The following is a 56,601-nucleotide window of genomic DNA, read 5'->3' as shown; positions in this document are numbered from 1 at the left end:
GACGACCGCGCTCGAAATCGAGGGGGAAAGGTGGCGGAATCTATGTGGTGCGCGCGGTCCGCAGTGCGCAAAAATGCGGCACAATGGAGCAAGTGCGACAAGCCACCAGTTAAGTTGTTACCGCCAGTATTGCCCCGGTGTCGTACTGACGCACAAAATCTACCCGCGTGCCGTTCCAGTGATAGCAGTAGTGCCGCCCTTGGAGAGGAATGGTTATGGCGTTCGGCCAGAAGATGCCGATACAACGTTGACCAGGCATTCGAACGCTGTTCCACAAGAGGCCATCGCTTCCCGCTGCCCGAAGTCCATGTCCCTCAATTTGGGAAGCGGTGTAGTCGTGCGGATGCAGGACGTCAGGCACCGCGTTCACGTCGTCTAATGTCCGGTCAACGCTGCCCACCAAGACACGAAAGTCGGATGTCCACCCTGGAGGCTGGGGCGTTGAACTCATGAACATCTGATGGTGATATATTGTTTCGGCGACAGCGACTTCTTCACTGTCGCCTGCATAGTAGATACCATAGCTTCCGTCCGTGAAGCGTCCCGGCCGCCCTGTTGAGCAATGGACAAATGGGGCCATTACATAACTAGCGCCGGGTCCCGAAACGCGACGGCTCGCGGGCACCTTGCCGAGATCGCCTATCTCAAATCGAATGCGCGGATTGGTTTTTGCCTCGACGGCGACAAGGGCCTCCCAGTCGCGGGGGTCGGCGATGTCCTCGAACAAATCGATAGGCGGATAGATCGATCTAATAATGCGGTAGGTTTTAGGCCACTGTACATGGGAACGGACAGCAAGGCCACTTACCATGCGCTCCGCTCCGCATCGAGCCATTCACGCATCACGGCAAGATCAGAAAGCTCGCCCTGAAGCATCACATCAAGCGCCGACTTGCCGCCAAAGGCCGTATTTGGCGCCTTGATCCACTCATATCCCCTTGTTGCGTCCTTAAACAGATGTCGCACCCCCTTATGGATACCCATCAGGTGAGCCATCCGCATTTTCAGGTCTCGATCGATACGTCCCACGTTGCCTTCTTTCCACCGTGCCCAAGTGCGGGCTGACAAACCACCGAGCAAGGTGCAAGCCTGAGCGTCTGTGAGCTTCCAAGCGTTGAAGAGGTTCACCGTCGTGCGGGCGAGCGCCCCTGCTTCCACATCGGTGATTTCAGCCGACGCTCTGTTGAAGGGAGTCGAAGCAATAGGTTGAAGCTGCATGGCATCCTCTCTTTCTGGCGGAAAACTAGCATATTGTTGCCAATTGGCAAGGCCCATTTCCTTTCGAAAGACCGCATCGCATTGACAGCGGAGGGGCTTTCGAGAACGACGACTTCGTCGCGCTCCCATTGGATTAGCGGCGATGTTCGCCGACTTCTGGAGGAGCAGCTCGCGCTTCTCGCCGAGCCCAAGCTGCTCATTGTCGATGAGCTAGGCAATCTTCCGTTCGACCCCAACGCAGCCCATCTGTTCTTCCAGCTCGTGTCCCGGCGCTACGAGCGCGGTGCGATGCTGATCACCTCCAACCGCAGTGTCGGAGAATGGGGAACAATGTTCGGGGATCCCGTCGTGGCAACCGCCATACTTGATCGGTTGCTACACCACAGTCTCGTCATCACAATCCGTGGCGACAGCAACAGATTACGAGAAAAGCGGCGTAGTGAACTCCTGTGCGAGAACGTCAACCAAGCTTCCTTGCTTCAATCCCGGCAATCGCTTCGTCGGTAAGTCGGTCGAGTGCGGATGATTGAAGCGCCTACAACTATGGTTGCCTCAAGAACTCCATCTCCAACAGTCCCATCATCACATCGTCGTGCCAAGCATCATTGACGAAAGCAGCCTCGCGCTCCCGGCCTTCAACGACGAAGCCGCATTTTTGATATGCTTGAATCGCACGCGTGTTATAGGCGAGAACCCGTATCCCTATCCKATGGAGTTGCAAGCCTTCGAAGGCGTGCTTCAGGACTAAGTATATGGCTTCGCTTCCCAGTCCCTTGCCCAACAAACCAGGATCGTAGATGCCGACAGCCATCGACGCGCGGCGATCATGAGTATCAAAGTTATCCAGCCTTATTTCMCCCACCAACCGTCCGCCAACCTCTATGATCCAAGCGGTCGGACTTTCGATTATTTTTCGGATCCATCGAGTGGCCGCGTCCCTGGTGAGGGGTTTTATGTCGCTCCGACTAACTCCAAACATCTCGATGATTTCGGCATGGTTTCCGAGCAACAGTCGCGCGTCAACGTCTTCGGGAGATGCGGGTCGTAGCTTGACGTTGCTTCCCTGCAAGATGATCATACTGATGCTCCCCCTTCCGAACCACCTTCGCCATTGGCGGTCTAGGTAAATGCAGAAATATCGCAATGACCGCTCCTGAGTGATCCGGTCGAGTTCGCCTGTTAGCGCTAACGGCGCAACGCGGTCGTCCGTTCAAGCTATCGTTGGGCTAGAACAGGCGTCAAAGCGTCAAGGAGAGCATTCGGGGACACCGGAACACCGTCGGTCTCCCAAGCATTTTGAAACTCCGCGATCTCGATTCCTACGAAGTCATGCTCTGCCAATACCTCGCAACAGTCTCGTAGATCATCCAGCGATAGGCCGCCTTCGTGCCTGTAATCTGTCGGCACAATGCCGGGTTCCAAAACATCGCAGTCGAGATGCACGTAAACGGATCGACCATCTATTGCGTTCCGAAGCGCAGTTGCCAGACCGGCTCCCGCCTTGATAAGCGGAATGTTGTGCCTTGCGATGAGATCAAGCTCAAATGGATCGAGGTCGCGCTGCCCGACCAAAACGACCTGATCCAAATTCAAGCCTCGACCAAGACCTGAATTCCACAGGCCGACAGGCCCCGCCAATGCCAGTCCGCCGAGATATCCGGTCGCACTGGCCTGCGGTGGGTTTAGATCGCCATGGGAATCGAACCACACGATGCAGGCCGAGGGATGATGTTTCGCGACGGCCGGGAGTGTCGCCAGGGAGACGGCGCACCGACTGGTCGCGGCAATCGAGACCGCTCCCTTGGCAAATACATCGTTGAACCGAGATTGAATCTCCGTCAGCGATGGAAGAGCCGCATCAAGCTCTTCACGCCAGCCAGTATTCAATGCTGGCTGCGGGGTGCCGATCACCGTTGGCGATCTACCAGTCCGGTTTTGCAACTCCTCGCCAATGGCCTTCGCGCCGGGAATGGCCAGATCGTTATGATCGCCCGCCCGCCCTTGGAAAACTGTGTACTCCGCCCGCTTCTTCAAGACTGGAACCTCCAACCATATTCGCAATTCACGCAGATCGAGGAAGGCCGGTGTTGGCGCAAAGCCACCGAGGTGGGTCGTGACCGACAAAGCACGCTTTGTCTCATCCCATGCAATACACTGCCCAAGGTGATCTGGGAAGTTTTCACCCCACTGATAATTTCCAACAGAAAAGGCGGCGCACCTCGGTTGGCGACCCTCGAAAAGGCGCCGATCCAACCGAAAGAGAGGTTGCCCATCATAACGGCGAAACCTTGAGGCCAGTGCGGGCGAGCGTGCTGCGTTCCGTGCATCCCTCCTCAGGGCTATTTCACCGGCTGTGGTGCCGCCCGCCGCGGGCGGTCCTGCGCTGTCTTCGATACGCCATGCTCGTGGCTGGCGCGCAGAATGAGTTCCGCGCCCACGAGGATCTTGACCGGCGGCTGCGGCTCGGCGGCGGCGATCAGGTCGTCGAGCACGGTGACGGCGAGGTAGCCGATCTTACGCTTCGATACGTCGATGGTCGTCAGGCCCGGCTCCATGGTCGCGCTCTGCGGCAAATTGTCGAAGCCAATGATCGAGACGTCCTGCGGTATGGAGACGCCATGTTCCCGGAGTGCCCGGATGAATCCATAGGCGATGATATCGTTGGTGCAGAAATAGCATTCCGCAAGATCGAGCCCGGTCGAAAGCAGCGCGCGTGTGTCAAGATAGGCCCCATCGTAGGTCGATTCCACCGAAAGGACATCGGCCTCATTCACCGGCAGGCCGAGCCGGGCCATGTTTTTGAAGAAGGCCTCTCGGCGAAGCCGGAAGTTGGTCGTATCGACGTGGGAGGCGATGAAGCCAATGCGCTGGAACCCCTGTTTGTGGAAGCGAGACAGTACTTTGTAGACGGCGTCTTCATTATTCATGTCGACGAAGTTGGCTTCGAGCACATCGTAGAACGTGTCGATAAAGACCGTCGGCAACCCAAGGCTCTGGATTAGCTTTATGTCTGCTTCCGTCAGCTCCGTTCCGAGCGCGATGACGCCTGAAATCGGCGCGCCGGCAAGCGATTCCGCCACCGTGCTGATTGGCTGGCTCTCGAAGCTCACGACTTCCAGCGTGTAGTTGCGTCGCGTCGCCTCGGCGGACATGCCGTCGATATAGTCGGAGATGAAGACGCTATGGTCGCGGTTGACCGTGTGCCCGTGCTTGGCGATCTTCAGGAAGCGCAGCGTCTCGCTCGGTTCCGCGGTAGTGCGTGCCGCGCGAGGCACGTAGTTGAGGTTTGCCACAGCCTCCAGGACGCGTGCTCGCGTCACGCCGGAAATTTCTCCCTTGCCGTTCAGCACGAGTGAAACCGTCGCGGGCGATACACCCGCCGCCTCTGCAATATCCCTGATGGTCAGTTTTCCCGGTTTTTTCATGCGGAGACGGGCTGCCTTTGTGCTGCGGCTGCGAAGAAGTTTACTAAACGATTTAGTCCGTATTTGCGAGCCCTAAGACAATTGGACGCCTTTCGCAACCGATATGCGGCGCAAATAGGACTTGTCAGCGCAATTTTCCTTTGCTAGCGTTTTAGTGAAGATGGAGTTTGTTTAGTAAACAAATGGGAGGAATGTCATGCAAAAGACCGGCGGTCAGCTGGCGATGCTGGTTGTCATCAACGGAATATTGCTTGCTGCGGGTGCGCTGATTTCCGGCGGCTCGTTCCTTTCCGTGTTCAATCTCCAGTCCATGGCAAGCCAGGTGCCAGAAATCGGCCTTCTGGCCATCGGTGTCATGCTGGCCATGTGCGCCGGTAATGGCGGCATCGATCTGTCAGGCATCGCACTGGCCAATCTTTCGGGCGTACTGTCCGCCATCATCGTGTCGCTGTTCCTGTCGGCGACGGATAGCGGAACGGCTTTCAGTCTCGCCTTCATCTCGGTCGCTCTCCTCGTCGGTCTGGCTGGCGGCGTCATCAACGGCCTTCTCATCTCGCGGCTGAACATCACGCCCATTCTGTGCACGCTCGGCACGCAGATGGCCTTCATGGGGCTTGCGGTCGTGGCCTCTGGCGGCAAGGCCGTGATGGTCGGCAGCCCGGCGCTACTTTCCAGCATCGGCAACGATATGATTGCCGAGGCGCCGATCAGCTTCCTGGTCTTCGTGCTGGTCGCAGGCATGGTCGCCGCGCTGGTGAAGTTCACGCCCTACGGGCTTTGGCTGATGTTGATGGGCACAAACCCCAGGGCCGCGGTTTATGCCGGCTTTCCGAAGAACGGCGTGATCGTCGCCACCTATGCGATATCAGGCACGCTTTCGGGCCTCGCCGGCATCATCATCGCGGCGCGCAACGTCAATGTGAAGTTCGATTACGGCAGCACTTACCTGCTCATTGCCATCCTCATCGCCGTGATGGCCGGTGTGAAGCCTGAAGGCGGCTACGGGCGTGTTGTTTGCGTCGTGCTCAGCGCGATTGCCCTGCAGCTCATGTCGAGCCTGCTCAATTTCGGCGGCCTGTCCAACTTCGTGCGCGATTTCGCCTGGGGACTGTTGCTGCTCACGTTCCTGGCCGTCGGCCGCTACGACATCGTCGGCTTCCTGTCGCCAGGTCGCCGCTCGCAAAATTCTTCGGCGCCTGTCCCTCAAGCGTCGAAGTAAAGAGGGAGGGAAAATTCGTGGAGGAAAACATGAAGTCAATTTCGAAGAAGCTATTTGCCGGAACCACGGTTGCAGCCGTTGCGCTTGCAGGGTCGATCGGCACGCTGGTCGCCCAGGAAAAGCCGGTCATCGCTACCGTGGTCAAGATCAGCGGTATTCCGTGGTTCGACCGCATGAATACCGGCGTGGTCGCCTACCAGGAAGCCAATCCGGACGTCGTTGCGAGCCAGAGCGGCCCGGCAACCGCGGATTCGGCGCAGCAGTTGCAGATCGTCAACGACCTTGTCGCCAAGGGCGTCAACGCGCTCGCCGTCGTCCCGATGGATCCGGCCGTACTCGAAGGCACGTTCCAGCGCGCCATGGATCGCGGCATCGTGGTGGTCACCCATGAGGCAGACAACCAGATGAACACGAATGCCGACGTCGAGGCTTTCGACAATGCCGACTACGGTGCGGCACTGAATGAGCGCTTGGCCGAATGCATGGGCAATGCAGGCAAGTGGACCACCTTCGTCGGTTCGCTCGGCAGCCGCACGCACCTGCAGTGGGTCGGTGCGGGCGAGGAGAACGCCAAGAAATATGCCGGCATGGAACTCGTCGATCCGAATAATGAGTCCTTCGACGACGCCAACGGCACCTATGAAAAGGCCAAGGAAATCCTGCGCAAGCACCCGGATATCAAGGGTTTCCAGACGTCGGCCGGCAATGACGTCCTCGGCGTCGGCCGCGCCATCGACGAGGCGGGTCTGAGCGGCAAGGTATGCCTTGTCGGCACCGGTCTGCCGAACCCATCGGCTGACCTTCTGGAATCCGGCGCCATCACGGCGATCGGCTTCTGGGACCCGCAGAAGGCTGGCATGGCAATGAACGCGGTCGCCAAGCTGCTGCTGGAGAAGAAGGAAGTCAATGACGGCATCGACCTCGGCGTCGAAGGCTACAACAAGGTCTCGGTCAAGCAGGGCCCGGGCAAGGGTCTGCTGATCCTCGGCAACGGCATGGTCCTCGCCGACAAGGCGACCTACAAGGAACACCTGTTCTAATCCCGCGAACTGTCAGTCGGCCGGGAGTTCACTTCCGGCCGGAACCGCCCTGCGTGGCGACGCGCAAGGTCAGCATGAGGACAATTTCCGTGGCGGCACAAACACACATCGCGCAGCAATCGGCGGCGCTTCTCGAACTCAGGAACATCCAGAAATGGTTCGGCGGCGTCCATGCCCTGCGCGGCATCGACCTGACGCTCCAGCCGGGAGAAGCCTACCATCTTCTTGGTGAGAACGGCTGCGGCAAGAGCACCGTGATCAAGATCATGTCTGGCGCCCATGCACCGACCTCGGGCGAGATCGTGCTTGGTGGCGAAACCTTCTCATCGCTGACGCCGATCCAGTCGCTCGCTGCCGGCATCGAGACTGTCTATCAGGACTTGTCGCTGCTTCCCAATCTCACGGTCGCCGAAAACGTCGCACTTAACGAGCAACTGGTGAACGCCAATGGCCGCCTTGCGCGTCTTTTCGATCGCAAGCGGCTGAAGGAAACCGCGGAACGGGCGCTCGCCGCCGCGGGCCTGCCAACCGACCGGGCGTTCCTCAACAGCATCGTTTCCGATCTCCCGCTCGCCTCGCGCCAGCTCGTCGCCATTGCGCGAGCCATTGCGACCCGCGCAAAGCTCGTCATCATGGATGAGCCGACCACGTCGCTGACGCGCCGTGAGGTGGACAATCTCATACAAGTTGTGGAGCGTCTGCGCTCCGAAAACGTCGCCGTGCTCTTCGTCACGCACAAGCTGGACGAATGCTACCGCATCGGTGGCCATGCCGTCGTCTTCCGTGACGGTCAGTGCGTCGCACAGGGGCCTATCGAGAACTACAGCAAGAAGGAACTGGCCGAGTTGATGACCGGCCGCTCGATTGATGCCCAGCGCTACCGCACCGCCAAGCCGTCCGAGGCCCAGCTCCTCAAGGTCGAGCGCCTCGTTGCCGATGGCGTGCGGGAGATCAGCTTTTCCGTGAAGAACGGCGAAATCCTCGGCGTCACGGGCCTCGCCGATTCCGGCCGCAACGAACTCGCAATGGCTTTGACCGGTGTTGCTCGCGCGACCAGCGGCATCATTACGCTGGACGGCAAAGTCGTTTCCGTACGCTCGCCCGCCGAGGCAATCGAGCGGGGCATCGGCTATGTGCCGGAGGACCGGCTTGCCGAAGGTCTCTTCCTCGACAAGTCGATCTTCGAAAACGAGATCGCGCTCATCGTCTCGCGCCTCGCCAATGCCCTCGGCGTGGTTGATCGGGAGGAGGGGCGCAAAATTGCAGCCCGCCTTTCCGAAGAGATGCGGCTCAACACCAAGAATCTCGACCTCCCGGTCGGCGCGCTCTCGGGCGGTAACCAGCAGCGCGTGCTGATCGGCCGCTGGCTGAGCATCGCGCCGAAACTGCTGGTGCTGCATGGCCCCACCGTCGGTGTCGATGTCGGCTCCAAGGACACGATATACCGCGTCATCCAGGCGCTCGCTGAAGCGGGAATGGGCCTCGTCATCGTCAGCGACGACCTGCCCGAACTCCTTCAGAACGCCGACCGCATCCTGGTCATGAACAGCGGCCGGGTGGTCGCGGAAATGGACGCGGAGCAGGCAACCGAAGACCGTCTTTACAAGGCGATGCTGGCGACTACGACGGAGACTGTGCAATGAACGTTTCACGAACCGATGAACTTCATGGTGCCGCCGGCCCGTCGCGTTCCTTCAGCTTCGGTGAGTTCGTGCGCCGTCGCCCGGAGGCCATCACCTTCTTTCTTCTGGTGGCGATCTGCGTGAGCGTCGCCATCGCCAACCCGGCCTTCCTCCAGCCCTCGACGCTTGTCGACATCGGCCGTGCGAGCGTAGTCATGGGGCTCTTCGCGCTCGGCGTCTTCATCATCCTGGCGGCGGGCGGCATCGACGTGTCGTTCACGGCGATCGCGGCTCTCACCATGTATTCGATGACGCTGCTGGTGCAGAGCTATCTGCCGAGCCTACCCATCGTTGTCGTCATCCTGATGGCAACGCTCGGCGGTGCGGCCCTCGGCATCATTAACGGCCTGCTTGTTCATCACCTGAAAGTGCCGTCGCTGATCGTCACCATCGGCACGCAGTATCTCTTCCGCGGCTTCCTGCTCTCCTTCATCGGCACAGTCTGGATCATGTCGCTGCCGCCGCAGATGGGCGCTTTCGGCCGCATGCCGCTCGTCCAGTTCGAATCCGCCAACGGCGCGCTCATCACGCTGCCATTCTACTTCCTGGTGCTGCCCATCGCGGCGTTCGTGACCTGGTGGATACTCAACCGCACTTTGATGGGCCGCGCCATCTTCGCCGTCGGCGGCAACGCTGACATTGCAAGCCGCCTCGGCTACAGCCTGCGCACCGTGCATATCTTCTTGTTCGGCTATGCGGGCGCGCTCGCGGGCCTTGCCGGCATCATCCATGTCTGCGCCAGCAGGCAGGCAAATCCCTTCGATCTTGTAGGCACCGAGATCAACGTCATCGCTGCCGTCGTTCTCGGCGGCGCGCGCATCACTGGCGGCACGGGCACGGTCCTCGGGACCCTTCTCGGCGTGCTCCTGATCGTCGTGCTCAACAGCGTGCTCGTATTGGTCGGCATTCCCAGCACCTGGCAGCGGCTCGTCGTTGGCAGCTTCATCCTGCTGGCCGCCGCCTTCTTCGTCACGCGCCAGCGCAAGAAATAACCCCCATTCCCGGAGAAAACCCATGAAGAAGTTCCTGAACGACCCCGTCAATTTCGTCGACGAGATGCTCGAAGGCATCTACAAGGCGCATCCCGCCGTTACCTACGTGGCCGACGACCTGCGCTGCCTCGTCACGGCCAAGACCAAGCCCGGTAAGGTCGGCATCGCCACCGGCGGCGGCTCGGGACATCTCCCGACCTTCCTCGGCTTCGTCGGTGACGGTATGCTTGACGGTGCGGCCGTCGGCGGCGTCTTCCAGTCGCCCAGCGCCGAGCAAATATACCAGGTGTCCAAACACATCGATCAGGGCGCCGGCGTCCTCTACATCTACGGCAACTATACCGGCGACATCATCAACTTCGACATGGCGGCGGAACTTGCCGATCTCGACGGCATCGCCGTCAAGCAGGTCGTCGGCAACGATGATGTTGCCTCCTCCATCGTCGGTGAGGAACACAAGCGCCGTGGTGTTGCCGGCATCTTTTTCATCTACAAGGCCGCTGGCGCGGCTGCCGCGGAAGGCCTTTCGCTCGACGAGGTTGCGCGCCTGGCCGACAAGGCACGCCTGCGCACCCGCACCATGGGGGTCGCACTTTCGAGCTGCGTTGTTCCGGAGATCGGTCACGCCACCTTCTCCATCGGCGAAGAGGAGATGGAAATCGGCATGGGTATCCATGGTGAGCCCGGCATCAGCCGCAAGAAACTGGCGCCGGCTAATGCCGTCGTCGATGAGATGATGGAGCGTATCTTCGCTGAAACCGACTACAAGCAGGGCGATAGCGCGGCCGTGCTGGTGAACGGCCTTGGCGGCACGCCGCTGGAAGAACTCTACGTCCTCTACCGCCGTGTCTCGCAGCTTTTCGAAGCACGCGGCGTCACCGCGAAATATGTCTGGGTTGGCGAGTTTGCAACTTCGATGGAAATGGCCGGCGCCTCGATCTCGATCCTGCATCTCGACGAGGAGCTGGATCGCCTCGTCGCCGCCCCGGCAAACACGCCATTCTTCAAGCACATCGCAGGGTGATACCATGACGCTTCAAACATTGAACGCCGCCAATCTCATCGACCTGTTCCAGAGCTGGAAACAGCTCTTTTCTGAACAGCGCGAGTTCCTCATCGCACTCGATGGCAAGGTAGGCGACAGCGATCTTGGCATTACGATGAGCAAGTCTTTCGCCGCTGCTGCCGAAGCGCTCGAAGCGGAAGGTGAGGTGGCGGGCATCACCAGGCTCCTGCGCACAGCCGGGGCGACCATGGCGCGCACTGCACCCTCCACCATGGGCACGCTGACGGCAACCGGATTCCTGCGCGCCAGCAAGGCCGTGGAAGGCAAGCAAGCGCTGGATACCGCTGACATGGCGGCATTCTGGCGGGCCTACCGCGATGGCATCGCCGAGCGTGGCAAGGCCAAGGTCGGCGACAAGACTCTGCTGGACGTACTCGATCCGATCGCGACGACGCTGGAGGCGCAAGCCTCTGCCGGCGCGTCGCTTTCGGAGGCGCTGAACGTGACTGCGGATGCGGCCGAACAGGCGCTGGAAGCCACCAAGTCCATGCTCGCGCAGCATGGCAAGGCGGCTGCGTTCCAGGAAAAGACCGTTGGCCTTCAGGATGCCGGCGCGACCGTAGGCGCTTTTCTGATCCGCCGTATGGCGGACTTCGTCACGGGACGGTAGAACAAATCAGCATGCCCCCTTCATCGGGCGGTGTTGGAACAACGCAAACTGTTTTAAAACAGGCGTCACTTCGTCCCCTCACCGGCAAGGTGCCCGTATTTCGGTCGTGTCGCAAAGCCATCTGTGGCGCGTCCCTAGCCAAGGCACGCCCTGATTTTCATGCTCCGTTAACCTTTTGAAGTCCGAAGGCATGTCGCGCCGAACTTTGATGCGAGTTTCAACACCGACTTTGAGTGGCGCCTGAGTCCCCGAGCGCAACTTCATTGCCAAAGGTCGCCAGTCTCCCAGATCGAGCCGCTTCTTCCCAGCAAGCCACGAGGCGTGCCCCCGCGTCGACGATCGCCGCATGCTGAACGGCCAAGTGGCGCGACCTACCGGAGCGCTGGGCCTGCGCACCACCTGCTACAATCACTACGCGATGGTGAAGGGTGCGCGTGTGGGACCAGCTGATGGATGTCATCACCGCTGATACTGGCGACATCCAGATGATCGACAGCACCTCCGTTCGCGCTTAACAGCGTGCCGAACGGCAACGAAGGGCAGATCGCCAACTGAGACGAGGAGCGGCAGCCAGAGCCGAAAGGAGTTCCGGTTCGCTCTTCAGATCGGGGCTAGTTGACGTCCCGCAAGGGTGCGTTGATTCAGCCGATGCCGACCAACGGCGCACCTCTTTTTGACTAGAACTTTACGGCGAGCCCCGCCGTAACCGTGTGCTGGTCATCGCCGCCCTTGAAGGTACCGGTATAGCTCACCGCCACGCTGGAGGCTTGGGTAACCTGAAAAGCGCCGCCCAATTGGACGCGGCCGAATATGCCTGTGTCCGTGTCGATGGTGCTCACATAGTTCGTTGGCGAGGTGGTGTAGCGCGTGAGGATGCTGTCACCACCGAGCAGTTGCCCACCCAGTCCAGCCGTCACGAACGCGGTTGCCTTGACGCCCTCGCGGATGTCCCAACCCTTGGAAAGGCCAACGCCGCCAAAAAGCTCCAGCGTGTTCACGTCATACGAAGGCACCTCCAGATTGGCAGTGCCCGCGCCCGTTTCGGTATAGCCGTCAACTGACGTGTGAAGATAGGACAGATGCGTGAACGGCGTTACCGTTGCGAAGGATGTCTCGATCGGCTGCGATGCAGCAAGTCGAGCGCCCATCGATACACCGTCGATATCGGCATCAGCAGTCCCAGCACCTGCCGTTCGCTGATAGTCCCAATTCTCCTTGGCAACCGACAGCCGCGCATCGATCACGGTACCAGTCGGTGCCGTCCATCTCGCATAGGGGTTGAAGATGAACTGGTCGCTGCCGAGGTCAGGATAAATGTTGTCCATCGAACCGGAGCTGTGGGCATATCCACCGGCGACACCTACCACGGTGCTGGCCGAGGGAGAAAACTCGACACCAGCTCCAAGAGCATAGCCATTGAAGTCGATGGTACCTGTGGTGTCTTCGTTCGATCCATTCGTGTAACCGCCAAGGAAATAAAAGCGTGCTTCGTCATCCCCTTTAGAGATTTTGCCGCCCGCGTTGCTGATCATGTTGACCAACTGCGCGACGGCAGGTGAGGCGGCCCTGCCATCCGACGCGTATCCGAGTGCCGAGATACCGGTCGCAGGAGGAGTGATCCCGGCCTGGGCGAACATCGAGTTCCCATCAAGCAGATCGTTGAACATCCCCAGCATGCTGCCGGAAACACTGGCAACGGCGCCGGGTGACGGGAGCGAGCCGTCCACAACGATGTTGTCCCAGTTGATGATTGTTTCGATCTGCGCTGCTGTCAGTCCGGCAAAGATCGGGCTGTTGACATAGAACTTGGCCTTCAGAATGGCCTCTGCAACATCCGCTGCGTAGATGGAGCCATCTGAATCGTTGTCACGGTTCGCGCTGCCGAAAAGCACGTTGACGTTCATGATCGAGACGGTCTGGCCCGCTGCCACGGTGATGGGAAATACGAAATAGAGGTCATCGTCTCCGTTCGTGACTATCGTTTTCACCTGCGAGACGGCGTAGGCGTTGTTGCCATAGAGGTGAGCGATGACCGGATCGGTAGATTGGTTCCCCGGCGCACTTTGGCCGGTGACGTAATACCCGTCTCCCTGGCCGTGGATATGCGTATCGCTATCTGAGCCCAAGTTTCCGCCGAAGGCGATATTGGCGGTGATGGCCGTACCCGTGGTGTTGGTAAAGCTGTCGAACCAACGGACCGAGTTTGCAGCGAGCCCTGGTGCGGACTCGTACGACTCCGTCTGACGCGTGCCCGTCAGTCCATTGAAGTCGGTAGCATAGCCATGGTCGTTCCCCACGTCATTGCCCGTGCTTGGCATCGCCGACAGTCCATAGAGATAGCCGTAGCCATCATAAGCGTCGTTAACCGTGTTGCCGTTGTTTGCGTCTTGCGCTTCATTGACGGTCCCTCCATTCCCGGTGTGAAGCTTTGCATCCTCAGCCGCCCCCAGGAACGAATTATAATTGCAGTTATTGTTCACATCACAGATCTGGAAGGTGATCGGAAGTTGGCCGGCGAAGACCGGGCTCGAGAGCGATGTTGCAGCGAGCAGTGCAAGCGTTGCATGCATGCGTAGGAAGTTCGATCTCATATTGTCCCCATTTGCCGGCCAAACCGTATAGGCGGCATAGTTCAGGGAACGGCTATCATCCTAGTACCATTTTTGGTGTTGTTTCAGTAGGCTAGAATTGGTCGTGCGTATGTGACATCTACACACGATGTTATCAGTTCGACGCAACTTGGAGTCATGCGGCTGAATTTTTGCAAATAAATACAACTACTCGTCAGCTCACCTTTGGGCTGGGTGCACATTCTGCTTACTGGCGAATATCTTTGGCCCACAAGGGCTAACGCTTAGGGTGTCATTCCGCCCCCAGCCGGAGCCGACCCCAGTCAGGCGCACGCGGCGCCGCTCTGGGATCAATTGCTTTCGAAATCATCGAGCTGTTCGCCAATTTGGCGGATTTTCGTACCGGCGGACTTGAGCCGTCACTTGATACACTCAAGCGGATGCAGAAGCGGTCACGAGACGCGATCAGTCGCGCCCTGAAGACGCTGCGCGCGCATGGCTTCCTCGACTGGCTGCGCCGCTGCGTTCCGACCTCAGCGAGAGAGTATCAGTTGGAAAGCGCCAACCTCCCGGAGGTGGCTGAGGTGAGATGCTCCGCGATGGCCCGCCGAATCTCCGTCACCGTATCGAACAGACGATTGTCGAGATCGATCACATGAAAGCGGACGGCTATAAACTTTAGACGGTTGTCGACGGGAACCGCGATACCGACTTCCTGACCATTAAATATGACAGCTTGCTTGTGCATAACAAACCTCCGCCCACGCAGTACCGCGCGCATCATTAGCAACATTGAATGAAAGATTTGCGACGCCCTCAGGGGCTCGTAAGTCGATATCGGATCCATCCGACGCGATACGCTCGCCTCGACACCTTAGAGAAACGCAGTCCAATAATTCTAGCCATCGCCCCCCCTTGGTCGCGACATGCAAATGCCGGCTGTACATATGCGGGGCGTGAGATGCCCCGTCTCCTCAGACAAAACGTAGTCCAGAAAATCAACGCAAGCAACTGATTTTGCCTTGATTTTAGAACTTTAAATTATATGACAATTGCCGCACTTGCGAAGAGAAACCTGACGTACGTTCATCTGCTGTTGACGCGGAAGGGATCTTGCGCGGTTAGCAATGTGTTCGCTGTGCGAGGCGAACTGTAGTGAATTGCCACAGAGATGAAGAGTTCCCTCCCTTGTTGCTGGTCATTGGTGGGCGAGAAAAATACAGGCACATAGGGTCCCTGCGTGATGTCGCAGAAATGCCAATCATCCCGTGGCCCTCGGACGACGGCGAAGAATATATGGCTGCTATAACAGCCTGCCTCGAAGTAATCCGCGGGAGAATTGCAGCCAAAGACGCTCGTATCGCGCTCATCCGAGCTGCGGAGGCGGGTATTCCCGTCATCACCGTCGTTTACGAGACTCTATTCGAAGAGAACAGGCTGCGGCCCAGCCGGTTAACTTTAAGACCGTATATCCGTCTTCGTAGCTGAGGTGTTGTTCAAACGCAGCAAAAACCGGGCTAAGTCGGCAGGCAGTTTGAAGTGGTGCTGGGATAGCGGCTCGGGGGGCCGTAAAGTCCCTGATCTTGTAGATCAGGTTATGCGTAATGCCTCGGGAGGTTGCCTGAAGCAATCCCCAGTTGCATGGCCAACCACGAAGATGTGATTATCGGCATTATACCCTCAATATCAACACTCGAGAATGTTCTCTTTATGTTCTGATCCTGCTATCGTGTGGGCCAGGCAAACGGGGGCACGAGTATGAATTTGGCGCTACGTCGAGATCAAAAGCGTTTAGCAATGAGCAAATTGGAGGCGTTGGCTGACGATCATCCGCTGCGGGAGAATTACCATCAGTGGATCCGAGAACTCGATGTGCGCATTTATGCTGGGGACGAAGGTTCTTCCAGAGAGACGTTGGGGAAACCCATTTCCAACAATAATGCATTTCCGCCGAGCCAGATGGTTCTGACTTCGGCAAAAGGCGTTCTTGCTGATGGCGATGTACGTGCAGTTGTCGATAAATCTGTTCAAGGGGTAGGGGGGTCCAAGCAGAAATCTCGCGTGATCGGCAATACCGTGTCCGCGCTGACCGTTCAACGTCCGGCCGCTCCGACCAAAGGTCGACTACGCCATGCATCGCGCACTAATCCATTCAAATCAGACGGCCGACGGCTCGAAGAGACATACAGGGAAGGGCTGCTATCCGAAAACCAGTTGCTTCGCAGTATGCTTGAGCGATTTAAGTCCTGAGGGTTCTCCGCAGGTATTTGGTACGGGATCGTCAACTCGCCAATGAATGCCGAGATTCGAGACCTGGATCGACCGCAACTCGTCCCAATTCTATCAAAAGGCGACATCGTCATTACCGACAATGTCCGTTTCCCCAAAAGCGACAAGGCTGAATATCTCGTCAGACAAAAAGGCGCCTGGCTGCTTTTCCTACCTGCGCACTCTCAGAGCGCAGCGCTCTTTCAAGGTGCAGAAGACCGGAATGCGTTGAATTCTTCAACTTCGCTGCCCGGAAGTTTTAGCGAGACAGCAGGCGGCCTCACACGAAGGTTCTGCTTAGGTTCTATAGGAGCGCGCGCAAATACAGTGGCGGGGAAGGCTAGCAAAATTGCCAGAACCGCGGCGCCGATTTTCATGCGTCCCTCCTAAATCGTCTTCAACTATGGATTTCAGGTTGCAATGCGGACTGGGTAGATAACCTTCATCTGCTACTTTAACCTGTATTGCAAGCGTGGCAAGATGGGCTCTTGGCGAGGACAAGGGTGTGGGGATCATGCGCAAATTTACAGCAATTCTAGCTTTGGCGATCTCAACTGTGGCTCCGACTGCGTCCTATGCGTGGTGGGACGCCGGTCATATGCGCGCAGCTGCTATCGCCTATGAGAGGTTGACGCCTCAGGCCAAGGCTGAGGCGTCAAGGCTGTTGAAACTCAACCCAAAATACAATGAGTGGGCAACTGCCGTACCCGCAAAGCCCGATGGAACGCCGGGAGACATCGCTCAATATGTCTTCATCCGCGCATCGGTGTGGGCGGACGACATAAAGACCTACAAGGACTACACGCGCGATCAGGACACCGCGACGGGACCGAACGCGGCCCGAAATATCGGCTACTCCGATAAGCTCGTCCACGATTATTGGCATTACAAAGATATTCCGTTCTCTACGGATGGTTCGAGCTGGCCACCACAAGATCCGGTCAATGCGGAGACCCAGATTAAGCTTTTCACCAGTTCACTCCCGACGGCAGCCGGAAAGAGTGACGACATTCGGTCATATGACCTCAGTTGGCTGATCCATCTCGTCGGTAACGTTCATCAACCCCTGCACAGTACGGCTTATTTCAACAAGGCACTTCACAAGATGTGGGTGGACCAGAACAAGACCGATGTCGGCGACCGCGGTGGAAACGAAATCAATGTTGTTCCGGCCGACGGCAAGGCCACCAAACTGCACTTCTTCTGGGACGGGATATTTGGCGGCTACTCGACGCCGTTGGGAGCGGTCGCGGACAACAGAACCGACAAGATTCCTGCCCCCGCCGACGCCTTCGGACAAGAGACGGACCCCGCCCAATGGCTCGAAGAGAGCCATGACCTCGCTTTGCAATTTGCCTATTCGGCATCGGTCGCACTCGACCCTGCGCAGCCAGTTGCGCTCGATCGCCAGTACGAAACCAATGCTCGCAAAGTCGCCGAGGCGCAAATCTCTCTTGCCGGTTATCGGCTCGCAAACTTACTCAACGAGGCATTCAAATGAGGGGATACCTCTTGCTAGTACCCGGTCCCGGTGAAGACGGAGCCAACGAATGCGCTCACGGATAAAGGTTAGTCAGGACGACATCCACGAAGCCATCGCCCGAGTGCAACCGGGCACGGAACTTCACCTCAAGAAGGGGCGCTACGGGAAACCGATAAACATCAACGGAAAGCGGGGCTCTCAGTTTGATCCAATCATCATACGCGGCCCAAAAGCTAAGATCGGTTCAAATATCGATTTCGACGGTTACCGCACAAAGGCAAATGAGCTTGCGGCCGCTCACCAAGCCGCCGGGTCGTTCCCAGGCGTCTACTTTCTCGCGGACGAGGCGGCGCTCATCCTTAAAGATTGCCAATGGGTGTACACTGCCGCGCGCGTAATGCAGGCAAACCACCGTGGCCCCATCAGTGGCTCGGAACAATCTTGCCGCAGCATAATTTTAGCGTAAACAATGCTGTAGGTTTGCATAAACTACCTGTCGCAAGTTCGAATTGGCTCAAGGCGACTTCAAATCTTTGTTGTAAACCGCTTCACACTATTGCGCCCATATCCTCCGATATAGCGGCTGAAGCCGATGTCTGTGGACGTCGCCCGGCGGTGAATTTCAGCCATCGTTGGCTCAAATATCGCGTTAGCGCGCTCTAACTTCGCATGAGCAGCCTGATATGCCGGCATTCTTTCCCGAATTTCGGCGAGTATTTCCCCCTCGTCGATCAACGTCATCCGATCATTTTCAACCACGATTMGTCCGTCGACCATGACTAATTCAATGGAGCGACCGTTTTCGCTATAGACCAGATGTTTGCCGATATCGCTCAGCGGCGTGAAGGCAGTATTGTTCAGATCAAGCATCAGTAGGTCGGCCACCTTCCCGGTTTCGAGCGAACCGGTGACCCCGTCGAGCATGCTGGTTCGTGCGCCCCCGATCGTTGCCATAGTGAGGACTTCGTTGGCTTTCAGCCAATCACCAAAATCAGGCCCCGTTGCACTCTGCACCAAGGCGGCAACCCGCATAACGTCGAAAATTCGCGCGGTATCGTTGGATGAAAGGCCATCAGTTCCAAGACCTAAATGTACGCCGGCATCGAGCAGGCGTCGGATGGGCGCAATACCTGCGCCGAGCTTGAGGTTTGAGATCGCATTGTGGGCGACGGAACATCCGGCTTCGCCCATCAAGTCTATGTCCGCATCACTGACCCAGACGGAATGGGCGATCGTCGTGGCCGGCCCAAGCACGCCTAGATCGTGAAGGTAAGCAACGAGGCTTTTCCCGTAGAATTCCGGGCCGGTCACCGCCTGGGTTTTAGTCTCCAGCACATGCGTGTGCATGGGAACGCCATGACCAAGGGCAAGCGTATAACAGGCCTGCAGCATCTCGGCGGTGCAACGCTGAGGCGCTGAGGGCGCCACCATGAAACGAAGCCGCCCGTTTGCCCGCCCATGATGGGTGGAAAGCACGGCGTCGCAATAATCCATATAAGCATGGGTCGTCATCGGCGGTCCGAAATCGAGTTTTGCCTTCAGCGCTTCCGGCATGATTTCACGCGCATAGGGCAGGGCGTCCAGCGTGTGGATATTCATCACGGCGCTGGAGACATTGGCGCGAATGCCGGCATCTTCATAAGCGGAAAACGCGCAACCAAGCCGTTCGATATTGTGGCCGGGCGGATCGAAAAAATCGTCGCAGAGGGTCGTTACGCCGCTTTTCAGCGATTCCATCGCCAGCAGTGCGCTCCGTAGATAGACGAGCCGCTTGTCGACCTGCGGGCCCATCAGGAGCGGGTAGGCGTAAAGCAGCCATATTTCCAGCGGCATCCGTTCGTACCGGCCGCGCAAGAAAGTTTCGCTGGAATGCGTATGCGCGTTGATAAGGCCGGGCATCAGCAGTTTGTCGGTCGCATCGATTATCCGAGCGCCATCGGCCGCAAGATTGGGACCGATCGCCTCTATACGGCCGTTCGAAACCAGAAGATCTCCAGCAAAGGCCGAACTACCATGTGTCTTGTCCATCGCCAGGAGGGTTGCGTTGCGAAACAGCGTTTTCATGGGCGTTCTCCGCTAAGGTTTTGGGGGTCGCCCGTTCAGTTGTCCCGTAACTCGGTGATGCCGCCAGTTGTACCACCTCTAAGGCGGCTGCTGAGCCAGAGACCGAAGACCGTCGCGAGATAGGGGAGCGCCTGAATGAGATCATGCGGCACGCTATCGCCGAACACGAGCTGCGCGCGGATGCCGATCGCACTCAGCACGGAAAAGAACATCGCCGCCAATGTGGCACCTACTGGATGCGCAGCCCCAAAGATGACTGCGGCAAACGCCATGAAGCCACGTCCCGCCGTCATGTTCTGCCCGAAGAATTGGAGGCTGCCCGCCGCCAGCTCTGCGCCGCCCATTGCTGCCAGAACACCGCCGATCGAAAGAGCGATCAGGCGCATCGTCGATGGGTTAACACCGACGCTGCGGGCCGCGAACGGATGTTCGCCACAGGCCGACAGTTGCAGACCGAAGCGTGTGCGGCACAGAAGAAACCACATAGCGAACACTACAACTGGCATCAGCACCACGAGGATCGAGAGAACACCGTAGGCGCCGAAGGCAGGCCCGAGGCGAGGGAGGCCAAAAGGCGCGTTGACCGCGGACTGGCTGACGAAGAAAGATTGGATGGCAAGCGCCGTGCCGCCAAGCCCCAGGCCCGACAACCCTAGGCCGGCGATGATCGGATTGGCTTTGAGCTTCTCCACCACGAACCAAAGGAGGATCGAAGCCAGAACCGCAAAGAATATGGCGATCAACAGTGCAAGCGTGATCGAACCGGTGACGACGATGCCGAGGATCGTGGCGCAGGCGCCGATGATCATCAGCCCCTCAAGGCCGAGGTTCCAGATGCCCGCCCGCTGGGCTATGACACCCGCTAGTGTTACGTAGACGAGCGGGGTGCCGGAACGCAAGATGGCGATGATGATATCATTCATGAAGAACGTCCCCCGATGTGCAGGATCTTGTCGAGCAGTTTCGACCGGGCTGTGATGAAGAGCGCGATAGCTGCGTTGATGACGTCGATTGCGGCCGACGGCAACCCCGCCATAACCGGCAGGTAGAGCGCTGCTGAAGCGAGCCCGCCGAAGAACAGCGCCGTGATTGCCGTTCCCGCCACGGAGAAGTTGGCCACAAGGGCAATGAGGATGGCGGTGAACCCGTGTGCTGGCAGGAAGCCGCTGGCGATGCGCCCATTTGGTCCGAGAAGCTCGATCGTTCCGGCGAGGCCCGCCAATGCACCGCTGAGCAGAAAGCTTGTGATTCCAAGCTTCCATAACAGCGCACCCTGCCAGCGTACCATCACCGGGTTGCGGCCGGCGAGGCTGGCCAGCATGCCGAAAGTCGTGCGGTTGACGAGCAGCCACATGCCAAGCCCGACGACCACAGCAATGGCGATGATCGTGACTGAGAGGCCCGACGACGTCGAGATGCGATAGGCTGCCTCAAGTGGGCGGCTGGAGGCCTGTTGCCCGGAGCCCGATGGGTCCTTGAGCGGCCCGGACGTAACATAGACCAACAGCAGGCCCGCCATGAAATTCMCCATCAGCGTCGTGATGACCTCGTCTGTCCCAGTGCGGATACGAAGGTAGCCGGGCCAGAAAGCCCAGAATGCGCCGCCAGCCATTCCGGCGAGCATGCAGGCAGGAATGACGATGTACGCCGGAGCGCCCGAAAGCCATTCCGCGACGAAGGCCGCGGATATGGAGCCGACATAGAACTGTCCCTGCGCGCCAATGTTGAAGAACCCGGCACGGAATGAAATCCCAACCCCGACGGCGGTGATGAATAGCGGCAACGCCCATCGGAGGCTCTGCGCCAGAGCGCCGGGTCGCAGAAATGCTCCATCTGCGACATTGGTCAGCACCATGGACGCAGAATAACCGGCAATCTGAAAGACCGCGGAACACAGGACCAATGCGAAGATGACAAAGATCAAGCTGCGAAGAATGTCGGATACGCGCGCTATCATCGGGAAACCCCAATCATTGCGGCACCGACCGCACCCATGTCGTAAGGAGCCGTGAACGTTCCGACGACCCGGCCCGTTAGCATCACGACGACGCGATCGCTGATATCGAAAAGTTCATCCAAATCGGACGAGATCAGGATGATGCCGCAGCCACGATCGCGCGCCTGGCGGAGCGCGTCCCAGACAAAGGCTGTGGCGCCGATGTCGAGGCCGCGTGAGGGTTGGGCTGCGATGATCAGCTTCGCATCCAGATCGATCTCGCGCGACAGGATCACCTTTTGCGCGTTGCCGCCGGAGAGCGCTCCCGCCTTTTGCGCGACATTGTCATAACGTACGCCCCATGCTTTCAACGCGGCGTCGCACTCGCTGCGCAACCGTGCTGGATTGACCAGACGCAGAAGCGGCTTTTCAAGAAGCGCGCGGGCAGTCCAGTTTTCCCACAGGCTGGAGGAGAGGCTAAGCCCTTCCGTATTGCGCTCGAAGGGGATAATGCGCAGGCCCTTCGAACGGCGCTGAGCAAGCGACTGGGTGGTAATGTCGTGCCCTGCCAGGTGGACCTCGCCTCGGCTCGCCTTGGCGAAATCCGCGATGAGGCGCACCAACGTGCGCTGCCCGTTGCCGTCGACGCCAGCGATGCCGACGATCTCGCCGGGACAAACGTGAAAATCCACATCCTGCAGCGCCGGGCCTTCCTGATCGACAAACGTGGTAATGTCTAAAAGCTTGAGAACTGGTGCCGCCGTTACCACTTTTGCGACAGTCGAAGCATGTTCCACCGTGCCAGCTCCGGTTAGCGCTTGCGCATCGGCCGCTGCGAGCCCGCGGCTTGCTTCGCCGATGATGAGCTTGGAGAGCCGCTCGCCATCCACATCCGTCGTCATCAGCGGACCTTCGACAAGCCGACCGGCGCGCAGCACCGTTACCGTGTCGGCGATGGCGAGAACCTCGCGAATTTTATGAAGTATGAGAAGAACGGTCACGCCCTGCGCTTTAAGTCGACGCACGCGCTCGAACAGTTTCTCGATGCCGGACGGCGACAACACTGCGGTTGGCTCGTCGAGGATGAGAACCTTGGACTGCGTGACCAGCGCCCGGGCGATTTCAATCCCCTGCTGGCTTTCCACCGGCAGGTCTCTGATCCGTGCGCCGAGATCGACTGATATATCGAGGCTTTCGAGATGCGGACGCCAACGCTCGAACAGCCTCCTGCGGGTGAAGAACCGCCCGGCTCCCGTTGCACCGAACTCCATGGCCTCTGCCACAGTGAACGATGGCGGCAGCGCGAAGCTCTGGTGAACCAGTTCGACACCGGCAGCGCGTGCCTCACCGACATTGCCACCGCGCATGACCCGGCCACCGATCGCCACATGGCCGGCCGCCGGCCGCACGAGACCGGATGCAACACGGGCGAAGGTGGTTTTTCCAGCACCATTCTGGCCGACCACGGCGTGAATAAGGCCGGCACCGAATGCGGTGGACACCGCATCGAGAGCGGTGACCGGCCCATAGGTCACCGAGACGTTCTGGCACAAAAGCGCCGAGGCATGAGGATCGGTCATGGGAGGCCCGTTCACGTGGCTGATATGACGGATGGCGTGAACGCCACCCGCATGCTCATCAGATGGTCGTATTGAAGGGAACAGTAATCGAGCCGTCGAGAATGCCCTTTTTGGCAGCCTCGATTTCCGGCATAATTTCCTTGATCTTGGCGACGACGTCCGCCGGACCCTGCTCCAGGAAGAGCGGCGATACAATGAAGTCGATAACGCCGGTGTCCAGTCCGGTCTTCTCATGCGTTCCGCCCTTCCAGTCCGGGCCGAGCGCCTTGGTCACTTCGTTGTAAAGAGAGACGCCGAAGTCAAGCTGAACGATGCTGCTGATCGATTTCGGCCCCTGCGGGAACTGCGCCTTGTCGAGAACGCTAACGATGCGTCCTTCCTTCTCATTTGCCGCAGCGATGATGCCGGCGTCGGTCGCAGCTGAATCGGTCTGGATGAAGTCGATACCGTCATTGAACATCTGCGCGGCGATTTCCTGGCCCTTCGCCGGGTCCTGGAACGAGCCCGCAAAAGCAACGGTCACCGTTGCCTGCGGGTTGACGGAGAGAGCGCCCGCCTTGACGGCGTTGAAATCCGCGTTGATCGGCGGAATAGAAATGCCTCCAATGAAACCGACCTTGCCGGACTTGCTCATCCGGCCGGCGAAGATGCCCGAGAGATAGCAGCCGAGATAATAGTCGTAAGATACGGTGACGACATTTGGGATCGCGGGCTCCATTGGATCGCCAAAGAGTTGGATCCATTTAACGTTGGGATAGGACGGCGCCAGGGCCTTGAAGGGTTCGGCCACTTCATTGAAGGTCGAGACAATAACGGTCGCGCCGGCATCGCACAGCGTGCGGAAGATCGACTCGTAGGTGGCTGGATCCTGCGCATAGACGGCACGATACTCGAAGCCCTTCTCTTCCGAGAGTTTCTTCAGATTGGCAATCATCGTATCGACGGGGCCGCTATCGCCTGCCGATTGCGTATGCACGAGAGCGACAAGTCCGCCTTCGGCATGGACGACCGCAGGCAGCAATCCACCCGCCAGCGCCAGCACAGCTGTGCCGGCGGAGATTTTTAGAAAGTCGCGCCGATCAAACGAGGGCTGGTTCAAAATACTATCTTTCATCTTGCTGTTCCCTTTTTTTGGTTGGATTGGGTGGGCACCACCGCTGCCCGGGTTCCTCAGACTTTCGGAGAGTAGGAAGCCGGGTTCATGATCATCACATCCTGGCGCTCGATGGCGTTCAGCGCCCAGATTTCGGTGATGAATTTCTGCCAGTCGGGATCGGCGTACATCGCCGTCCGGCGGGCCTCGCGGTCCGCAAGGCTTTCATAGGCCCACATCAGCACGGTCGTGTGCAGGGTGCCGATCTCCGACACATAGAGGCCGACGAACCGGTTGAGGTGGCGCTTCTGCACTGGCAGGCCCTCTGCCTCGTATTTCCTCATCCAGCCATCGACCGTGCCGGGGCGAAAAGTATAGGTGCGGTGTTCCAGGATCATTGCCGGTCTCGCTTCAGCTGTTGAGAATGAAATCTGCGCAACGCTCGCCGATCATGATCGCCGGTGCGTTGGTGTTGCCGCTGGAAATGATCGGCATGATGGAGGCATCGGCGACCCGCAGTCCTTCGACGCCACGCACCTTCAGGCGCGCATCTACCACCGCCATCGGATCGTTGCCCATCTTGCAGGTTCCAACGGGATGGAACGTCGTCATCGCGGTTGCCCGCAGCCATTTCGACAGATCGGCATCGTTGAGCGCTGCCGGCCCCGGCGCCAGCTCCTTGCCGCGATATCCGTCGAACGCCGGCTGACTGATGATGTCGCGGGTCAGCCTGATGCCGTCGATCATGGTGCGCATGTCGAAATCGGTCTGCAGATAATTGGCAAGGATCTTCGGGGCGGCCATCGGATCGGATGAGCGCAGGGTGATTTCGCCACGGCTTTCCGGATTGACCGGACCGACGCGCAGGGTGAAGCCGTGGTTAGCCTCGACCGTCTCGCGCTTGAAGGGATTCGGAAAGTGCAGGTTGGCGGTCTTTTCCAGAGCCGGCATGAAATGAAGCTGGATATCCGGTGCGATTAGGTCCGGCCGCGAGCGAACGAAGGCACCAGCCTCATAGGGAAAGGTCGTGGTGATGCCTTCGCCGAACAGGATGCCCTGGATGACGGACAGCGTCAGCTTGTCGGCACGCAGATCCGAATAGAGCGTCACCGGCTTGCGGCACTCCCACGACATCACGCAGTCGACGTGGTCCTGAAGGTTCTTGCCCACGCCGGGGAGGTCCTGCACAATATCGATGCCATGCATGCGCAGTTCGTCAGCCGGGCCGATGCCTGACAGTAGCAGGGTCTGCGGCGAATTAGCGGCTCCGGCGGAAAGCACAATCTCGCGGTCGGCATAGGCCTTCTGCGTCTTGCCGCGATGAAGATATTCTACGCCGACAGCGCGGCCCTGCTCGACAACGACGCGATGGGTGTGCGCCTGCGTCATCACCGTCAAGTTGGTACGCGACAGGGCGGGGCGCAAAAACGCGAAGGATGTCGACCAGCGCTTGCCCTTGCGGATCGTGAAATCGTAGCGCCCGAAACCTTCCTGTTCGACGCCGTTAAAATCATCGTTGAGCGGATAGCCGGCCTCGTGGCCAGCTTCGTTGAAAACATCCAGCAGGCTGTTCCAGCCGCGCGCGCGGCAGACGGTCAGCTCGCCATTCTTCTCATGAAACGCGTCGTCGCGCTCGATATGCCCTTCGGAGCGGCGGAAGGCGGGCAGCACCTCGTCATAGGACCAACCTGGAAGACCCATCTGCGACCAGCGATCATAATCGTGACGATTGCCGCGCACGTATATCATGCCGTTGATGGTTGAGGTTCCACCCAAGACCTTGCCGCGAGGCCAATAGAGAGAGCGGCCGTTAAGATAGGGCTCGGGTTCGGTGTGGTAGTGCCAGTTGTAAATGCCGGAGTGAAAGAGCTTGCCCATCAGCATCGGTAGGCGGAACAGCGGATTGCGGTCCTTGCCGCCCGCTTCCAGCAGCAGCACCCGGTTGGCCGGGTCGGCCGAAAGCCGGTTTGCCAGTACGCAACCCGCTGACCCCGCACCGATAATGATGAAATCGAAATGGTCGCTCCGCGCCATGGTCACCACGCAATGGGATTGGATCCCATTTCCCCTAGAAAGTCGTTGCAGAGAATGAAAGGGTTGGGGCGCTCGAGCACCGCATCGGCGCGGGCTGGATGATCCCGCAGGATGGCGGCGATGCTGCCGTTGCGCCCCTCACGAATACCGGCTGCCGCGAATGCTTCGGCGGCCACATCGCCAAAGGCGATGAAGACGATCGGTCTGCCACTGCCGGCCAGCATCGCCAGTGTCTTCTGAATAAAAGGACGCCAGAGGGGAACGTGGCCGCGGGACTGATGCGGGTCGATGCAAACCTGAAAGCGCGTTAGGGTCAAGGAGGCATTCAACAGAAGCACGCCTTCGCGGACCCATTGGTCGACGACCGCTGACGGCGCTTCCATTTGGACTGTACCCTGCTCGATATCTCGAAGCGTTCTTGGCCACTCGGAAAAGCCGCTGGAGTAGGAGGTGTCGCCGGTGCGTGCCGCCACGATCAGTTGCGTGAAGGCACGGATGCTGCGCGAAAACATCTTGTCGAGTTCACGCCATTCGGCAATGTTGCCGGTCTCAAAGGCTCGGCCGGTAGCAAAGCCTGGCTCGGGGTAAGGGTCTTGGCCGAGAATGATGCAGGACACCTGTTCCGGCGCAATGTCGTCATAGGCGCGAAACAGATGCGCACCCTTGGGCATGCCAGGAAAATGGCGATTGCGGCGAACAGGAAAGATCGGCTCCCAGATCTCAAGATCGAGGTCGTCGTCGATAGCTGCAAAGTCGGGTGCCGCACTTGCGCAGAGATCCCGCCAGGCTTGCGGCACATCTGCCTGCCACCCATCCAGAAACTCCCGCATCGCCATTCTCAGTGACGAAGACATTTCGACACTCCTCCTTTGTCATTGACTGCGATGGTAGTCAAAACCTGACCAAAGTGTCAACTTATTAAAAGATAAAACCTGACCACACCGTCAGATTATATCGACGTGTGCGATGAAGTGTGAAAAGGTATGGTGCGCGGTCGGCAATCACTGGCCGTCCCCACAAGAATCAGGAATAAACGAGCGACGTGAGATGCCAAAACAGTCCGCTACAAGAGCCTCGAAGAATGGGGTCGATATTGACGAAAAGATTCGTGCCCGCAACATCCGCGAGATCCTGAAGGCCGCAACGGAAATCTTTTCAAGAAAGGGCTTCGACGGCACGCGCATCGCCGAGATTGCCGAGGCATCCGGCCTTCCGAAGGCCAATGTCTACTACTATTTCTCCTCGAAGGAGGAGATTTACCGCGCCGTCATCGAATACTTGATCGAAGGCTGGGATGACGCCTTCGCCCATATCTCGGCAGACCGTGAGCCGCAGGACGCCATCCGGTCTTATGTCGTGGCCAAGCTCTCTTACACCCGTCGGAATGTGATTGAATCGCGCCTGTTCGCCAACGAGATCATTCGCGGCGCGCAATTCCTGTCGCACAAAGATCGTCAGCATATGCGCACCGTCACCGATGAAAAGGCAAAGGTCATCGAGGATTGGATCGCTGCCGGAAAACTCCGGCCCGTAGATCCAAGGCACCTGTTCATCATGCTGTGGTCGGCAACTCAGTTCTACGCGGATTTCGAGCCGCTAGCCTGTGATGCTCTGCAAACGAGCAAACTCAAGGGCACAGACTACTCACGTGCCGCCGAAACGATCAGCGAGACTGTGTTGCGCGGTCTTCTCCCCACTGGACGGACGTAAAGGTTTCCGATTGCGTGATCTGCCACCGCGAGATCTCCGTTACCGGAGCAGTCGCCTGAGATCGGGCATCGGCTCAGACTTTGCAATCGTGGATCTAGGCTGACATCGCTACCATTCCAGGTCCGACACTTGCCGAGCAGTTCAACATTTTGGCTGCCTAAAGTCGGCTCGCCAACGTTGCCACGCGACTTGCGTAGAGTTTGCGACGGAGCCGTCGATCGAAGTCGGTGACGAAGCGCTGGAAGGATGAGTTGCGGGATCTGAGGACCGACATCTGTCGCCGGCACGATGCCGATCCACCGATCAAGCGCCCGAACCGCTCCATCGCTTCAGAGCCTACAATCATTTCATGCGAAAATCATAGAACCCATGCTGTTGAATTTAGAAACGTCCGCAAGAGCTTCGGCAGCGTGGACGTGATTCCCGAGCTTATCTACGCCATAGCCCTCTAATGCCGCTCTTCTATATGCACTCTCCGAATCGCCCGTTAACGTAGTTGCTCATCATCGTCGGGCGCGGCCCGACGTCCCGCTCGATAGCTACGCAAACTCCGCCGACTGCAGTACATTTATCTGAAGCCGGGCACTATGGACGCCAAGCAAAGCGTCTCATCGGCAAATCGGGGTTCATCGCCCGGCTTGCCGCGCGCGACCCAGTCCCGCTTCGTCCTCAGGTAATTGATCAGTTCGGCCAATTCGGTTGCCTTCTGCTCCAGCCTGACGAGTTGGACTCCCATGATCTCGACTTCACGCGCCTGCGATAGCCCCTCACGTCGCAGTTCCGTGGCAATCTCCGCGATCTCCTTGAGTGGCATACCGAGTGATTGCGCGAAACGGATCATCCGGGCCGTCGAGGCGTCTCGTTCGGTGAATATCTGATAGGGATTGCGGCCACCCTTGGCGCCAAGCTGCGGCGTGAGCAAACCTTTGCGAACGTAGAAACGGACGGTGTCCTGACTCAGCCCTGTCCGCTGAGCGAATTCTCCGATCAGCATATCGTCTTCTCTCAAGCTCTTGACCATGGACCTTGGTCCAGTCTTATAGAGCATGTTCCGTCAATTGTGGAACAATTATTATGTCGAACGATCAAAATCGTAATTCGCTCCCGTCTGTTGCCTTCGTAACGGGCGCAACCGGACTCCTTGGCAACAATCTAGTACGGGAACTGATCGCCGAAGGTTGGCATGTGCGGGCGCTGGTCCGCTCACCGGAAAAAGCGGCACGGCAGTTTGTCGGGCTCGACCTGGAAATCGTCACCGGCGATATGCTCGACGTGCCCGGTTTCGCGGATGCGCTTCGAAACGTCGATGTGGTCTTCCACACAGCGGCCTATTTCCGGGATTCCTACAAGGGTGGACGCCACTGGAATGCGCTATACGCGGCCAATGTCAAGGGCACCCGCGCTTTGCTCGATCACGCATGGAGCGCTGGTGTGCGCCGCTTCGTCCATACGAGTTCGGTTGCAGTGCTGCACGGCGCACCCAGTCAGATCATCGATGAGACCATGATGCGGGATGAGCGGGACGCCGACGATTATTATCGCAGCAAAATCCTGGCGGACCGTGTGGTGCTCGGCTTTCTCGACAAAAATCCCGATTTCTGGGCGGCCATGGTGCTTCCAGGCTGGATGCACGGTCCGGGCGATATCGGGCCGACATCGGCAGGTCAGACCGTCCTGGATGTAGCGCTCGAACGCCTACCCGGCGTTCCGCCGGGGTCCTTCTCGGTGGTCGATGCACGGGACGTAGCACGGGCGATGATCCACGCGAACCTCCAGGGAAGACGCGGTGAACGCTACCTTGCCGCCGGGCGGCATATGACAATGACCGAGCTCGTGCCGTTGATCGCGCGGGAAACCGGGGCCAAGGCGCCGACGCGACGCATACCGCTGAGTCTTCTTCACCTGATCGGCGCCTGCAATGAACTCTACGCCCGGATTACCGGCAAGCCGGTGCTATTGAGTTGGGCCATGGCGCGTACCATCGCGAACGAGAATGATCGCTCTCGTTACAATCCGGCGAAGAGTAAACAAGAGCTGGGTCTGGAGTTCCGCCCGGTCAGCGAAACGCTGCGCGATGAAGTGGACTGGTTCCGCGAACACGGCCTTTTGCCAAGCTGAAAGGATCAAATGCACATGCGACGTGTCGACGTGGCTTTCCCGAAGCGCCGAGATAAGTTGTTCTCCGAACAGATCGTTCGACAGGCCGGTCAACACTGCCGGTTCGTATGCCCAGTCGTCCCAAAGCAATTGCAGTGTTGAAGACGATCGCCGCCGGCATGAGGAACGAAGGCCTGTCTCCGTCGACTGTCGACGCCGGAATCGTGTCAATCATCGCTTCGCCGCAGCAGAGAATCGCTTCGAATATCTTTCAAGCACCTGCGATAATGCAGTGGTTGAGATTTCCAGGCGATCGGGGTCGATATTCACGTAGCCGCGGCGCGTTCCACAGACCGCTCCGCCGTCGGCGAAGATCTCGACGATTCCGAAGTCATGAAACAGACGAAGGTCTTTCGCCTCGCCGAGCTCCGCCACATAGTGGATTGAGCCGTCGTCCTGGGCGAGGCGAATCGAAAGGATGCCGTCGGTGACGCTCACCTCGAAAGCAAGCTCGCCACCTTTCGTCGCGACAAGCTTGCTGCCTTCGAGCGGCCCGGCAAGCCGTATTTCAATGGGAGCTTTCGGCAGCGAGTATTGGCCGCTTTGGTTCTCAATTACAGGGTCGGCGGCATAGCGCTCGTCGACTTCAATCGCTGGCAGCATGAGCAGCTTCTTCTTGTCTTCGCTCAGGCTTAAAACGCGCGGCAGGGACATCTCGCCGGAATAGGATGAACCCTCGGGCTTGCGGTATTCCCAGTTGAAAAGCCAGGCAAACGCGATCTGACGTCCGTCTGCCTCGAAACTCTGCATCGCGTAATAGTCAGTCCCGAAATCCAGCAATTGCAGTTCCGGCGTATCGGGCACGAAATGGTCCTCGTTCAACTCACCGATCAGCGCGTAAAGAAGATTGTGCCGCCGTGTTCGTGGCTCGACATGGCCCACAAAGCCCATCACCAGAACCCACTTATCCCCCAGCCGAAGAAAATCCGGGCATTCGACCGCACGTGCGCCTTCTTGGCGGAAGTTAACCGGCGCACGGTAGAGCGGCCTGAGGTATTGCCAATCGAGGCCGTCGTCGGAGCCGAACAACAAGACCGCGGGATCGCCCTCGATCGATGCGCCGAGTATCATGCGATAGGCGTTGGCTGCGTCGTCCCACCAAACTTTTGGATCGCGGAAGTCGTGCTCGACCCCGTCGGGACGCTGCTCCAACACCGTCACAATGCCTTCCGCCTTGATCATCCGCCGATCTGGGCGCGCTATTTTCTGAATTTCCCGATAACCCTTGAAAAGGTCATAGGCGGGCAGGCGCTCGGTGTAAAAGAACATCAAGCTTCCATCTCGATCCCGAAAGGCATTGCCGGAGAATGCGCCTCCTGTGGCGCCGAGACGCCACAGGTTCTGTTCTGGATGCAGAAATACCGGCATGTGAAGCCAATTGACCAGATCGCGGCTGGTCGTATGTCCCCAGTGCATCGGTCCCCAATCACTGCCGCTGGGATGGAATTGGTAAAAAAGGTGCCATAGCTCGCCGATCTTGCAGAGACCTATGGGGTCGTTCATCCAATGCCGGATTGGCGAGAAATGGTGCGCAGGACGATCCGGATCTGACCGAAGCCAATCTTCAATTTCCGCACCGGTGCGTTGAAGGATCCCTTTTTCCGAAAATTCAAACACTGTTATACCGGTCTCGTTCACGGTTTGAGGCTGATACCCATAGGCCCAAAGAACAGCGTCCGGCGCATTAGTGACAATGGTGACCTCGCAAGCTTCCCTGTGGTGATACTTGAAAAACTCCGGATGGATGGCCAATGCCGGAACCTGCCAAACCGCTTTACCTTCAATGCTGATACGAAAAAAGCCGTCGCCCGCGGCCCAAAATTCCAAGTGGTACCCCGAGGGTAGGAATAGGTTTTGCTTCATTAACGGGCCATCTTCCCGTTTTCCATTTGTTTCGTCATGAACACAACTCCGAATAGTCACTGAATTTTCGACAGACGGTCTAGCTACTCTCGGTCTACATTGAATCTCTGCCGACTATTGGCCAGAACTGGAGTGCCCCTAAATGCATTCATTGTTCTGTCCATCTCAACCTGTTCGTCATTGCCTGAATCTAAGACTGTATTCCGTACCGACCCCTTTTTCACAAGTACTGCCGTTACTTCGAGCGCGTTTAAATTGTTAGTTGAAAGCAATGCGCCCACTTGTGTTGAAAAACAGGCGCTGTTTGGTGCATCATTGATTTGAGATATTTCGGTTGTGGCCACAATGTGATTATTGGCTATGTAATTGCCGCTACCGGAAACCACATTAATTATTACAGGCTTTACGGCGAGAGGCTTGATATATTGAGTATCTATTGTTTCCGAAATGTGGTTCGCGATTACCGAATTGTTGCTGCCATCAATTTGCAAAAGTCCGAACAGATCATCCAAGCCGTTATCGTACTTCTGCATGGGCGCCCATGGCTCGCGATCTCGCAAAAAGTGATTTGAGGAAACCAAGTTCTCGCAACAGTTGGCAGCAAAAACCAACATTCCGGGATAAAAGGAATGGAATCTATTTCCTGTGATCGAGGAACGCACCACGCCGGAAAAATAGACACTGCTAGCTCCTCGAGGGAATACGTTGTTTGAGGATACTAGAATGCCCCCATAATTTTCAGCGTAAATGGAGTGTCCCCTATATCCAGCTCCGACAAAATTATTTGCTATTCTTGAGGCCTGCCCCATACCTTTCAATTCGATACAGTTGCCGCACTCTGCAATGAAATTGTTATCTATCGCCAGCGCATCTGCATCATGAACAGTAACTCCATGCTCCAGATAGATAAGACCCATCCCCGTTATTCGGAATGAGTCATTGGCGCTGCCCACATAGATTCCCGTTTTGCCATTCTTGTATGTATTTTCTGCATCATTTTGCCCCGAACCATCGTCAAAGAAGTGCAGGCCATCGATGCAAAAGTCAGCAAACTCCACAGAGCTTATACGAGGATTTCCGGTGCGCTTAACATAAAACGCGGCTCCAGCAGCCTCACCGTCAGCGGCCTCTGGAGAAATGTCTACAAGTATGCGACTTCCACCCGGCCACACTTCGTGCCAGTGTGCCAGCTCGTTTGTGGGTGTGTTGAAACGGATGCTCGAAGACGTAAAACCATGTCCAGAGCCCACAATTTTCAGATAGCTCACGTCTATGACGACTTGAGTGACAAGACGATAATCGCCTGGCGGTATATAGATAACTGCTCCAGGTTTTCCGCCATCATTTAGATCGGAAACCGGTTGCCTGCTTTTAATATCCGCAATGATGCTATTAATGACCGTTCCGATATCCTCATAGGGGTTCCCTACGGGATACTTTGTTACGTCGTAACAGTTTTCGCTGACCATTGTTAATGTCTCCTCGGACATTTTTTACTCCACGGCGAGAGTAGACTTATGTTCCTGATTGGCTTGTCGCTCGCAAGCCGCCTGGGGAAATGCTTTCAACCAGCTCTCTGTTGTTTTTCTCTTGGCTATACCATCACCAGATGCTGGTGCGAGTGTCCGGTTCAAAGAAGTGAAGTTCTTCGGCATCGATAGCGATGCGCGCGATGTCACCTGCGCGTACTGTGCTCTTCGGAGAAAAACGGGCTACAGCAGCTTTTTCGTCGCCGATGTCGGCGACGGCATCCGGGTCGCCAGCATCCACCCACGGTGCGTCGATATTCAGATGCACCATGGATTCAGAACCTAGCGCCTCAACAAGAGTGACCGGTGCCGAGATCTCGGCCGAAGAAGGCCGGATTGCGGCGTCGTTCATGTGCTCGGGCCGGATACCGACAATGACCTGACGGTTAGACGCACCGTTGAGCGAGGGGCGGTATTCGAAAACCCGGTCAGGGATTTCGAAACTGTTGGTGCCCAGGGTCAGCGTCCTTCCATTCAGAACGGCCTCGTACAAGTTCATCGAGGGCGATCCGATAAATGCGGCGACAAAGACATTGTCAGGGCGATTGTACAGGTTTTGCGGTGTGTCGACTTGCTGCAGCGCGCCGCCTTTCATGACAGCTACGCGGTCACCCATCGTCATCGCCTCGACCTGATCGTGGGTCACGTAAATCGTAGTGACATTCAGTTTTCTTTGGAGGCTGGCGATCTCTGCGCGCATCTGCACGCGCAGCTTGGCATCGAGGTTCGACAACGGTTCATCCATCAGGAAGGCCGCTGGTTTGCGGACGATCGCTCGTCCCATGGCGACACGCTGACGCTGGCCTCCTGAAAGGAGTGCCGGCCTGCGGTCGAGCAAGGTCGTCAGTTCGAGGGTGCGTGCGGCTTCGTCTACGCGGCTGGCAATCTCGGTCTTCGGCAGGCCTGCCATCAGCAAGGGAAAGGCAATGTTCTCCCGCACTGTCTTGTGCGGGTAGAGCGCATAGGACTGGAAGACCATGGCGATGTCGCGATCCTTGGGATCGACATCGTTGACTAACCTGTCACCGATCCTGAGTTCACCGCTGGTAATGCTCTCCAGGCCAGCGATCATCCTGAGCGCCGTCGACTTTCCACATCCTGACGGACCGACGAAAACCATGAACTCGCCATCCCTGATGTCGAAGCTCATATCGTGCAGAGCGTGAAAGCTGTTTGCGTAGACCTTGTTGATATTGCGCAGTTCTATGCCGGCCATGCCTCTGCCTCCCTCATCCCTTTACAGCGCCGAAAGTCAGGCCGCCGACGATTTGTTTTTGAAGTGCGAGCGTTACGATGATGACCGGCAGCGAGTAGAGTACGGCCGCAGCTGTCATCGCGCCCCAGGCAAGCCCATAGACCGAATTGTATTCGGCGATGACGATCGGAGCCGTTTTGGTCGCCTCCGACGTCAACAGCAGCGCGTAGAGGAACTCGTTCCAGCTTGTGATGAAGGTAAAGAGCGCGGTGACCGCTATCCCCCCTGTCATGACCGGAAGGACAATCTTTCGAAACGCCTGGAATCGTGTGCAGCCATCCATGCGCGCCGCTTCTTCGAGCTCCTTCGGTACCCCCTCGAAGAAGGCGGACATAAGTAGCAGTGCCAGCGGTACCGCAGCCGACGTGTGAGCGAGAACCAAGCCTGGAATTGTATCGAGCAAACCTAGCGACTTCAAAAGCTGGAACAGCGGCACTCCGAGCGCCACCGACGGCACCATGCGCGTCACCAGTGCGAATAGTAGGAAAATGGTGGTGATCCGGCGCCGGTATTGCGTGGCAACGTAAGCAGCAGGCACGGCCACTGACAGCGACAGAGCAGTTGTCAGCACCGCGACGGTGAGCGAATTGACGAAGGCTCTCGGCAGGGTTGAGGATCGCAGCACTTCGCGAAAGTTCTCGAACGATACGACAGCGGGAAAGAAGCTTGGCGGGATCTGCTGGACATCAGCCGCCGGCTTCATGGAGGTCATCAGAAGATAAATGTAAGGCAGCGCGTAGGATAGCACCAGCACGAGGGCTGCCGCGTTGATCAGGACTCCGCTGACATTGAGGCGGGGAGCTCTATGCATGTACCGGCCTCCATATTTTCCAATAGGCGACTGCCGCCAAAATCATCATGACTATGAGAAACAACGTTCCAGACGCGGAAGCCTGGCCCAGATCGCCGAACCGAACCATGCGCTGGTAGATGTTCATCGAGAACACCTCAGACGCATGACTGGGACCACCCTGTGTCTGTATCCAGATCAAGTCGAATGTCTTTGCAGCATCCACGCCCCGCACGATCACGACGACGGCGATCACCGGCCGCATCAGAGGAAGAGTGACATGCCAGAAGCGCTTGAGCGCATTCGCCCCGTCGATCCGTGCTGCCTCCAGCAGATCCTTTGGGATGTTCGTCAGCCCGGCATAGGACACCAGGGCGACAAAGGAGGTCGTCAGCCAGATGTCGGCAAAGGAAACAGAATAGATGACGATATCTTCGCTGGACAACCATGCGATCGCTTCTGGATCGCTTATGAGACCCAAACGGACGAGCCCGTAGTTCAGAATGCCGATATTGCCGACGAGCAGAAATCGCCACAGTAGACCCGCGACGATAGGCGGAACCATCAACGGCAGAGCGAAGATCGTGCGATGCCACCGCGATTGGCCGGCAAGCGCCGAAAAAAGCAGCGCCGCACAGAAGCCAAACGTAAACTCGAAGAACAGCGCGAAGACCGAATACTGAACGGTCCGCAGAGCGCTTTCCGCGACACGTTTCGAAGTGAAGGCATCGAAATAGTTCTGCAGGCCGACCCATTCGCGTATATGGGGCGTGATCGTATCGACCTTGAAAAAGGAATCGAATACCAGGAGCCCTACCGGATAAGCGACCAGTACGCCGAGGACGGCGACCGCAGGCGCGAGCATGCAAAGCACGAATCGGTCTTCACCCGACATGTCCGTCTCCGAAAGCAGAGGACGCGGGTGGCATATTCTCCCCCCGCGATGTTGAGGAATGTACGAGGCTAGTTGAGGATGTCCTCGATCGTTTCCTTGGCTTCCGTGAGGACGTCACCGACATCTGCCTTACAGGTAAGTGCCTGCTGGACGGCGGGCAGCACAGCTTCATCGACTATTTCCTGATATTTCTCGGTTGTCGGCCGACCTTGCGTCGTAGGAGCACTCAGTGTTTCAAGAAGCGGGCTGAAATGCTCATAACCGGGCTTGCCGGCATAGCTGCGATAAGCGGAATTCGTCGCGGCGAGACCGAGTGGGGCCTCGATGCCCAAAGCGTTATTGGCGATAGCAAACGCGATGAACTTTTTCGCGGCGTCCTTATTCTGGGAGGTCGACGGAACGACGTTGTACCAGGGACCGGGAATGGCTGCGATTCCAGCATCGCCAGCCAGCATCGGCGCGACGCCAACTTTGCCGCTGACCTTGGAGTCCGGGGGCGTCATCTTGTAGGCGTGCCCCCAGAATTTCATCATCGCTGTCTTGCCTTGATAGAACAGGTTCTGCGCCTCGCCCCATCCGATTTCGTTGACGTTTTCCGGGACGGAGTGATCGGTGCAGTGCGGCGCGATGTAGAACTCGAGCGCCTTCTTATGTGCCTCATTATCGATGATGACCTGCCCATCCTTGTCGAGGATCACGCCGGGCGAACCCGCCTGCAGCACATGCGCCATCCATTCCTCTGAAAACGTACCAATGGTGTCGGTGCCCCAGAAGTCAGTCTTTCCGTCGCCGTCAGTGTCACGCGTGAAGAATTTCGCAATGTCGCGCCACTGCTGCCAGGTTTTGGGCGGCGCGAGAGGATAGCCATACTTTGACTGAAAGGCCTGCTTTTCCTCCGCCTTATCAAACAGATCCTTACGATAGAACACGATCTCGGCATTGGCCCAGGCAGGCATACCGATCAGTTTGTCACCGACCTTCGCGTCGGCAAGCAAGACAGGCGGTAGATCCGAGCGAACCGCATCGGTGAAAAGCGCCGAGAGATCCTCGACGTGGCTTGCGAACTTCGCATTCCATACGACGTCGATCGTCACGACATCGAACGCGGAAGAACCTGAGGCGATTTCGGCCGAGAACTTGTCAAAGACACCCTGATAGGGAACGACGGTGAAGTTCACCTTGATGCCTGTTTCGGCGGTAAACTTCTCGGCGACTGCCTTCTGCAACATTTCGCCGCCGCCTTCGACCAAAATATTGATGGTTTCGGCATTGGCAGTGGCGGCCATGAAAACAAGCGCGAGTGCGCTAGCACCAAGAAATTTCTTCATCGATTCCTCCCATTTGGCTCGTTGCACTTGCGTTGAGCCCTCCTTCTTGGCGCAAAGGTAATCCTCGTATGACGACGTTGTCAATATCGAATGTCGACGTTGTCAGAAAAATATGTCGACGTTGTCATGCGTCTGGTTTAAAACGAATCGCGGCAAGGAGATTTGCGGACATGGTGAGCATAGTCAGCGTCGCGAAAGTGGCGGGGGTTTCGAACAAAACTGTCTCTCGGGTCATAAACGGCGAACCTTATGTGGCCGAGGAGACAAGGGAGAGGGTAGAAAAGGCCATTCGAGACCTCGGATACGTGCCGAACATGGCCGCGCGCCTCATCCGCTCAAGTCGCTCCAACACATTTGGCATCATCACCGATTATGTGTCGACCACGCCCTACTCGGTGGATATCGTTCGCGGAGTCCAGGATTGGGCAAATGCGAACGGAAAGACCATCCTGATGGCAAACACCGGCGGCGCGTCCGAGCGGGAGGCGGAAATTTGGAAGATGTTCCAATCCCATCGCATCGACGGTGTTCTCTATGTAACGATGTTTCATCGCATCGTCGACCCCGTAACCGGCGATGTCAGCATCCCCACGGTGATGATTAACTGCAGGCCTCAGACGAACGAACTGTTACCGTCGATCGAGCCTGATGACTACCAGGGCGCGCAAGATCTTACCCGCTATCTGCTTGACAGGGGGCATCGAAAGATCGGCTACATCCGGCTCAATCCCATCTTGTTGGGTGCGCAACTGCGCCTCGATGCCTTCCGTAAAACCGCTGGAGACTTTGGCCTTGCAGAGAGCGACTTGAGTATCCGTCTGGGCATGGAAGGACCGGTTGGAGCGGAGAAGAACTACGTTTTTGCCGTTGCCACAGAGATGCTACAACAAAAGGATCGACCGACTGCAATCATGAGCGGCAATGACGAAATGACGATCCAAATCTACATCGCGGCAATGGCATTGGGTCTCCGCATCCCCGAGGATGTCAGTATTGTCGGCTTTGACGATTTTCGGACGGTTTCCCTGGCGCTGAAGCCGGAACTGACCACTGCGGCCTTGCCTTATTACGATTTAGGTCTGGAAGGGGCGGAAATGTTGAATAGCGTGGTGGCGGGAAGCAAGGCCCGTCCGAGCAGTCGCGTTGTGCCCTGTAAACTGGTCGAACGAACATCAGTGTGCTCCTTATAATCCGATTTCCAGAACCGAGAACGTCTGGTCGAGCTTGTTGAAGAGCGGAGCCGCGCGCCGGGGTGTCGGTCCCGGTTCCCGGTTTTTTGCCGGCGCTATGCTGAACCTCCTGCGGCAACCCTTTTAACCGGCCTTGCGGGAGACGAACGGCTTTCGCAGTTCCTGCTACAGCTGATATGCCCTTCCTAGTTTGGACGCTTCTGCCCAGCGACCTAAGAGCTCTCACCGCGCAGGTCCCGCGTCACCAGCCCGAGCAGATGGCGATGCTCATCCAGCCATTGCGATATCGCCTTCAGTTCACGACCGATCTCGTGTTCGGCGAAAGATCGAATACACTGGCTTGGACCGTGCGTTCTTGGCGCATTGTCGGCTCCGGCGGTTACGGGTTTGTCTTTAGAATCAGTATCTTGATCTAAAGTATACCGGAAACCGTCGGGCTTTGCCCGCCGAGGTATCGCGATTCATACAATAATTTCAGAAGTTTACCGTTTCTGGACGGGCACTAGCTAGACTATTTCTTTCTGGATCCGGCCTGCAAGCGCTCGAGCATCTTGGATAGAGTGTGTTGCCGGTGCCTTTCATCACACGCCAGATCCGAGCACGAACGCGCGACCGCTCGGGATGACAGCCGGTGGAGGCGACCGAACGCCAAGGAGATGGGCTCCATAGCGCACGTCGCATGCGCTCAACGCTTTTACTCGCGTGCGGCAGCTCAAAATCAGGGTTTCGTTTGCTCTGAAATTCCCCAGATAGAACAGATTGAGGGTTGTGTTTACGGATAGAGTCCTTGACGTCTCCAAATCTTTGAGAAATGCTAAGATGTCAGACCAATTTAAAAGTCTGACTGCCTATAAGAATTTGGGGAACCATGAAGGCACCAATCAGCGATAGGCCGGTCATTCGGCCGCTTCCGGCAATGGATCGGGCTCGCCAAGTCACGGACGCGCTTGCTGACTACGTCGAGCGTGCCCGCCTGAAAGCCGGCGACCGCTTGCCGGCCGAACGCGAGTTGATGGCTGCCTTGGCTGTCGGGCGTTCCACGATCCGCGAGGCGATCCGGCATTTCCAGGCGCTGGGTGTCACCGAGACGCGCAAGGGCAGCGGTACCTACCTGCTGAAGCCCGTTTCGAAGGGCACCATCCACATGCCGCTGTCGCTCGAAACCGCGCATCTGCGCGATGCTCTGCTTCAGACGCTAGAGGTTCGCCGAGGCATCGAATGCGAGGCCTGCATGGTCGCGGCATCAAAGAGAACCGAAAAGGACTTGGTTCTCATTGAGCAAAACCTGAACGAGATGGAGCGCGTCCATATCGAGAAGGGCACGTCGGGTCCCGAAGATCTTGCCTTCCACCTCGCCATCTATGACGCGACGAATAATCCGCTCTTCCGCCAGCTTCTCGAGCAGATGCGCGAGACGTTCTGGCAGTTCTGGGAGCACCCGTTCGAGCGGCAGGATTTCGCCCGGCGGTCTTTTCCGTTCCACCGCACCCTCTTCAACGCGATTGCTGCCCGGAACCCCGAGGCCGCGCGGGAAGAGACACTGAAAATCCTCGCAGTCGTCGAGGAAGACATCAAGGAAATGTCCAAATGAGCAACGGTGCAGATCCGTTCGAACTTGCCTCCCTCATCACGGCGCACGACGAAGGACACTTCGCCGAAGCAGTGGTGCCGCCGATTTTTCAGACCTCGCTTTTCACTTTTTCCGATTACGACGACATGATCGCCTCCTATCGCGGCGAGAAGGTTCGGCCGATCTACACGCGTGGCCTCAACCCGACGGTGCGTATGTTCGAAGAAATGCTGGCGAAGCTCGAAGGTGCCGAAGACGCGCTCGGCTTTGCAAGCGGCATGGCGGCAATCTCGTCTGCGGTGTTGAGTTTCGTTGAACCCGGCGACCGGATCGTGGCGGTCAAGCACGTCTACCCCGACGCCTTCCGGCTGTTTGGCACGATCTTGAAGCGGATGAAGGTGGAGGTCACCTATGTCGACGGCCGTGACGAAGAGGCCGTGGCCCGGGCACTGCCTGGTGCGAAGGTCTTCTACATGGAGAGCCCGACGAGCTGGGTGATGGAGGCACACGACGTCGGTGCGCTGGCCGCACTTGCCAGGCAGCATGGCGTCGTCACCATGATCGACAACAGCTGGGCCAGTCCGTTCTTCCAGCGGCCGCTGACATTGGGTGTCGATCTCGTCATCCACTCGGCCTCCAAGTATCTCGGCGGGCATAGCGATGTCGTCGCCGGCGTCGTTGCCGGCTCCAAGGAGATGATCGCCCGCATCAAGGCCGAGGCCTACCCCTACCTCGGCGGCAAGCTTTCGCCGTTCGACGCGTGGCTTCTGATCCGCGGCCTCCGCACCCTGCCGATCCGCATGAAGGCGCACGAGGCGGCTGCGCTCACGATCGCTAGGCGCCTGCAGGAGCTGGGCGTCGTGGAAACCGTCTGCCACCCGGGTCTCGCCAACCGACTGCCCGCCGGCCTCAACGGCACGTCCGGCCTGTTCTCATTCATATTTCGCGAAGGCGTCGATATCCGTGCCTTCGCGGATCACCTCAAGCTCTTCAAACTGGGTGTGAGCTGGGGTGGGCATGAAAGCCTGATCGTACCAGGCGAGGTCGTGCTCCAGCAAAAGGCACAACCGAATTCCGCGCATACCTTCGGAATCCATGCGCGGTCCGTACGCCTCCATGTCGGTCTCGAAGGAACCGAGGCGCTGTGGAGAGACATCGAAGAGGCGCTCGCCGTCGCTTCGTGACGCTTAAAACTTGAGGAAAAAACCTGGAAGGGGGAACTGACTATGAAAACACTGATAACTGCAACCCTGCTTGCCACGATGATGGCTGGAACGGCACTTGCCGATACCACGCTGAAGCTTGTCGAGGTCATCACCAGCCCTGAGCGTACCGAGACGCTGAAGTCGATCGTCGGCAAGTTCGAGGCCGCAAACCCCGGCACCAAGGTCGACATCATCTCGCTGCCCTGGAACGAGGCGTTCCAGAAGTTTGCGACGATGGTATCGGCCGGCGACACGCCTGACGTCATGGAAATGCCGGACACCTGGCTTTCGCTCTATGCCAACAACGGCATGTTGGAAAGCCTCGAGCCCTACCTTGCCAAGTGGGAACACACCAAGGGCCTGACGCCGCGCGCGCTGGAGCTCGGTCGCGACATCAAGAACACCGCCTACATGCTGCCTTATGGCTTCTATCTGCGCGCGCTGTTCTACAACAAGAATCTCTTCAAGGAAGCCGGCGTCTCCGCGCCGCCGAAGACGATGGACGAGTTCGTCGCCGCCTCCGAGAAGGTCTCCAAGCTTCCGGGCAAATCCGGTTACTGCCTGCGCGGCGGTCCGGGCGGCCTGAACGGCTGGGTGATGTTCGGCGCGACCATGGCGGGCTCCAACAAGTTCTTCAATGAAGACGGCACCTCCACCATGAACAGCGAAGGCTGGGCCAAGGGTCTGGAATGGGTCGTCGATCTCTACAAGAAGGGCCTGGCACCCAAGGACAGCGTCAACTGGGGCTTCAACGAGACCGTTGCCGGCTTCTACTCCGGCACCTGCGCGATGCTCGACCAGGATCCGGACGCGCTGATCGCCGTTGCCCAGCGCATGAAGCCGGAGGATTTCGGCGTCACCAAGATGCCGGTCGGCCCGAGCGGCAAGGGCTTTACGACGATCGGTTTTGCCGGCTGGTCGATGTTCACCACCAGTCAGAACAAGGACCTCTCCTGGAAGCTGATCGAGACGCTTGAATCGCCGGAAGGCAATATCGAGTGGAACAAGCGCACAGGTGCTCTTCCGGTCCACACCTCGGCAGCAACGGATCCCTTCTATGCGAGCGATCAGTTCAAGGGTTGGTTCGACGAACTGGCCGATCCAAATATCGTCCCGACGGTGATGCCGACCTACCTCGAAGAATTCGCGTTCTTCAAGGATTCGCTGGCGATCAAGACGACGCAGCAGGCGCTGCTCGGCGATATCACGCCGAAAGAGCTGGCCGACCAGTGGGCAGACTATCTCACCAAGGCTCAGCAGAAGTACCTCGCCAAGAAGTAATCAGCAATCAAAAGGCGGCGGAGCGATCCGCCGCCTCCTTCTCCCTGATGACGACGGCGCGTCGTTGCGCTGCGAAAACGGAATTTTGCCTGATGACCATGACCGCCGATACGCTCGACAGTCGCCGTGACCGAAGGTCGTGGCTGAAGCGCGTCGCAGATGCCTCGGAACCCTATCTCTACAGTGCGCCATCGTTGATCCTCATCATTGCGGTGATGCTTGTGCCGCTCGCGATCGGCGTCTCCTATGCGTTCCGTGACATCCAGCTGCTCAATCCTTTCTCAGGCGGGTTCATCGGCCTCGAGCACTTTCGCGCGCTTTCCCAGGATGCTGCCTTCTACGGCGCATTGAGGAATACGCTTTGGTGGACCGGGGCTTCTGTTGTCCTGCAGTTCGTTTTTGGTCTCATCCTGGCACTGCTGCTCGACAAGCCATTCTGGGGCAGGGGCATCGTGCAGGCGCTGGTGTTCCTGCCATGGGCCGTTCCCTCCTTTCTTGCCGGCCTCAACTGGGCATGGCTCTTCAATCCGGTGATCGGGCCGATCCCGCATTGGCTCTATGCACTCGGTCTGATGAACGAGCCGGGCAACATCCTGTCGGATCCGCACTATGCGATGTGGGGTCCGATCATTGCCAACGTGTGGTGGGGCATTCCGTTCTTTGCGATTACGCTTCTCGCGGCGCTGCAGGCGATCCCGCGCGACCTCTACGAAGCGGCGTCAATTGACGGTGCCACGTGGTTTCAGCGTTTCCGGTCGATTACGCTCCCCTTCCTCGCACCGACGATTGCCATCACCGTGCTCCTGCGCACTGTCTGGGTCTCGAACTTTGCCGACCTGATCGTCGTTATGACCGGGGGCGGACCTGCTGATCGCACCCAGATCGTCGCCAGCTACATTTTCACCCAGGCCTTCAAGCGGCTCGACTTCGGCTATGCCTCGGCGATCGCGCTGGTGTTGCTTGGCCTGCTGCTTGCCTATTCGATGCTGATCATCCTGCTGCGGCAGACATTGCTGAACAAGGATTGAGGCCATGAGACGATCCATCCTTCCGACCATCGCTCACCGACTGGCGATCCTCTGCTACATCGCCTTTGCGCTATTTCCGCTTTTCTGGCTGCTGAAGGTTTCGGTCACGCCGAACGACCTGCTCTATTCCGAGGGCGTGCGCATGTGGCCGTCGCGGACGACATGGGAACACTACACCTTCGTCATTCAGCACAGTGCCTTTCCGACATTCTTCAAAAACAGCCTGATCGTGTCGGGATCGACGGCCATCGTCGTCACCATCTGTGCGTCGCTCTCAGGCTACGCCCTGTCGCGGTTCAATTTTCGGGCGAAGTACTGGATCGTGGCACTGATGCTTCTGACCCAGATGTTCCCGCTGGTCATGCTCGTCGCGCCGATCTTCAAGATCCTATCGCCATTGCATCTCACCAACAGCCTGACTGGCCTTGTCGTCGTCTACACAGCCTTCAACGTGCCGTTTGCGACCTTCCTCATGCAGTCCTTCTTCGACGGCATTCCGAAGGATCTCGAAGAAGCGGCGATGATCGACGGCGCGACGCAGTTCACGGCTTTCCGGCAGATCATCCTGCCACTGACACTTCCGGGCATTGCGGCAACGCTCGGCTTCGTCTTCACGGCCGCGTGGAGCGAGTTGCTTTTCGCGCTAATGCTGATCAACGGCAATGATGCCGCGACCTTCCCGGTCGGGCTTCTCACCTTCGTATCCAAATTCTCGGTGGATTTCGGGCAGATGATGGCGGCGGGCGTTCTCGCGCTCATTCCGGCCGGTCTCTTCTTCCTGCTCATCCAGCGTTATCTCGTCCAAGGCCTGACGGCCGGCGCGGTCAAGGGTTAGTCACATGGCATCGATCGATATCCAGAACGTCAAGAAAGCTTACGGTCACGTGCAGGTGCTGCATGACGTCGACCTGCGCATCAAGGACGGCGAGTTCGTCGTTCTCGTCGGTCCATCAGGCTGCGGCAAGTCCACATTGCTGCGCATGATCGCCGGCCTCGAAGACGTGACCGGCGGCGAGATCCGCATTGCCGGAAACCGCGTCAACGAACTGCATCCGAAGGACCGCGACATAGCCATGGTTTTCCAGTCCTATGCGCTCTACCCGCATATGAACGTCGCCGGCAACATGAGCTACAGCCTGAAACTCAGGAAAACGGCGAAGGAAAAGATCGCAAGTGCTGTCGGTGCTGCTGCCTCCAAGCTCGGTCTCGACCCTTTGCTGGAACGCCGGCCAAAGGCGCTTTCGGGCGGACAGCGCCAGCGCGTCGCCATGGGCCGGGCCATCGTGCGGCAGCCGAAGGCTTTCCTCTTCGACGAGCCATTGTCGAACCTTGACGCTCGCCTGCGCGAGCAGATGCGCGCCGAGATCAAGAAACTGCATGGGGAACTCAAGGCGACCTCGGTCTACGTGACCCACGACCAGATCGAGGCCATGACGCTGGCGGACAGGATCGTCGCCATGCATGGCGGCGTTGTGCAGCAGGTCGGTAGCCCGCTCGAGCTTTACGATCGCCCCGCCAATCTTTTCGTTGCAGGCTTTATCGGTTCACCGGGCATGAATTTCCTTGAGGCAACCTATGACAAGGGCAGCGCCCGGTTGAAAGACGGCACGATCATCGCGCTCTCCGAGTCCTTTGTCCTTTCGAACGGTGACCAGGTCACGATCGGCATTCGACCGGAACATGTGACCATGACCTCAGACGGCAGCGGCATGACGGCCACGGTCGAACTGATCGAGCCGACGGGCTTCGGCATTATCCTGCACTTGTCGCTCCACGGTCTGCCGTTCAAGATATTCACGCAGAACCGCGATGCCCTGGCTGCAGGACCGCAGGTCAATGTCGCCTTCCCAGCCCAGCATCTGCATGTCTTCGACAGCAAGGGGAACCGCGCTCGCTGATTTCGATCTCGACGTGACCCTGGTAGATCTCCGCGAGGGATTTTAGATCCCTTGCGTCTGCCAGTTTCGCCACGCCCGCGCGTCAGAGGCATTCCCTTCGGCACGATCGCCGCGACGTCCTGACGCCCTGTCTACTTCGGCCAGGGCGTCAAGCCACCGGAAGGCAAGGACGGGAAAGACCTCGCCATCGAGTACGCTCAGCGCGAGAATAGCGTTCTCCCAAACACCAAAGCAGAGTAGATGAATGCCGCCGAGGCGATCGGCGTCTGCACTGCTGGCGCAACTGCGCGATCCCCAAGATCAATTGGATGCAGCAACGGTTCAAAACTGCGCACCGGAGCCTATGAGCAGAAGCGGAGTGCGGTATGACATCAGCTAACAACGCTCAGGCATCGGATGCCGGCCTCTTGAGCTGCGCGGATCAATGCCTCGCGAGCAGCGACCGGCGGGATCAGGCCGTTGATGGCGTCGAGACAGGCTTTGACGGCGATAACGTACTCTTCACCATCGTCGTTCGGCCACCTCGTGATAAGCATCTCGGCGGCGTCTCGAAGGGTTCGCACCGGCTTGCATCCCTGCTGATCGCTCCAGACGAATGCCATGGCGGGAAATTCTCTGCATGTGTACCGAAACATTACGACTGGTCTCCACACGGTGAGTATTTCAGTAACCCTGCAAGTACCGTACCAGACGAGGTAGCGGCATGAAGGTCCGTCGTCGATCAGATCCTGAACTTGGCTTGGTCCGGCAAGATGGAGGACGCGGGATCGCGCCAGCTCGACCTTGCGTCGGCGCCCGACCTATAAAAGCACAACAGGCAGTGCCGCGCCGATGCGGCCTGCGGGACGTAACGGCGAGGGCCCGGTTTCCTCGTAAAGCCGAGCCCCGCCATCACCGTCTCATGGTTACTGAGCGCGGCCGCAGTGAAGTTAGCGTTTGGAACCTGTAGGTCAAGCATAGCATGAGCATTGAAAGGGCATCGGGTTGGCAGGAGATATTGATATGAGCAGCRGCAAYCAGTTYGAYCCAATGGCATCATGGGCTCGATTATCSGARCGGGTSGAGAACCARGGCAAGGACATYGTMGAYCTGCGTTCGAACATGAACACCGGKTTTCAGACGATCAACTCCGCAATTGGAACCCTATCGAACGAGTTGCGCAACAACAGCAAAACGCAATGGCCCGTGATCTGGTCGGCGGCCGGCGTCTGCTTCGTCGTCCTGTCGGGCCTCGGGGCCTTCTTCTATGGCACTCTTAGCAAGACACAGGATCGGCTGGATACTGCCATCGCGAAGGTGACGGAATCGGTCGTGACGCAGAAGGAAATGGAATGGCGCACTGCGCGCGGGGCGGAAGACCGTCAGCGAACCGAAGCAGCGGTCAAGGATCTTCGCGATAGGATGGTCCCGCGCGAAGAGCTTGATCGTATCTTCGCGAGCCAGGAGCAATGGAGGCTAGACCTCCGGAAAAGGCTCGACCGCCTCGACCGGTAGTTAAATCTCGCTCGATGCGAGCGGATTTTTATTGCACAGGATCGTAGCTAAATATTTCCACTACAGTTTTCTCCGGAAACGCCGGGCGGTCGTCTGGATAGCGACGCGTTACTTGGCTGAGCATCCCGCTATCTCTTGATATCAGGATGTCGGTGTCTATGGCATTCGTGAACTGGTGCCAACGCGCTTTGTAATGTAGGTTCGGTGCGTCGGATCGTTCAGCAGCAACAATCTTGCAATCAGTAAATTTGGGACCGATGACATCTGCCAGAGGAGCCTTGCTCCGAGGATCGCGTTTCCATGTTTTCTGGAAAACGTATTTCGCTGCCTCTTCCGTCTCGGTAAACCTCCACTCCATAAAGGGCTTTACTGTTCCATCGGGCTTTATGAGCGGCATCTGAGTGGAATAGCGAGGATAGGCTCGCGACTTGGCATATGCATCGTTCACCTCAGAACAGGAAGGGTCCATAGTTACCTGATCGGCAACCATAGGTTCTGCAGCATGGACCGGCGTAGGGTCTATCGCCAGCAAGGTGTGACAGACGAGGCCTAGTTGGAAAGCATTTCGAAGACGACGCATAGCTGATCCATTGATTGCATTGGTCAATTTCAGGCATAGCGTCGCAGAGAGGGTTCGTAAGGCGGCGGTAATTGTCGACGTCATAATTCGGCTAATGCTTCTTCCATGCGCGAACATCGTCTGGCAGCCGATCGCTTACGCTCAACTTGCAATCCGTATCTTCCTCGAAGTTGCACGTGGTAAATCGAACCTTCAGCACCTGACCGGAATATTTCCGGTTCGGCGCTCGCTTGAACGGCGCAGCTTTTATGACTGCGTTACGAAGCATGGTTTCAAGGCTTTTCCGCAAGGCATCTGGCTGTCCCGCGGAGACAATCCTTGGTCCCCGTATAAGATCACCTGAGCCATCGATCATATAGAAGGCTATTGCCTGGGCTTGACCACTATCCAGCAACTCGAGCCAATTTGCTGGCTTCGCTGCAGCCTGCGCAATCAACTGATTGTAGATCGATGGTGTGTCGGCGCCGTAGCTGAAACCCGCAGGCGCGATCAGCAGCAGCCCTGAGGTAAAAGCGACCCGTGTAAGAAGCATAATTGTGGCTTTCCAATTATCTGTGATGCTGGGGAAGAAAATCTAGATCAAAAGGATAAAGCAGAATGTCATAAACACCGTGAGGAGGCAGGTATGCGACACCCATGGAAATATGCGTTTTGACTCGTGATACTTGCGCTTCCGTGATTTAGGCGGCGGTGGCCCATACGGTCCTTCTCCGTTCGGAGCGAAATAAACCCTCCCGGCAGCCATATGGAGCAAGAGCGAAATCGCTGGGACGGTCACGAGCAGATAGATTCTCCACGGGATGGAAATTGAATGCAAGTTTATCAGCTGGACTGCCAATAGCGGCGACGTAAAAGGAGCGGCTAAGAAGCTTGCAAAAAGTAGCGAGATCAGTCCAACCAAGCAGCCAAAAGCGAGGATTAGGAAAAGCTCGACTTTTTCGCTGGCAGTCACAGTTCGATCTCCACGAGCATCGAAGCTCGTTCAGTTACCCGGTGCCACCACGATGCGACGTCTGTGGACACAGTAATTCCCTAATCGTCCCGGAGGTCGATCGCATCGGAAGGAGCTTCGATTTTCTCTCTATCAGTCTCGAAAACGTCTATCATTACTGGAGACCCCAGCGGCGACTGTTTGGTGAAGTGACGAGTGACTTTGATAAACTTCGAGGTGCCTGCGGAAATTATAACTTCCGACTTCGCGTTGTACCCGTTTCTGGCCCAATCGACCCGATAGATCTTAACGGGAATTCCGCCATATGTACGGTCGAAAGGGCCAGCGCAGTTGCGAAAAACAGCTCCAATTCCATCCACCGTTTTTTGGTAATCCCTATAGCGCAGATGCCAACTACCTAGCCCCTGCCGATCATAGGCAGCGCGACCGATGTATTTGCTGCTGTCCAAAAGCTTGATTGAACCTGTAGGTTCGACACCATAAATGGTGACGGCGAAATTTCCTGCTGCCGTGTTGACGTACGAGCGATTAACAAAATCGCATGAAGGATCTTCCCCCAACTCCCGACTGGATGCTCCCGAGGTACGGACATCTTCGCCCTGGACGACGTGGACCGGTACCAAGTAGGCGGCAACAAGAGCTGTGGCAACAAAAGGGATTGATCTCATACCCGTAATGCTCGCGTCACGAGCTCGAGCAGTTCTTGCTGCGCATCGCATTCTGAATGGCCTGCACCTTGCCCTTAGCCACTGCAACTTGGCCTTCCTTGTCTCCACCAAACGTGCTCGATGCTGGCACGCCAATCAGAAATACGCCGACGGCATCGCCGGTGGCCGCCTGGTTCTGCAAGTCTGAAACGGCAGCAAGGCTTTGCTTTTCTTTGGCCAGCTCGGTGGCCAGCACAGGACATGCGGACCCTGTATAAGCCGCCATCGGAATATCAACCGGGACGATTGCATCTGGACGCTTGGCGCAAGAAGTTGCTGCCAGCAGACCTGCTAGCACGACGTAGCGAATTTTCATGATTCCCCTCAGAATTTCCTTAACCCGGAATCGACTATGCATGTCTGCGTTCGCTGGGACAGAAATACTTTAAGGTTGAGAGTTCTTTTCCACTGTCGCAACTCTACGGGGAGCATTGACCTAAAAGAAAAGGCCGGGAGGGGGCGGCCAGTTCATATCCGAAAAGCGCATGCGTGTATCCTCGTAAGGATCGACCGCCGCATGTCGAAGGGGTTGGAATTGGCTCCCGCCCGGAGCCGAGCAGATAAATGGACTAGGTGTTCCTCGTCGTCAAGATGGGCTTAGAGTGAGACGCGCGATCGGCAAAGCATAGCGCTACGGTGTAAGCGAGTGCTGCCTGCCCGCAGCTGCCAGCTCTGCCGTTCTACGCAATCCCTAGCGTGTCAATAATGACAGGTGGACGGGGCGTGCGGCTTAAAGCCCTTGATGGTGTGCATTCGGACTTCGCCTTACTCGGCAAGGCATGTGAGCAGTATTGCGGCGCGGCAAAGCTGATCACCGGTCTAGGCGCTGGAAATCACTCAATCACGATCCGTCCGAAGAACACCTCGGCATGGACCACGTTGGACTATCTCGGCGTTCCGTCGGTAGATTCGCCACCGGTTCTCGTCTCGCAGATCCCATACATCAAGGACTGGGCTGCGGGTGGATACGTCACCACACAGGCCGTTGTAGATCAGGCGAACGCTGTCATTGGGGGCGTTGTGGACGAGTCGAAGCTGGCAGGATTCCCCGTTCAGCTGGTCAAAATCAACGAATTCTATGACACGCTCACCGGCTGCGGCCCTGACAACATTCATCCGAATGACAGGGGCGTCGGTCAGATCGCGCTATCGTTCCTCGACAACATTTCCCTCAACTGATCGCTCGGGCTTCCTGAACTTCAGGCGTCGGTGGATCACGTCTATCACCGGCTGCTCAATAAACCGGTATGTCATCGCGGATATGGCGACGACACAGGCGAGGACTGGAACGATCAGCATCCGGATGTCGTGCACCCACTGCACAAGAACATCCAACACCAGAGCGTGGACCAAGTAGATCGAATACGAGATCCGGCCGACGAACGCGATTGGCTCCAAACTGTATTTTGGTGGACTTGCTACCGATGCCAGTATGACGATAACCGCGCCAATTGCGGCAGTGATGCTTTGCAAATGCCAAGCAAGGTTTCTGTCGCCAGGATATGGCACGGTTATCATCGCCAGGATGATAAGAAATCCGCCTACCGACGCTCCCGGCTTCCCGAGCCACGACGGGATATCGCGATAGCGCACCAATACCGCGGCTGCGGCACCAAGAAGGAAATGGTCATAGTTTGCGATTGTCGGGTCAATTTTGACACTCATCGCTACCGCGAACGTCGTTGCTCCAATGAGCCCAAAGCTAACAAGGAGCTTCGTTGCGCCGCTCGTCCGGAGGGGCATAGCCGAGATGGCGAGCAGCACAAACGGGAACGAGATATAGAACCAAAATTCCACGTATAGCGTCCAAAGAACGCCTATGCCGTATCCCATCCAATCCTCTACGGGCCGGCTGAATGTAGCGAGAGCAAGGAAGTTTTTTTGGAAGATCGGCAGAGTTTGAGGCTGGATGACTACGAAGAAGAACGCCATGGCCGCCAGGAGTACGGCGTACATCGGATAGATTCTGCCGATCCGACGACCTATGAAGGTGGCGATGTTTGGAGCGGTCAGCATCCCGTCCCGTAAGAGCATGCTGCATATGAGATAGCCGCTCAGAACGAAAAAGACACTGACGCCCACCGCGCCGCCCGGAGCGTATTCCGCCTGATAGTGTCCGATGACGACAGCAGTGACGGCAACAGCTCGAAGCCAATCGAGCGATGTACGCGGTCCTTTGTCATCGTTTCTCCTAGCTCGTCTTAATCGAGCGATACACCACAACGTGAAATCCTACAATCTGGAGACTATCAATGGCGCGAAACATCAACGCCACGAGCGAAGCTGCGCTCAAGCAGTGGGAATCGTTCATCCCGTTCGTCTACGACGATGCAGACGGCAAACCGGGGCTGAGGAAGACGCGGCTGCGGCCGGGTACGAAGGTGCGCGGCACCGCAACGCAGGGCTACGGCCACACTGGCCCAGACGTTTATCCCGGCGCCCACGATATCACCGAGGCGCAAGCCGTCGTCTGGCTTCGCAGCGACCTCAATCCGTGCGAGCGAGCCGTTGAAACATCGGTGAAAGTCGATCTGACGGAAAACCAATTCGGCGCCCTCGTCATGTTCACCTTCAATGTTGGAACCGGTGCCTTCAAGGGCTCGGCACTGCTCAAGAAGCTGAACCAGGGAAACTACAACGCCGTTCCTGCCGAGCTGGCCAAATGGAACAAGACCACGATCGACGGCAAGAAGGTCGTGAGCAACGGTCTCGTCAATCGTCGGGCGGCAGAGGCGGGCTGTGGGCCAAGGGCGGGTTCATCCAATCCAGCGGCTCGCCGGCCCTCAAGGCAAGCGCGCCATTGATCTCGAAGGATGCCCTTGCTGTTGGCACGGCGGCGCTCTCGGGCGGAGGCCTGCAGTTCGTGCCTACGACTGGCCCGATTGCCTATGCCCTCGGCGCCATCCTCGTTGCTGCCGCCTTCGTCCTTCTCTGTACATCCAGAAGCGGCGGGAAGCCTGATGTTCGGGCTTGGGCTTCTCGATCTCATTAAAGGCGGCCTCGGGCTCGTCCTCGGAGCGGCTCTTGTCTTCTATCCTGCCAAACTCATCGGCCGGGGCGAGGGACGTGAGTCCGTTCGGGCCGAAGCAGCCAAGGAAGCCTTGGAACGCATTGACACATTGGAGAAGAACAATGCCAACTTCCGCAACCTTTCGGATCGCGACCGTTGTCTTGTTTTCATGCGCGATAGCGGGCTGTCAGAATCAAGCTGCGATTAATGGGAGCGGATATCAGTTCGTTCGCTTCCAGAGCCCAGAGGCGGCGCGGGCAGCTTCACAGGACGCGTTGGCAGGACCGGCCATCTCCTCGAACAACAAGCAGTGCCGCGCTGATGTGGCGTGCAGGAAATGACGGCAAGGGCCCCACTTCCTCGTAAAGCCGAGCCCCGCCACCGTCTCATTGTTAGTGAGCGCGGCGGCAGTGAAGCTAGCGTTTGGAACCTGTAGGTCAAGCATAGCATGAGCATTGAAAGGGCGTCGTGGTTGAACGGTGGATGAGATGACAGGCGGCAGTGAGGCATCAAGGGTTTATCACGACGCCATGACTGCCCAGCTCGGGGAACGTATGACCAATCTAGGTCGCCAGCAGACCGATCTCGAAAACGAGATGCGTTCTGGGTTTAAGCAGATGGGGGCCGCCCGTCTCCTCGTTGGCCAACGAGACCCGCAATTCCATACCGACCACGATTGCGCAATAGGCCGCGATGGCAGGCGCTTGGGTTCGCCCTCACGTTCAGCACAATTGTCGGCGGCTTGGCGTACCGGCCGATCCAGTCGGCGCCAAACGATTTTGAAGGCGTCCGTCCTGGTCATTTCTGAAAAGATGGTGACACAAAAGGAGATGGAGTGGCGTATTGCCAGATCGGCAGAGGATCGTCAGCGAACCGGACGCTGCAGTTAAAGATCTGCGTGATGCGCCGGTTCCAAGGGAGGAGGTCGATCGCGTCCCTGCTGGCTATGCGCAGCAGGGGGAAGACCAGCAGCGGCAGATTCATGAGATTCGGACAGAACTGAGGGGGTATGAGGGCGGTAACAACACCAATCGGCTGGCGGGGTCAGTTGTCGACGCGACCGATCTTCAAGCGTGGTAGTACGAATTCCTCATTCTTTGGCGGCTTCGGAGTAGACGGCCGATCCCGATCGATCATTCGCCATTCACGTTCAAGGCGTTCCACAACGCTTGCAGGTACAGTTTCCGGCATAACTCTCTCCCTTTTCTGCATGCCTATAAGCGAAAGCGCAGATACAGGACAATTKAGCTTTATTGGTACCGATAACGCGAAAGGTTAAACGCAATACCTTTCGCCCATCATCAAATGGTGTGTTCCATTGTCGCTTGCGAAGTTTTCACTCAGCGTAGTCAACAGGGTTTTCCTGAGGCACGGCATTGTAAAAGACGAACACTAGCGGCGTTCCCGGCTCGGCTGTCGCGTCCGTGCGATATCCTGAGACCTCGCCTTCGACGGAGCTCGAGTATTCTGCGACKACTTCGCCAAATGCGTTGCGCTGGATGGCAACCTTGCGTCCGATTTCAACCTTCTCGTTTAGTTGAACCAGAACCTCAACGAATCCGCCGTGGGTCGCAAGAACAGTATGTCCGCTGTCGGCAATGAAGATGCCGCTGTCCCGCCCAGTGCGGCCCATCGGGCCGGCTATAATCCCGTGATGCTTGAGAACGTTCAACGTGCCTTCCACAAACAGCGGGATCAGCCTGTGATCCAGGATGCGCGCAGCACCAATCTCGGGGGTGAACGCCGGTATGCCGGCATCGATGAACGCGTTTGCCAGAAGAGTTGGATAGGCAGGGTTGTCGAAGATCTGATCGATGGGAAATAGCTCTGCCATGGACTTGACCTCTGGGAGGCCCATCCTAGCAAGATGGAACGCCGTGATGTTCATCCCCGTCGCTCCGGTATGAAAATCGATTGCATAGTCGGCGTTCGGCTTAAACAGCCGATTGAACAGTAGCCCGGCATGTCGGCTTGGTGCGCTGGCACCGTCTTCGTTCCCAGGCCACTCGCGATTTATGTCGATCAGATCGATCCCTCTGCCCGAGTTGGGCCATCGACGGGCCATGGCTTCCAGAGCGGGACGCGACACATCTGGGACCGCTACCACGGCACCCGACATTTCTGCCGGATCGAGCTGGCTCATCACTGTTTGTATCGTGTGGACCGGGCTGATTTCATCGCCGTGCAAACCGCTGACGAGGACTACGCGCTTGCCTGGTTTCATACCTTTTGCGACCGTCACGGACACATACCAATGTTGCCCGGTCGGCATCTGCACTCCCTGGAAATAGAAGCGATGCACACCGGGTTCCAGATCATTGACATCAAGAGCGCTGATGACCTTCTTTCCCTGGATCACGTCGCCCGTGTAGACTGTTCCTTGCGGTGCGCCTGACACACGGGCGACAGAAGAAGATGTTGCTCCCTCAGCATTCGCATTGCCGACAAGGGCCGACGCCGTGCCGACGGACGCGATGGCTGCGAATATGAAGTTTCGGCGATCTAGGCCATCCTTTGGTTCTGCCGTCATATCGAAATCTCCTCCCAGAATAATGGTGAAAAAGACAATCAATGGGAGACGAATGCAAGCGTGAATTGCCTGGCCGGCTCTCTGCTCCGACTACATCCCTCCCTTGACGGCCCCGCTTGTATAAACCCGCCAGGAGCCAGGAGCCAGGCGACCACGCAGAAACGTCTTTTGGTTCCGCCGAAATGGTTGAAGCGATGTGAAGAAAAAGCCCCGCCGAGAGTGGCGGGGCAAGTGTACGTGCTGAACATCGCGCTAGAGTGCTTCGATAGACGATACATAGGGCGTTGCCGCTTCCTTTCACCGGCGCGGTACCTTCTTGTGGGATAATCCTCCCAGCGGCGCCATTATGATCATTCGGCGAGGTACAACCACAGAGCGACGGCCATTGCCAGCGGTGCCAAAACACTCACGACAAGAATCCAGGCGAAGAGAAGTCGTTCGAAATTCATCACGCGTAAACCTGACCCATTCCGCGACGCAGGAGAGCGCGTCAAGTTTGGACTGATTTCCGCTCTCTCTTGGGGGCCGCTTCGCTTGCCGCAAGTTCAGCAGCGACTTCGGGCCTCGTTCGCCTCTCGCTGCACAAAGACGCGCTGTCTTCGCTTCGCGAGCCGACTTCTGTGCAGCGATCGTCGCGTACGCGGCCTCATCCGTCACGATCATTCGCTGTGTCCTTTGGGGGCCGCGTTCTGAAGGTGCTCTCATCGATGTTTACTTAGGGCCGGTGCCATCTCGGTCAATCGCTCCTACGAATTTCAAACTGCGACCTGACTTTCTTTTGCGCGACACTGCCCTTTATAGAAATTTTGTCGGCCCCATCTAAAGGGCCGGGAGCGACGCCTTGCGAAACTCCCGTGTCTCTCCGCAGGCCAGGCATTTCACCATTATTGCGACGTGTTGCGGGCATGCGGCGCCAAAACGTGATTTCGATGCCGCACGGTGGCAAGGTGGACGCTCGTTGCCTTAGTCTCCCGCTAGCAGTAAACTAAGTTTCGACCACTTTCAGGCGCCAAGCTTTCTCTATTCAAGCAGATCCCTCTTGCGCAGACGGGCAACGGTTCAAGAGGCAACTCCTGTTCCCGAAGACGCCTTTAGCCGATCGAGCTGCGCGCCGCTTAGTCGTTCTGTCGAACCATAGGGAGAAACGAGATGCCGCAAAATTCTGACTTTGATCCAAACGCGATGCCGCCAAGCGCTCAAGATCTTGTTGATCGCCAAAAAGCTGCAGAGCAAAGGGAACAACGAAGGGTCGAAGGAAAGGAGAAAAGTCACTTCGACATCATCAGTGAATTTCTGTTCAAGCATGTGACGGATAAGGAAATTCAGACAGTTCGGCGGTTGGTCGAAAA

The 56,601-nt window shown here is 57.6% G+C and carries 53 protein-coding genes and 4 pseudogenes; 27 read left to right on the top strand and 30 right to left on the bottom strand.

Going from position 1 to position 56,601, the window contains the following annotated elements; translation table 11 throughout:
- Nucleotides 1–109 precede the first annotated feature (109 nt).
- Together AC1DMK_RS26785 and AC1DMK_RS26780 are read right to left on the bottom strand one after the other, a co-directional pair.
- The gene (locus tag AC1DMK_RS26785; protein WP_477863405.1) at nucleotides 110–811 is read right to left on the bottom strand and encodes an RES family NAD+ phosphorylase; all 702 of its coding nucleotides are present in this window, start codon (nucleotides 809–811) and stop codon (nucleotides 110–112) included.
- Nucleotides 805–1,218, bottom strand: a complete 414-nt coding sequence (locus tag AC1DMK_RS26780; RefSeq protein WP_477863403.1) for an MbcA/ParS/Xre antitoxin family protein — start codon at nucleotides 1,216–1,218, stop codon at nucleotides 805–807. The genes AC1DMK_RS26785 and AC1DMK_RS26780 overlap by 7 nt, the downstream gene beginning before the upstream one ends.
- Before the next feature lie 156 nt (nucleotides 1,219–1,374).
- On the opposite strand from AC1DMK_RS26780, the pseudogene AC1DMK_RS26775 reads away from it, so the two are divergent.
- Nucleotides 1,375–1,725 (top strand): annotated as a pseudogene (locus AC1DMK_RS26775) (ATP-binding protein); the annotation flags it as partial.
- Between the two features lie 34 nt (nucleotides 1,726–1,759).
- On the opposite strand, the gene AC1DMK_RS26770 reads toward AC1DMK_RS26775, so the two are convergent.
- From AC1DMK_RS26770 to AC1DMK_RS26760, 3 genes are all read right to left on the bottom strand, one after another.
- Nucleotides 1,760–2,296 carry a GNAT family N-acetyltransferase gene (locus AC1DMK_RS26770; protein WP_477863401.1) on the bottom strand — a complete coding sequence of 179 codons (537 nt, stop codon included), beginning with the start codon at nucleotides 2,294–2,296 and terminating at the stop codon, nucleotides 1,760–1,762.
- A 137-nt stretch (nucleotides 2,297–2,433) separates the two neighbouring features.
- Nucleotides 2,434–3,342 (bottom strand): arginase family protein, encoded by a 909-nt coding sequence (locus AC1DMK_RS26765; protein ID WP_477863399.1) that lies wholly within the window; start codon nucleotides 3,340–3,342, stop codon nucleotides 2,434–2,436.
- A gap of 215 nt (nucleotides 3,343–3,557) precedes the next feature.
- Complete coding sequence (locus AC1DMK_RS26760) at nucleotides 3,558–4,643, bottom strand: LacI family DNA-binding transcriptional regulator (protein WP_477863397.1); 1,086 nt, start codon at nucleotides 4,641–4,643, stop codon at nucleotides 3,558–3,560.
- 196 nt (nucleotides 4,644–4,839) lie between these two features.
- Here AC1DMK_RS26760 and AC1DMK_RS26755 point away from each other — a divergent pair, with 196 nt between their 5' ends.
- The 7 genes and pseudogenes from AC1DMK_RS26755 to AC1DMK_RS26725 form a co-directional block, all read left to right on the top strand.
- Nucleotides 4,840–5,862 (top strand): ABC transporter permease, encoded by a 1,023-nt coding sequence (locus AC1DMK_RS26755; protein ID WP_477863395.1) that lies wholly within the window; start codon nucleotides 4,840–4,842, stop codon nucleotides 5,860–5,862.
- 29 nt (nucleotides 5,863–5,891) lie between these two features.
- Nucleotides 5,892–6,902, top strand: a complete 1,011-nt coding sequence (locus AC1DMK_RS26750) for a substrate-binding domain-containing protein (RefSeq protein WP_477863393.1) — start codon at nucleotides 5,892–5,894, stop codon at nucleotides 6,900–6,902.
- A gap of 74 nt (nucleotides 6,903–6,976) precedes the next feature.
- Entirely contained in the window at nucleotides 6,977–8,545 is a 1,569-nt protein-coding gene (locus tag AC1DMK_RS26745) for a sugar ABC transporter ATP-binding protein (RefSeq protein WP_477863391.1), read from the top strand.
- A complete protein-coding gene (locus tag AC1DMK_RS26740) occupies nucleotides 8,542–9,576 on the top strand; it encodes an ABC transporter permease (protein ID WP_477863389.1) in 1,035 nt (344 codons plus the stop codon). The genes AC1DMK_RS26745 and AC1DMK_RS26740 overlap by 4 nt, the downstream gene beginning before the upstream one ends.
- A 22-nt stretch (nucleotides 9,577–9,598) precedes the next feature.
- Nucleotides 9,599–10,600, top strand: coding sequence for a dihydroxyacetone kinase subunit DhaK (locus tag AC1DMK_RS26735; RefSeq protein ID WP_477863387.1), 1,002 nt, complete (start codon nucleotides 9,599–9,601; stop codon nucleotides 10,598–10,600).
- A 4-nt stretch (nucleotides 10,601–10,604) separates the two neighbouring features.
- Nucleotides 10,605–11,252: a dihydroxyacetone kinase family protein gene (locus tag AC1DMK_RS26730; protein ID WP_477863386.1), complete on the top strand. Its 648-nt coding sequence runs from the start codon at nucleotides 10,605–10,607 to the stop codon at nucleotides 11,250–11,252.
- A gap of 240 nt (nucleotides 11,253–11,492) precedes the next feature.
- Nucleotides 11,493–11,764: pseudogene (locus AC1DMK_RS26725) on the top strand (transposase); the annotation flags it as partial.
- A 165-nt stretch (nucleotides 11,765–11,929) separates the two neighbouring features.
- Here AC1DMK_RS26725 and AC1DMK_RS26720 read toward each other — a convergent pair.
- On the bottom strand, nucleotides 11,930–13,843 hold the full coding sequence (locus AC1DMK_RS26720; protein WP_477863384.1) for an autotransporter domain-containing protein: 1,914 nt from the start codon (nucleotides 13,841–13,843) through the stop codon (nucleotides 11,930–11,932).
- 526 nt (nucleotides 13,844–14,369) lie between these two features.
- Nucleotides 14,370–14,570 carry a hypothetical protein gene (locus AC1DMK_RS26715; protein WP_477863382.1) on the bottom strand — a complete coding sequence of 67 codons (201 nt, stop codon included), beginning with the start codon at nucleotides 14,568–14,570 and terminating at the stop codon, nucleotides 14,370–14,372.
- Nucleotides 14,571–14,977: 407 nt separating this feature from the next.
- Between AC1DMK_RS26715 and AC1DMK_RS26710 the strand changes: the two genes are divergently transcribed.
- From AC1DMK_RS26710 to AC1DMK_RS26690, 5 genes are all read left to right on the top strand, one after another.
- Nucleotides 14,978–15,310 carry a DUF982 domain-containing protein gene (locus AC1DMK_RS26710; RefSeq protein ID WP_477863380.1) on the top strand — a complete coding sequence of 111 codons (333 nt, stop codon included), beginning with the start codon at nucleotides 14,978–14,980 and terminating at the stop codon, nucleotides 15,308–15,310.
- Between the two features lie 270 nt (nucleotides 15,311–15,580).
- Nucleotides 15,581–16,072 (top strand): hypothetical protein, encoded by a 492-nt coding sequence (locus tag AC1DMK_RS26705; RefSeq protein ID WP_477863378.1) that lies wholly within the window; start codon nucleotides 15,581–15,583, stop codon nucleotides 16,070–16,072.
- A 42-nt stretch (nucleotides 16,073–16,114) separates the two neighbouring features.
- Nucleotides 16,115–16,480, top strand: a complete 366-nt coding sequence (locus AC1DMK_RS26700; RefSeq protein ID WP_477863377.1) for a hypothetical protein — start codon at nucleotides 16,115–16,117, stop codon at nucleotides 16,478–16,480.
- 124 nt (nucleotides 16,481–16,604) lie between these two features.
- Nucleotides 16,605–17,591 carry a S1/P1 nuclease gene (locus AC1DMK_RS26695; RefSeq protein WP_477863375.1) on the top strand — a complete coding sequence of 329 codons (987 nt, stop codon included), beginning with the start codon at nucleotides 16,605–16,607 and terminating at the stop codon, nucleotides 17,589–17,591.
- Between the two features lie 49 nt (nucleotides 17,592–17,640).
- Nucleotides 17,641–18,039 carry a hypothetical protein gene (locus tag AC1DMK_RS26690; RefSeq protein WP_477863373.1) on the top strand — a complete coding sequence of 133 codons (399 nt, stop codon included), beginning with the start codon at nucleotides 17,641–17,643 and terminating at the stop codon, nucleotides 18,037–18,039.
- Between the two features lie 59 nt (nucleotides 18,040–18,098).
- Here AC1DMK_RS26690 and AC1DMK_RS26685 read toward each other — a convergent pair whose 3' ends face one another.
- The 8 genes from AC1DMK_RS26685 to AC1DMK_RS26650 are packed head-to-tail and all read right to left on the bottom strand — an operon-like array spanning nucleotide 18,099 to nucleotide 27,134.
- The gene (locus AC1DMK_RS26685) at nucleotides 18,099–19,637 is read right to left on the bottom strand and encodes an amidohydrolase family protein (protein ID WP_477863371.1); all 1,539 of its coding nucleotides are present in this window, start codon (nucleotides 19,635–19,637) and stop codon (nucleotides 18,099–18,101) included.
- A 35-nt stretch (nucleotides 19,638–19,672) separates the two neighbouring features.
- Nucleotides 19,673–20,560: an ABC transporter permease gene (locus tag AC1DMK_RS26680; protein WP_477863369.1), complete on the bottom strand. Its 888-nt coding sequence runs from the start codon at nucleotides 20,558–20,560 to the stop codon at nucleotides 19,673–19,675.
- Complete coding sequence (locus tag AC1DMK_RS26675; protein WP_477863367.1) at nucleotides 20,557–21,594, bottom strand: ABC transporter permease; 1,038 nt, start codon at nucleotides 21,592–21,594, stop codon at nucleotides 20,557–20,559. The genes AC1DMK_RS26680 and AC1DMK_RS26675 overlap by 4 nt, the downstream gene beginning before the upstream one ends.
- Nucleotides 21,591–23,153: an ABC transporter ATP-binding protein gene (locus AC1DMK_RS26670; protein WP_477863365.1), complete on the bottom strand. Its 1,563-nt coding sequence runs from the start codon at nucleotides 23,151–23,153 to the stop codon at nucleotides 21,591–21,593. Before AC1DMK_RS26670 ends, AC1DMK_RS26675 begins: the two co-directional genes overlap by 4 nt.
- Nucleotides 23,154–23,211: 58 nt before the next feature.
- On the bottom strand, nucleotides 23,212–24,267 hold the full coding sequence (locus AC1DMK_RS26665; protein ID WP_477863363.1) for a BMP family ABC transporter substrate-binding protein: 1,056 nt from the start codon (nucleotides 24,265–24,267) through the stop codon (nucleotides 23,212–23,214).
- 56 nt (nucleotides 24,268–24,323) lie between these two features.
- Complete coding sequence (locus AC1DMK_RS26660; RefSeq protein ID WP_477863361.1) at nucleotides 24,324–24,644, bottom strand: NIPSNAP family protein; 321 nt, start codon at nucleotides 24,642–24,644, stop codon at nucleotides 24,324–24,326.
- A 13-nt stretch (nucleotides 24,645–24,657) separates the two neighbouring features.
- Nucleotides 24,658–26,280 (bottom strand): GMC family oxidoreductase, encoded by a 1,623-nt coding sequence (locus tag AC1DMK_RS26655; RefSeq protein WP_477863359.1) that lies wholly within the window; start codon nucleotides 26,278–26,280, stop codon nucleotides 24,658–24,660.
- Nucleotides 26,281–26,282: 2 nt separating this feature from the next.
- Nucleotides 26,283–27,134 (bottom strand): uracil-DNA glycosylase family protein, encoded by an 852-nt coding sequence (locus tag AC1DMK_RS26650; protein ID WP_477863357.1) that lies wholly within the window; start codon nucleotides 27,132–27,134, stop codon nucleotides 26,283–26,285.
- A gap of 193 nt (nucleotides 27,135–27,327) precedes the next feature.
- Between AC1DMK_RS26650 and AC1DMK_RS26645 the strand changes: the two genes are divergently transcribed.
- Nucleotides 27,328–27,990 carry a TetR family transcriptional regulator C-terminal domain-containing protein gene (locus tag AC1DMK_RS26645; protein ID WP_477863355.1) on the top strand — a complete coding sequence of 221 codons (663 nt, stop codon included), beginning with the start codon at nucleotides 27,328–27,330 and terminating at the stop codon, nucleotides 27,988–27,990.
- A gap of 568 nt (nucleotides 27,991–28,558) precedes the next feature.
- On the opposite strand, the gene AC1DMK_RS26640 is transcribed toward AC1DMK_RS26645, so the two are convergent.
- On the bottom strand, nucleotides 28,559–29,011 hold the full coding sequence (locus AC1DMK_RS26640; RefSeq protein ID WP_477863354.1) for a MerR family transcriptional regulator: 453 nt from the start codon (nucleotides 29,009–29,011) through the stop codon (nucleotides 28,559–28,561).
- Between the two features lie 53 nt (nucleotides 29,012–29,064).
- Between AC1DMK_RS26640 and AC1DMK_RS26635 the strand changes: the two genes are divergently transcribed.
- The gene (locus AC1DMK_RS26635; RefSeq protein ID WP_477863352.1) at nucleotides 29,065–30,108 is read left to right on the top strand and encodes an SDR family oxidoreductase; all 1,044 of its coding nucleotides are present in this window, start codon (nucleotides 29,065–29,067) and stop codon (nucleotides 30,106–30,108) included.
- 210 nt (nucleotides 30,109–30,318) lie between these two features.
- Here AC1DMK_RS26635 and AC1DMK_RS26630 read toward each other — a convergent pair whose 3' ends face one another.
- The 6 genes from AC1DMK_RS26630 to AC1DMK_RS26605 all read right to left on the bottom strand — a co-directional run bounded on the left by AC1DMK_RS26630 (nucleotide 30,319) and on the right by AC1DMK_RS26605 (nucleotide 37,807).
- Nucleotides 30,319–32,010, bottom strand: a complete 1,692-nt coding sequence (locus AC1DMK_RS26630; protein ID WP_477863350.1) for a glycoside hydrolase family protein — start codon at nucleotides 32,008–32,010, stop codon at nucleotides 30,319–30,321.
- An 83-nt stretch (nucleotides 32,011–32,093) separates the two neighbouring features.
- Entirely contained in the window at nucleotides 32,094–33,479 is a 1,386-nt protein-coding gene (locus AC1DMK_RS26625; RefSeq protein ID WP_477863415.1) for a NosD domain-containing protein, read from the bottom strand.
- Between the two features lie 133 nt (nucleotides 33,480–33,612).
- Nucleotides 33,613–34,755: an ABC transporter ATP-binding protein gene (locus tag AC1DMK_RS26620; RefSeq protein ID WP_477863348.1), complete on the bottom strand. Its 1,143-nt coding sequence runs from the start codon at nucleotides 34,753–34,755 to the stop codon at nucleotides 33,613–33,615.
- A 13-nt stretch (nucleotides 34,756–34,768) separates the two neighbouring features.
- Nucleotides 34,769–35,605, bottom strand: a complete 837-nt coding sequence (locus tag AC1DMK_RS26615) for a carbohydrate ABC transporter permease (protein ID WP_477863346.1) — start codon at nucleotides 35,603–35,605, stop codon at nucleotides 34,769–34,771.
- The gene (locus tag AC1DMK_RS26610) at nucleotides 35,598–36,479 is read right to left on the bottom strand and encodes a carbohydrate ABC transporter permease (RefSeq protein ID WP_477863344.1); all 882 of its coding nucleotides are present in this window, start codon (nucleotides 36,477–36,479) and stop codon (nucleotides 35,598–35,600) included. Before AC1DMK_RS26610 ends, AC1DMK_RS26615 begins: the two co-directional genes overlap by 8 nt.
- A 68-nt stretch (nucleotides 36,480–36,547) precedes the next feature.
- A complete protein-coding gene (locus tag AC1DMK_RS26605; RefSeq protein WP_477863342.1) occupies nucleotides 36,548–37,807 on the bottom strand; it encodes an ABC transporter substrate-binding protein in 1,260 nt (419 codons plus the stop codon).
- A 170-nt stretch (nucleotides 37,808–37,977) separates the two neighbouring features.
- Between AC1DMK_RS26605 and AC1DMK_RS26600 the strand changes: the two genes are divergently transcribed.
- The gene (locus AC1DMK_RS26600; RefSeq protein ID WP_477863341.1) at nucleotides 37,978–38,997 is read left to right on the top strand and encodes a LacI family DNA-binding transcriptional regulator; all 1,020 of its coding nucleotides are present in this window, start codon (nucleotides 37,978–37,980) and stop codon (nucleotides 38,995–38,997) included.
- 227 nt (nucleotides 38,998–39,224) lie between these two features.
- Here AC1DMK_RS26600 and AC1DMK_RS26595 read toward each other — a convergent pair.
- A pseudogene (locus tag AC1DMK_RS26595) lies at nucleotides 39,225–39,361 on the bottom strand (ISNCY family transposase); the annotation flags it as partial.
- A 504-nt stretch (nucleotides 39,362–39,865) separates the two neighbouring features.
- On the opposite strand from AC1DMK_RS26595, the gene AC1DMK_RS26590 reads away from it, so the two are divergent.
- From AC1DMK_RS26590 to AC1DMK_RS26565, 6 genes are all read left to right on the top strand, one after another.
- Nucleotides 39,866–40,588, top strand: coding sequence for a FadR/GntR family transcriptional regulator (locus tag AC1DMK_RS26590; protein ID WP_037067595.1), 723 nt, complete (start codon nucleotides 39,866–39,868; stop codon nucleotides 40,586–40,588).
- Nucleotides 40,585–41,751: a PLP-dependent transferase gene (locus tag AC1DMK_RS26585; RefSeq protein ID WP_477863339.1), complete on the top strand. Its 1,167-nt coding sequence runs from the start codon at nucleotides 40,585–40,587 to the stop codon at nucleotides 41,749–41,751. The genes AC1DMK_RS26590 and AC1DMK_RS26585 overlap by 4 nt, the downstream gene beginning before the upstream one ends.
- A 42-nt stretch (nucleotides 41,752–41,793) precedes the next feature.
- On the top strand, nucleotides 41,794–43,053 hold the full coding sequence (locus tag AC1DMK_RS26580) for an ABC transporter substrate-binding protein (protein ID WP_477863337.1): 1,260 nt from the start codon (nucleotides 41,794–41,796) through the stop codon (nucleotides 43,051–43,053).
- Nucleotides 43,054–43,145: 92 nt separating this feature from the next.
- Entirely contained in the window at nucleotides 43,146–44,081 is a 936-nt protein-coding gene (locus AC1DMK_RS26575) for a carbohydrate ABC transporter permease (protein ID WP_037067650.1), read from the top strand.
- A 4-nt stretch (nucleotides 44,082–44,085) separates the two neighbouring features.
- Nucleotides 44,086–44,916, top strand: a complete 831-nt coding sequence (locus tag AC1DMK_RS26570; RefSeq protein WP_037067586.1) for a carbohydrate ABC transporter permease — start codon at nucleotides 44,086–44,088, stop codon at nucleotides 44,914–44,916.
- Nucleotides 44,917–44,920: 4 nt separating this feature from the next.
- On the top strand, nucleotides 44,921–45,979 hold the full coding sequence (locus AC1DMK_RS26565; RefSeq protein WP_477863334.1) for an ABC transporter ATP-binding protein: 1,059 nt from the start codon (nucleotides 44,921–44,923) through the stop codon (nucleotides 45,977–45,979).
- A 371-nt stretch (nucleotides 45,980–46,350) separates the two neighbouring features.
- Here AC1DMK_RS26565 and AC1DMK_RS26560 read toward each other — a convergent pair whose 3' ends face one another.
- Entirely contained in the window at nucleotides 46,351–46,581 is a 231-nt protein-coding gene (locus tag AC1DMK_RS26560) for a DUF982 domain-containing protein (RefSeq protein WP_477863333.1), read from the bottom strand.
- Between the two features lie 499 nt (nucleotides 46,582–47,080).
- Here AC1DMK_RS26560 and AC1DMK_RS26555 point away from each other — a divergent pair, with 499 nt between their 5' ends.
- A complete protein-coding gene (locus AC1DMK_RS26555) occupies nucleotides 47,081–47,473 on the top strand; it encodes a hypothetical protein (RefSeq protein ID WP_477863331.1) in 393 nt (130 codons plus the stop codon).
- Between the two features lie 28 nt (nucleotides 47,474–47,501).
- On the opposite strand, the gene AC1DMK_RS26550 is transcribed toward AC1DMK_RS26555, so the two are convergent.
- The 4 genes from AC1DMK_RS26550 to AC1DMK_RS26535 form a co-directional block, all read right to left on the bottom strand.
- Nucleotides 47,502–48,137: a hypothetical protein gene (locus AC1DMK_RS26550; protein WP_477863329.1), complete on the bottom strand. Its 636-nt coding sequence runs from the start codon at nucleotides 48,135–48,137 to the stop codon at nucleotides 47,502–47,504.
- A 7-nt stretch (nucleotides 48,138–48,144) separates the two neighbouring features.
- On the bottom strand, nucleotides 48,145–48,585 hold the full coding sequence (locus AC1DMK_RS26545) for a hypothetical protein (RefSeq protein WP_477863327.1): 441 nt from the start codon (nucleotides 48,583–48,585) through the stop codon (nucleotides 48,145–48,147).
- 500 nt (nucleotides 48,586–49,085) lie between these two features.
- The gene (locus AC1DMK_RS26540; RefSeq protein ID WP_477863326.1) at nucleotides 49,086–49,673 is read right to left on the bottom strand and encodes a hypothetical protein; all 588 of its coding nucleotides are present in this window, start codon (nucleotides 49,671–49,673) and stop codon (nucleotides 49,086–49,088) included.
- Nucleotides 49,674–49,689: 16 nt separating this feature from the next.
- Entirely contained in the window at nucleotides 49,690–50,028 is a 339-nt protein-coding gene (locus AC1DMK_RS26535; protein ID WP_477863324.1) for a hypothetical protein, read from the bottom strand.
- A 407-nt stretch (nucleotides 50,029–50,435) separates the two neighbouring features.
- Here AC1DMK_RS26535 and AC1DMK_RS26530 point away from each other — a divergent pair, with 407 nt between their 5' ends.
- A complete protein-coding gene (locus tag AC1DMK_RS26530; RefSeq protein ID WP_477863323.1) occupies nucleotides 50,436–50,891 on the top strand; it encodes an SGNH/GDSL hydrolase family protein in 456 nt (151 codons plus the stop codon).
- Here the strand turns inward: AC1DMK_RS26530 and AC1DMK_RS26525 are convergent.
- Nucleotides 50,859–51,935, bottom strand: coding sequence for an acyltransferase family protein (locus AC1DMK_RS26525; protein ID WP_477863321.1), 1,077 nt, complete (start codon nucleotides 51,933–51,935; stop codon nucleotides 50,859–50,861). The two genes, AC1DMK_RS26530 and AC1DMK_RS26525, sit on opposite strands and share 33 nt — an antisense overlap.
- A gap of 29 nt (nucleotides 51,936–51,964) precedes the next feature.
- Here AC1DMK_RS26525 and AC1DMK_RS26520 point away from each other — a divergent pair, with 29 nt between their 5' ends.
- Together AC1DMK_RS26520 and AC1DMK_RS26515 are read left to right on the top strand one after the other, a co-directional pair.
- Entirely contained in the window at nucleotides 51,965–52,516 is a 552-nt protein-coding gene (locus AC1DMK_RS26520) for a lysozyme (RefSeq protein ID WP_477863319.1), read from the top strand.
- A gap of 156 nt (nucleotides 52,517–52,672) precedes the next feature.
- A complete protein-coding gene (locus tag AC1DMK_RS26515) occupies nucleotides 52,673–52,930 on the top strand; it encodes a hypothetical protein (protein ID WP_477863317.1) in 258 nt (85 codons plus the stop codon).
- A 1,128-nt stretch (nucleotides 52,931–54,058) separates the two neighbouring features.
- Here the strand turns inward: AC1DMK_RS26515 and AC1DMK_RS26510 are convergent.
- Nucleotides 54,059–55,252: a M14 family metallopeptidase gene (locus AC1DMK_RS26510; protein WP_477863315.1), complete on the bottom strand. Its 1,194-nt coding sequence runs from the start codon at nucleotides 55,250–55,252 to the stop codon at nucleotides 54,059–54,061.
- A 1,149-nt stretch (nucleotides 55,253–56,401) separates the two neighbouring features.
- Here AC1DMK_RS26510 and AC1DMK_RS26505 point away from each other — a divergent pair.
- A pseudogene (locus tag AC1DMK_RS26505) lies at nucleotides 56,402–56,601 on the top strand (histidine kinase); the annotation flags it as partial.

The sequence above is a fragment of the Rhizobium sp. 05L419 genome (assembly GCF_056397845.1).
Note: the sequence above shows the minus strand (reverse complement) of the source record. Positions and strands in the feature narration are given on the sequence as shown.

Coding starts and splice junctions, on each gene's coding strand:
- AC1DMK_RS26535 (WP_477863324.1), bottom strand. CDS start 50,028: ATGAAAATTCGCTACGTCGTGCTAGCAGGTCTGCTGGCAGCAACTTCT.
- AC1DMK_RS26600 (WP_477863341.1), top strand. CDS start 37,978: ATGGTGAGCATAGTCAGCGTCGCGAAAGTGGCGGGGGTTTCGAACAAA.
- AC1DMK_RS26780 (WP_477863403.1), bottom strand. CDS start 1,218: ATGCAGCTTCAACCTATTGCTTCGACTCCCTTCAACAGAGCGTCGGCT.
- AC1DMK_RS26740 (WP_477863389.1), top strand. CDS start 8,542: ATGAACGTTTCACGAACCGATGAACTTCATGGTGCCGCCGGCCCGTCG.
- AC1DMK_RS26785 (WP_477863405.1), bottom strand. CDS start 811: ATGGTAAGTGGCCTTGCTGTCCGTTCCCATGTACAGTGGCCTAAAACC.
- AC1DMK_RS26645 (WP_477863355.1), top strand. CDS start 27,328: ATGCCAAAACAGTCCGCTACAAGAGCCTCGAAGAATGGGGTCGATATT.
- AC1DMK_RS26540 (WP_477863326.1), bottom strand. CDS start 49,673: ATGAGATCAATCCCTTTTGTTGCCACAGCTCTTGTTGCCGCCTACTTG.
- AC1DMK_RS26570 (WP_037067586.1), top strand. CDS start 44,086: ATGAGACGATCCATCCTTCCGACCATCGCTCACCGACTGGCGATCCTC.
- AC1DMK_RS26670 (WP_477863365.1), bottom strand. CDS start 23,153: ATGACCGATCCTCATGCCTCGGCGCTTTTGTGCCAGAACGTCTCGGTG.
- AC1DMK_RS26700 (WP_477863377.1), top strand. CDS start 16,115: ATGAATGCCGAGATTCGAGACCTGGATCGACCGCAACTCGTCCCAATT.
- AC1DMK_RS26550 (WP_477863329.1), bottom strand. CDS start 48,137: ATGACGTCGACAATTACCGCCGCCTTACGAACCCTCTCTGCGACGCTA.
- AC1DMK_RS26560 (WP_477863333.1), bottom strand. CDS start 46,581: ATGGCATTCGTCTGGAGCGATCAGCAGGGATGCAAGCCGGTGCGAACC.
- AC1DMK_RS26625 (WP_477863415.1), bottom strand. CDS start 33,479: ATGGTCAGCGAAAACTGTTACGACGTAACAAAGTATCCCGTAGGGAAC.
- AC1DMK_RS26695 (WP_477863375.1), top strand. CDS start 16,605: ATGCGCAAATTTACAGCAATTCTAGCTTTGGCGATCTCAACTGTGGCT.
- AC1DMK_RS26605 (WP_477863342.1), bottom strand. CDS start 37,807: ATGAAGAAATTTCTTGGTGCTAGCGCACTCGCGCTTGTTTTCATGGCC.
- AC1DMK_RS26610 (WP_477863344.1), bottom strand. CDS start 36,479: ATGTCGGGTGAAGACCGATTCGTGCTTTGCATGCTCGCGCCTGCGGTC.
- AC1DMK_RS26580 (WP_477863337.1), top strand. CDS start 41,794: ATGAAAACACTGATAACTGCAACCCTGCTTGCCACGATGATGGCTGGA.
- AC1DMK_RS26620 (WP_477863348.1), bottom strand. CDS start 34,755: ATGGCCGGCATAGAACTGCGCAATATCAACAAGGTCTACGCAAACAGC.
- AC1DMK_RS26520 (WP_477863319.1), top strand. CDS start 51,965: ATGGCGCGAAACATCAACGCCACGAGCGAAGCTGCGCTCAAGCAGTGG.
- AC1DMK_RS26715 (WP_477863382.1), bottom strand. CDS start 14,570: ATGCACAAGCAAGCTGTCATATTTAATGGTCAGGAAGTCGGTATCGCG.
- AC1DMK_RS26575 (WP_037067650.1), top strand. CDS start 43,146: ATGACCATGACCGCCGATACGCTCGACAGTCGCCGTGACCGAAGGTCG.
- AC1DMK_RS26730 (WP_477863386.1), top strand. CDS start 10,605: ATGACGCTTCAAACATTGAACGCCGCCAATCTCATCGACCTGTTCCAG.
- AC1DMK_RS26515 (WP_477863317.1), top strand. CDS start 52,673: ATGTTCGGGCTTGGGCTTCTCGATCTCATTAAAGGCGGCCTCGGGCTC.
- AC1DMK_RS26650 (WP_477863357.1), bottom strand. CDS start 27,134: ATGTCTTCGTCACTGAGAATGGCGATGCGGGAGTTTCTGGATGGGTGG.
- AC1DMK_RS26590 (WP_037067595.1), top strand. CDS start 39,866: ATGAAGGCACCAATCAGCGATAGGCCGGTCATTCGGCCGCTTCCGGCA.
- AC1DMK_RS26635 (WP_477863352.1), top strand. CDS start 29,065: ATGTCGAACGATCAAAATCGTAATTCGCTCCCGTCTGTTGCCTTCGTA.
- AC1DMK_RS26640 (WP_477863354.1), bottom strand. CDS start 29,011: ATGGTCAAGAGCTTGAGAGAAGACGATATGCTGATCGGAGAATTCGCT.
- AC1DMK_RS26755 (WP_477863395.1), top strand. CDS start 4,840: ATGCAAAAGACCGGCGGTCAGCTGGCGATGCTGGTTGTCATCAACGGA.
- AC1DMK_RS26735 (WP_477863387.1), top strand. CDS start 9,599: ATGAAGAAGTTCCTGAACGACCCCGTCAATTTCGTCGACGAGATGCTC.
- AC1DMK_RS26660 (WP_477863361.1), bottom strand. CDS start 24,644: ATGATCCTGGAACACCGCACCTATACTTTTCGCCCCGGCACGGTCGAT.
- AC1DMK_RS26665 (WP_477863363.1), bottom strand. CDS start 24,267: ATGAAAGATAGTATTTTGAACCAGCCCTCGTTTGATCGGCGCGACTTT.
- AC1DMK_RS26615 (WP_477863346.1), bottom strand. CDS start 35,605: ATGCATAGAGCTCCCCGCCTCAATGTCAGCGGAGTCCTGATCAACGCG.
- AC1DMK_RS26565 (WP_477863334.1), top strand. CDS start 44,921: ATGGCATCGATCGATATCCAGAACGTCAAGAAAGCTTACGGTCACGTG.
- AC1DMK_RS26705 (WP_477863378.1), top strand. CDS start 15,581: ATGAATTTGGCGCTACGTCGAGATCAAAAGCGTTTAGCAATGAGCAAA.
- AC1DMK_RS26760 (WP_477863397.1), bottom strand. CDS start 4,643: ATGAAAAAACCGGGAAAACTGACCATCAGGGATATTGCAGAGGCGGCG.
- AC1DMK_RS26630 (WP_477863350.1), bottom strand. CDS start 32,010: ATGAAGCAAAACCTATTCCTACCCTCGGGGTACCACTTGGAATTTTGG.
- AC1DMK_RS26750 (WP_477863393.1), top strand. CDS start 5,892: ATGAAGTCAATTTCGAAGAAGCTATTTGCCGGAACCACGGTTGCAGCC.
- AC1DMK_RS26745 (WP_477863391.1), top strand. CDS start 6,977: ATGAGGACAATTTCCGTGGCGGCACAAACACACATCGCGCAGCAATCG.
- AC1DMK_RS26690 (WP_477863373.1), top strand. CDS start 17,641: ATGCGCTCACGGATAAAGGTTAGTCAGGACGACATCCACGAAGCCATC.
- AC1DMK_RS26545 (WP_477863327.1), bottom strand. CDS start 48,585: ATGCTTCTTACACGGGTCGCTTTTACCTCAGGGCTGCTGCTGATCGCG.
- AC1DMK_RS26585 (WP_477863339.1), top strand. CDS start 40,585: ATGAGCAACGGTGCAGATCCGTTCGAACTTGCCTCCCTCATCACGGCG.
- AC1DMK_RS26655 (WP_477863359.1), bottom strand. CDS start 26,280: ATGGCGCGGAGCGACCATTTCGATTTCATCATTATCGGTGCGGGGTCA.
- AC1DMK_RS26720 (WP_477863384.1), bottom strand. CDS start 13,843: ATGAGATCGAACTTCCTACGCATGCATGCAACGCTTGCACTGCTCGCT.
- AC1DMK_RS26680 (WP_477863369.1), bottom strand. CDS start 20,560: ATGAATGATATCATCATCGCCATCTTGCGTTCCGGCACCCCGCTCGTC.